The following is a 57,671-nucleotide window of genomic DNA, read 5'->3' as shown; positions in this document are numbered from 1 at the left end:
TCAAAAAGATTAAAGCTTTACAAAAGCAAGCTGTTAATCTTCAGCATTATGATAAAGGTGAAGCATTAAAGCGTGTTGAAGAAGAATTAGATCGTCTTCAGCAAGAATTGGATGCAATTCCAATTGTTCAGGAGTTTAAAGATTCTCAAGTAGTTGTTAATGACTTATTACAACGCGTAACAAACACCATCGCCAATGAAGTGACAGATGAGATTGTTCGCTCAACAGGTGGTAATGTTTTAAAAGGTGAAACAGGCTCAAAAGTAAATCGTGTCTAGCTTTAACTTAAAACCTATGGGAATCCCCATAGGTTTTTATTTTTTATAAACTCCTCCTAACCTATTAACACTTTACTGGGCATTTACATATGAATGAGTATAAAACATAAAACAAATGCGGCCATGAATCACAACAGATACCTAGTTTGCATAAAATACATTGGCTAATAAAGGAGGAGGATCAGGAATGTTCGACCGCGACTATCGCGAAATTATAACAAAAGCGGTTTGTGGTAAAGGTAAGAAATTCACAGAAACACTTCACATGGTTTCACCTAATCATCGACCATCCAGCATTTTAGGTTGCTGGGTCATCAATCATCAATATGAGGCAAAGAAGAAAGGGCATGTGGTTGAAGTAACAGGAGCTTACGATATTAACGTTTGGTATTCATATAATGACAATACAAAAACAGAGGTAATTACTGAACGAAAACAATATGTTGATAAAGTTCCGATCGTTATGAAAGATGAAAAATGTATCTCAAATAAATTTGATGTTGCTTGTAGAGCAACGCAACAACCAAATACGTTAGAGTGTACGATTGATGACAGTGGAAAAGTAAAAGTAGAGCTAGAACGAGAATTCGTCGTTGATATCATTGGAGAAACGAAGGTATGGGCTAAAGTTGAACCAAACGGTTTTGATGAAGATGATTTTGATTTTGACGAACTAGAAGCCGAATTGGCTGAAATTGATATTGATAAAGAACATTAAAAAGGCTGAACTAATCAGCCTTTTTCTTTTATTTCATAGTCATGAATTTTATCGGCCATTTATGCTATAATGACGGTTAGATATAGTGAATTGGGGGATACATAAATGGCAGCCTACACACCCATGATAGAACAATATTTAAAGATTAAAGAAGCCAATCAAGATGCATTTTTATTATTTCGTCTTGGTGACTTTTATGAATTATTTTTTGATGATGCATTAAAAGCTGCAAAAGAATTAGAAATAACATTAACACAGCGTGATGGTGGACAAGAAAAAATTCCAATGTGCGGTGTTCCCTATCACTCAGCTGAACGATATATTAAAACCTTAATCGAAAAAGGCTATAAAGTTGCGATATGTGAACAAGTCGAAGATCCTAAATCGGCCAAAGGAGTAGTGAAGCGAGAAGTTGTTCAAGTTATTACCCCTGGTACGATTATGGAAGATAGTATGTTAAATGAAGATGAAAATAACTTTATTGCCTCGATCACACCCATCTCAAATGACTATGTGGTTTCTTATGTTGACCTTTCAACAGGTGAGAGTTTTGTTAGTTTAATTGAGAGTGAGTTTAAGGATGTTTTAAGTGAGTTATACAATCGGCCGGTAAGAGAAATTGTTGTACCAGAGAATTTTAACGAAGATGAGCAGGATCAGTTGGCTCATTATTTAAACGTCACGATTTCTATTGAAGTCGCAGAACATATCCCAGGTGACTATGAATATTTAGTAGAAAATATTGATGATGAAAGATTAATTCGTGGATTCGCTCGCGTGTTTCAGTATATTTATCATTCACAAAAACGATTTTTACTACATTTACAACAAGTTGAATATATTGAATTAGCTCAGTATATGAAGTTAGATTTGTATTCAAAACGCAATCTCGAACTAATGGAATCTATTCGGGATAAGAGCAAAAAAGGCACCTTATTGTCAGTGTTAGACCATACAGCAACGGCAATGGGAGCTCGAAAGTTAAAGAAATGGATCGACAGGCCATTGTTATCGAAATCTGCAATTGAAAAGCGTCATCAACAAGTACAAGCTTTAATGGATCATTTCTTTGAGCGTGAAGAATTAAAAGAGGCGTTGCAAGATATATACGACATCGAACGATTGGCAGGCCGCATTTCTTATGGAAATGTAAATGCTAGAGACTTACTACAATTAAAACGATCTTTACGTGCGCTCCCGAATATTGAGCACATCCTAGGTAAAATTGAAGAAGATTCCATTCAGTCCTTATTACCAGATCTAACGCCTTATAAGGAGATTCATGATTTATTAGAAAAGGGGATTGCTGAAGATCCGCCTATTTTAATTACAGAAGGCGGTATTATAAAAGACGGGTATCATGAGCAATTAGATGAATTCCGCGAAGCTTCTCGTAATGGGAAGACGTGGGTTGCGAATTTAGAAGCGACTGAACGTGAACGCACTGGGATTAAATCATTAAAGATCGGGTATAACAAAGTATTTGGTTATTATATCGAAATAACTAAAGCTAATCTATCACAAGTTGATCTATCACGCTTTGAGCGCAAACAAACGTTAGCGAATGCAGAGCGTTTTATAACGCCGGAACTTAAGGAAAAAGAGCGCTTAATATTAGAAGCTAATGACAAAAGTGTTAATCTTGAATACGATTTATTTATTAGTATACGTGATCAAATGAAAGACTATATTTCGATTTTACAGTTATTAGCGGATCGAATTAGTCAAATTGATGTACTATTAAGTTTTGCAAATATTAGCGAGCTTAACAATTACACAAAACCTACAATTGTTGACGAACATGTAATTGAAATTGAAGATGCAAGACACCCAGTGGTTGAACAAGTCATGAAAGAAGAATTTGTACCTAATAGCTTTTACCTCAATGACAATACGAATATTTTGCTTATAACAGGTCCGAACATGGCTGGTAAAAGTACGTACATGAGGCAACTTGGACTAATCGTCATCATGGCACAGATTGGCTGTTTTGTACCGGCTAAATCTGCTACTGTTCCAGTGTTTGACCAGATCTTTACGCGAATTGGCGCAGCGGACGATTTAGTCTCTGGTCAAAGTACGTTTATGGTCGAGATGTTAGAGTCTGAACACGCCGTACGTCAGGCAACCAAACAAAGTTTAATTCTTTTTGATGAAATTGGCCGCGGAACAAGTACGTATGATGGTATGGCTTTAGCGCAATCCATTGTTGAATATATCCATCACCATATCGGCGCAAAAACATTATTCTCGACGCACTATCATGAATTAACCTCATTAGAAGAATCATTGGATCAGTTGAAAAATGTTCATGTTGAAGTTGATGAGCATGACGGTGAAGTTGTATTTTTACACCATATACAAGAAGGTAAAGCGGATAAAAGTTATGGAGTTCATGTTGCGAAGTTAGCGAATCTGCCAGATGATATTATAGACCGTGCAAATTATTTATTAGAATCGTATGAAGCAACAAGTACTGTACGTGAACAAGAAACACAATCAGAAGAACAATTAACCTTATTTGAAGAAGAACGCGAGGTTCAATTGACCAAGAGTGTTGAAGTGATTGATGAGATAAAGGACGCGAATTTATTAAATATGACACCCATGGATGCGATGAATTTAATTTATCAGTTGAAGAAAAAGCTGGACTAAAGGAGGTTGAAAATGGGGCAAATTGTTCAATTACCAGATGAACTTTCGAATAAAATTGCTGCAGGGGAAGTCGTCGAACGTCCAGCTTCAGTTATCAAAGAATTACTAGAAAATAGTATAGATGCTCATAGTCAGTGGATTAAGATTGAATTAGAAGAAGCGGGTTTGCGCTCAATCAAAGTCATTGATGACGGAGATGGAATCTCACCTGATGATTGTGAAAAAGCCTTTTTCCGTCATGCGACGAGTAAAATCATTGATGAGTTCGATTTATTCCGTGTAAAAACTCTAGGCTTTAGAGGAGAGGCGTTAGCTAGTATTTCTTCAGTCAGTCAACTGACTTTAAGGACGTCAACGGGTGACCAAGCTGGGACAGAATTAGTGGTTCATGGCGGAGAGATTAAGGGACGAGATAAGCATACGAAAAGAAAAGGTACAGAAATTACGGTAGAACATTTATTCTACAATACACCAGCGCGCTTAAAATACCTTAAGACGATTCATACAGAGCTGGGTCATATTACTGAGACCATTAATAAGATGGCTCTATCACATCCTGATGTGAGGTTTGAGTGTTATCACAATGGTAAACGAATTTTCTATACACCTGGCAATGGTAATCTCCTTCAGGTTATTCAACAGATCTATGGTAAAAAGATAGCGCAAAACATGTTAAAAATCGAAAACAATTCGCTTGACTACAATATCTCGGGTTATATTGGAAAACCAGAGATCACAAGGTCTAACCGAAACTTCATTTCGCTAATTGTTAATGGTCGTTTTATTAAGAATCCGGCAATTAATAAAGCTATTTTCGATGGGTATCATACCTTTTTACCTATTGGCCGGTATCCAATTGTTGTCTTACAAATTGATATGGATCCTTATTTAGTAGATGTGAATGTTCATCCAGCTAAAACAGAGGTTCGATTCAGTAAAGAAAAAGAATTATTCGATATTGTTAAAAATACGGTTTATCAAACCTTGCACCGTCAAACATTAATCCCACAAGGTGCGAAAAAGGAAAAACCAAAATCTGAACAAACTAAATTGAGTTTTGACCCGTTAGATCATCAAAAAGAACCAAATTCAAGTGAACCGTTAGAGGATTTATCCCATGGTTTTCAAGTTAACGAAAGTTTATCGAATACAGAAATTGGTTCAAGTGTTCAAGATGTTATTAAACCTGAAGTGGAACATCCTAATTCCCGGAAAGAGAATGAAGATGAAGCTAAGATACGAGAGCGTATGCCGGTCATGTATCCTATCGGTCAATTACATGGAACTTACATTTTAGCTCAAAACGAAAAAGGTTTATATATGATCGATCAACATGCAGCTCAAGAGCGAATCAAATATGAATTTTTCAAGAAAAAATTAGGCCAGCCATCTAGAGAAGTTCAAGAATTATCAGTTCCTTTATCATTTGAATTTACAAGTAAGGAAGCCATTGTCATCGAAGAAAATATAGAATCTTTTGAGCAGGTAGGTTTATTTTTAGAGCCATTTGGTGATTATAGTTATATCGTTCGTTCATATCCGAGCTGGTTTCCGAGTGGAGAAGAAGAGCAAATCATTCGAGATATGGTAGAAGATTTAATAGACGGAAGGTCAATTAGTGTTGAGAAGTTAAGAGAAGAAGCGGCGATTTTAATGTCGTGTAAACGTTCAATTAAAGCCAATCATTATTTGAATCATCAGGATATGGATTACCTTCTAAATGAACTAAGAACTTGCCACGATCCATTCACATGTCCTCATGGTAGACCGATTGTGATACACTTTAGTGAGTACGAATTGCAACGAATGTTCAAACGGATTATGTAAAGGATTGGTGTATCCATTATGAATCGACCAATAGTTGTGAGTGTCATAGGGCCAACTGCTGTAGGTAAGACAAAACTAGGCATTGAAATAGCTAAGCGTTTTAAAGGGGAAGTCATTAATGCAGATTCCATGCAGTTTTATCAAAACTTTGATATAGGTTCTGCAAAGGTAACAGAAGATGAAGCGGAAGGAATTCCTCATCATTTAATAGATCACTTGAAACCGTACGATGAATATTCTGCTGCGGATTTTAAAGTTGATTTAAAAGATTGTGTGAATGACATTTCAATTCGTGAAAAGCTTCCCGTTGTCGTAGGTGGGACCGGTTTTTATGTTCATTCAGCACTGTTTGACTTTCAGTTCAGTGATGTCAAAAGAGATTCAGAATTTGTAAAAAAGGCACTAAATGATATTGAAAACAACGGCATTGACCCCTACTATGAAAAATTAAAACAAATTGACCCTAAACAAGCTAGTAAGATACACCCTCATAATATTAGGAGAGTTATAAGGGCCCTTGAAGTATACGAAACTTCAGGTCAGACGTTATCAGAGATTGAGAAAGATCAAACGTTTGACTCACCCTATAAGATTATTTTAATCGGTCTTAATATGGACCGAGAAGTGTTGTACAAACGGATTAACCAAAGAGTCGATGATATGATAGAGAATGGATTGTTAGAGGAAGTCAAGTGGCTTTATGAAACATATGGTGAAGGTGCTCAGCCTATGCAAGGGATTGGGTATAAAGAATGGATTCCCTATTTTAAAGGTGAATATACGAAAGAAGAAGCTATAAGACTAATTAAGCGAAATACAAGACGATTTGCGAAACGTCAGTTAACTTATTATCGCAATAAAATACCAGATGTTGAGTGGTATAAGGTTGATCCGGATAATTATTGGCAAACTTTTGAAGATATTTTTGAAAATATAGAAGGAAAGATTAAAGATTTATCGAATAGTAAACAATAACAGATAGATAGAGGAGGAGTTATGAATGTCTAATTCTACAAATGTACAAGATACTTATTTGAATAAGTTACGCAAGGAGAAAGTGCCACTAACCGTATTTTTGACAAATGGTTTTCAACTAAGGGGTGTTATTAAATCATTTGATAATTTTACGATACTAATTGAAACAGAAGGTAAGCAGCAATTAATTTTCAAACATGCGATTTCAACATTTGCTCCTTCTAGAAATATTGACCTGGAATCATAATTTATTAACATATGATAGGTATAAGCCTAACCCCATCTCATGGAGTTAGGCTTATTTTGTGTTTCACGTTTTAAAAAGAGCAAAACATGTTATTCTAAAGAATATAAGTATAACCAATAAAGTAATTGAAGGAGTTCATTCATGGAAGGTCAAGAAAGGACAATATTAATCGGTTGCCAAATTCAAACAGAGGATGACCGTTCATTTCAATCCTCGATGGAAGAGTTAAAGGCATTAGCTGAAACCGTTAACGCTGAAATCATTGAAACGTTCACACAGAAACGAAATCAAATTCATTCTTCTTATTATATCGGTACAGGTAAAACAGAAGATATTAAACACTTTATAGAAGATCAAGATATTCAAGTTGCAATCATCAATAGTGAACTAACACCGTCACAGGCACGCAATTTATCGAACACATGGGATATTAAGATTATCGACCGCACGCAGTTAATATTGGATATTTTTGCGATGCGTGCAAGAACGAAAGAGGGTAAACTCCAAGTTGAATTAGCTCAGCTTGAGTACATGCTTCCTAGATTGCAGGGTCAAGGTGAAGCTTTGTCACGATTAGGCGGTGGAATTGGGACTAGGGGTCCTGGTGAGACAAAACTAGAAACAGATAGAAGACATATACGTAACAGAATTACGGACATTAAGAGGTCTTTAGAACAAGTCGTTAAGCAACGTAAACAATACCGTGAAAACAGAAAACGTCGTTCTGCGTTTCAAATATCCATCGTAGGGTATACCAATGCGGGTAAATCAACGTTATTTAATCGACTAACAGACGAGAAATCTCTTGAGGAAGACAAGTTATTTGCAACACTAGACCCTTTAACAAGAAAGATTACACTCCCAAGTGGATTTCACGCACTAGTGTCAGATACAGTAGGATTTATTCAGAAGTTACCGACTACATTAGTTGCGGCATTTAGGTCTACATTAGAAGAAGTGACAGAAGCGGATTTTATTTTACATGTTGTTGATTGTTCGGATGATGATGCCATCGAACATGAAAAAACAGTCAAAGAAATATTAAAAGAACTAAATGCAGATCATTTACCGATTTTAACGGTTTATAATAAAGCCGATTTACTAGACCAAGAATTTTTCCCATTTACACAACCGAGCATTCAGCTAAGTGCTTTAAATCATGATGATCTAACGAAATTAAAATTAAAAATCGAAGAAGTATTAAAAGATGAGTGGGAACATTACGATGTATTCATTTCACCTAGTGAAGGAAAATTATTAAACCGCCTAAAACAGGATTCGATCGTTGAGTTAGAAAAATACGCCGAAGATGAAGATGCATTCCATGTAACAGGTTTTATAGACTCCGACATGCCATTATACAACCAACTACAAAGTGAGTGACGTAAAAATGTTTAATCAAATGATTGAAATAGAACATAAAATCGAAAATGAACTATCAGACGTATCAAAAACCGTAACTTATAACCAACAAAAAGTATTAAACGCTTTCCGTAAACTAAATGTTGGTGATCATCATTTTAACCCAACAACTGGCTATGGCTATGATGATATGGGTAGAGAAAAATTAGAAGAGTTGTATGCCCAAGTATTTAATAGCGAGGATGCCCTGGTCCGACCGCAAATCGTATCTGGAACACATGCAATTACAACCGCATTATTTGGTAACTTAAGACCAGGTGAAGAACTTTTGTATATCACTGGTCGTCCTTATGACACATTAGAAAGTGTCATCGGGATTAAAGAAAGGGTTGATGGTGATGGTTCACTGAGGGACTTTGGTATTGGTTATCAAGAGGTTGCACTGAAGGTAAATGGAGGCGTCGATTTTAATGGAATAGAAGAGGCGTTAAATCCTAACATTAAAATCGTCGCGATTCAACGGTCAAAAGGTTATGACAACAGACCATCATTCTCGATTGAAGATATAAAGGAAATGGTTGATTTTATAAAAGCGATTAATAATGATTTAATCATTTTTGTTGATAATTGTTACGGTGAATTTGTTGAACGAAAAGAGCCAACTGATGTTGGTGCAGATTTAATTGCTGGGTCATTAATAAAAAATCCTGGGGCAGGGATCGTTAAAACTGGTGGTTATATAGTCGGTAAAAAGGATTTGATTCATAAGTGTGCGAACTTTTTAGTTGCACCTGGCTTGGGAAAAGAAACAGGCGCAAGTCTAAATAGCTTACAAGAGATGTACCAAGGCCTGTTTTTAGCGCCACATGTTGTAGGCGAAGCTCTAAAAGGTGCGATTTATACTTCTCAATTATTAAATGACTTTGGATACACAACAACACCAGGCCCAAGTGAATCAAGAACTGATTTGATTCAGTCTATAACATTTATCCATAAGGAAGAAATGGTCCGATTTGCACAAACAGTTCAAGAACAATCGCCAATCAACTCTCATGTCAAACCATACCCAAGTTATATGCCAGGTTATGACCATGATGTCATCATGGCTGCCGGAACTTTTATTCAAGGAGCAAGTTTAGAATTAACAGCCGATGGTCCGATTAGAGAACCCTATACCTTGTATGTACAAGGTGGCTTAACTTATGAACATGTCAAAATAGCCATTACAGAAGGTGTTTTGCAATTACAAAAAGAAATTCAAAAACGTTAACATAGCAATTACGGTTGCTATGTTATTTTTATGTGTAAACTTTCTTAACATCCCTTGACAACTTTTGTACCTTAAGTGTATACTATATATTAAATTGGAGGTGTCAATAATGGACTATAAAGATCGCAAGGCGATGCCGCTTTTTCCGATCAGTATTGTGTCGGAGTTAACGGAATTAAGTGCAAGACAAATCCGTTATTATGAAGAGAAAAATTTAGTGACACCACTACGATCAGATGGAAACAGGCGTTTGTTCAGCTTTTATGACGTTGATCGTTTAATTGAAATTAAACGTTTAATTGATGAAGGCGTTAATCTAGCTGGAATTAAGCAAGTGTTAAAACTGAGGGAAAACCAAGTTCAAGAAGGTGAATCGAAAGAGCGCAATCAAGATTCAAAATACAAAGAAGATTTATCAGAGAAAGAATTACATCGTTTATTAAGACGCGAGCTTCTTGAATCTGGTTACTTAAATAAACCATCCATCAATCAAGGAGACCTTTCAAGGTTTTATCACTAGATTCGATGGAAAAATAGGAGGAAAACATTAAGCATGAGTAAATTTACAAAAGAAGAGATTTACAAAATCATTGAAGAGGAAAATGTGAGATTCATTCGACTACAGTTCACAGACTTATTAGGTACTATTAAGAACGTGGAAATTCCACTAAGCCAATTGGATAAGGCTCTAGACAATCAAATGATGTTTGACGGATCTTCAATCGAAGGTTTCGTACGTATTGAAGAATCGGACATGAAATTACATCCAGATTTAGATACGTTCGTCGTATTCCCATGGACGTCTGAAAAAGGTAAAGTAGCACGTTTTATTTGTGACATTTATAATCCAGACGGCACACCGTTTGAAGGTTGCCCACGTTATAACTTAAAGCGTAACCTTGAACGCATGGAGAAATTAGGCTTCACTGCTTTTAATATTGGTACAGAGCCCGAATTCTTCTTATTCAAATTAGATGAAAAAGGCGAGCCAACAATGGAATTAAACGATAAAGGTGGTTATTTTGACCTTGCACCAACTGACTTAGGTGAAAACTGTCGTCGTGATATTGTATTAGAACTTGAAGAGATGGGCTTTGAAATTGAAGCATCACACCACGAAGTAGCACCAGGACAACACGAAATTGACTTTAAATATGCAGATGCGATTAAACACTGTGATGATATTCAAACATTTAAATTAGTAGTAAAAACAATTGCGCGTAAGCATGGACTGCACGCTACATTCATGCCGAAACCATTATTTGGTGTGAACGGTTCAGGCATGCATGCTAATATGTCGCTTTTTAAAGGGAAAGAGAATGCTTTCTTTGACCCGAATGGTGAAGAGCAATTAAGCAAGACGGCTTATCAATTCACTGCTGGAATTATAAAGCATGCGGTGAACTTCACTGCGGTTACTAACCCGACTGTAAACTCTTATAAGCGTCTAGTTCCAGGGTTTGAAGCACCTTGTTACGTGGCATGGTCAGGACAAAACCGTAGTCCATTAGTTCGTGTACCATCTTCACGAGGTTTAAGCACGCGTATTGAAGCACGTAGTGTCGACCCATCAGCTAACCCATATATGGCGATGTCAGTAATGTTAGCAGCTGGCCTTGACGGTGTAAAAAATGAACTTGAAGCGCCAGAACCAGTTGATCGCAACATTTATGTGATGGATAAACAAGAACGTGAGGCAAACGGTGTTCAGGATCTACCAGCAACATTGTATGATGCATTACAATATTTAAAACAAGATGAGATCATCACAGATGCACTAGGTGAGCACTTGTTAGAACACTTTATTGAATCAAAAGAAATCGAATGGGATATGTTCCGCACCCAAGTACACCCTTGGGAGAGAGAGCAGTACCTAAGTTCATATTAATATTTCTGACCCCTCAATACGAGAAAGTATTAAGGGGTTTTAATCTTAAAAGACAAAGAAGGGCTGTTCTCTTAAAGAGTACAGCCCTTTTAATGTTATTAATGAATTTCACGATATAATCCAATCACTTTACCCAAAACAGTCACATTGTCTAAGATTATTGGTTCCATAGTTGGGTTTTCTGGTACGAGACGATATCTGTTGTCGTCTTTAAAAAATCGTTTAACGGTCGCTTCATCCTCGTCCGTCATAGCAACGACGATATCTCCATTAATTGCTGTTGCTTGCTTACGTACAATCACTAAATCTTGATCATATATACCAGCTTCAATCATACTGTCACCCTCAATTGAGAGGACAAAAACATCATCTTCTGTAGCTGAGACAGTTGAAGGAATCGGAATATATTCTTCAATATTTTCAATGGCTGTAATGGGTTCACCTGCTGTTACTTTACCAATTAACGGCGCATACATAGCACCTCTCTCATGAACAGCACTTCCATCATCATATACAATCTCAATCGCTCTAGGTTTAGTTGGATCTCGTCTAATAAATCCCTTTTCTTCTAAACGAGATAAGTGCCCATGAACCGTTGAGCTAGAAGCTAATCCTACTGCTTCAGCTATCTCCCTTACAGATGGTGGATAACCTTTTAAATTTACATTCTCAACGATAAAATCGAAAATCTCTTTTTGTCTTTTAGATAGTTTCTTCAATTTATTCACCCCAACGTTTCATCCTGTCCATATTATAGCAATATTAACCAGCATATGCAAACATTCGTTCGTAATTTTTCGAATAACTTGTCTTAAAATCTATCACACGATAAAATGACATAGGAAACTAATTAAAGGAGTTTTATAAATGATTTCAGATGAGCGTATTAAACGCATAAATGAGTTAGCCAATAAGTCTAAAACGGAAGGGCTAACGGATCAAGAAAAGAAAGAGCAAAAAAGGCTTAGAGAAGAGTATCTTCAAGCATTTAGACAGTCTTTTAAAAACCAATTAAAATCAGTGAAAGTCGTAGACCCTGAAGGTTCAGACGTTACTCCAGAAAAGTTAAAAGATGAAAAGAATCGCGACCAAAACCATTAAGGATGTGAACTCCTGTTTAAGGAGTTCTTCATTTTACATATAAAAGAGTTTAGCTAAATTTTTTGTTATAATATAATAGATGTTTAATGATAATGTCGATTCATATGAGTCATACTATCATTTAGTTCATAAATATTCTTGCCAGATGTTACATAACCGTTTAGGATTAATGGTGGTAACTGGTATGAACGGAGAAGAAAGGGGTAAAAAAATGAGTACTGTAGAGCAAAAATCAATTAATACAATTCGCACACTAACAATTGATGCAGTTGAAAAAGCGAGTTCTGGACACCCAGGTATGCCAATGGGTGCTGCACCAATGGCGTATACACTTTGGACGAAGGTCATGAATCATAATCCTAAGCATTCGACATGGTTTAACCGTGATCGTTTTGTCTTATCAGCTGGTCATGGGTCGATGCTACTTTATTCCTTACTACATTTATCAGGATATAAAGTATCTATGGATGACCTTAAAAACTTCCGACAATGGGGTTCTAATACTCCAGGACACCCAGAGTACGGTCATACAGATGGAGTGGAAGCTACAACTGGACCATTAGGACAAGGTATTGCTATGTCAGTTGGGATGGCAATGGCTGAGAGGTTTTTAGCTTCTAAATATAACACGGATCAATTCCCTGTTGTGGACCATTATACTTATAGCATTTGTGGTGATGGAGATCTAATGGAAGGTGTTTCTCAAGAATCAGCCTCATTAGCAGGTCACTTAAAATTAGGTAAGTTAATTGTGATGTATGATTCTAATGATATTTCATTAGACGGTGACTTACATCGTTCATTCTCTGAAAGTGTAGAAGATCGTTTTAAGTCATATGGCTGGCAGGTCATTCGTGTAGAAGACGGTAATGATACGGAAACGATTGAAAAAGCACTTCAAGATGCAAGAACTAATCAAGATCAACCAACATTAATCGAAGTCAAAACGGTTATTGGTTATGGTGCTCCAAATAAAGGCGGAAAAGCTGATGCGCATGGTTTGCCTTTAGGTAATGACGAACGTCAATTGGCTAAAGCACACTATGAGTGGGATCATGATGAATTCCACGTACCTGAAGATGTTAAAGCTGACTTTGAAGAAAAAGCAGTTAATCGTGGTAAAAAAGCTGAAGAGGATTGGGTGAATCTATTTGAACAATACAAGGAAGCTCATCCAGAATTAGCTGCGGAATTTGAACAAGCGATTAATGGCGAACTTCCAGAAGGTTGGGATGCTGATCTTCCGGAGTACGATGAAAACTCAAAAGCATTAGCTACACGCGCTGCATCAGGAGAAGTTTTAAATGCTCTTGCTCAAAATATTCCAAACTTATTTGGAGGAAGTGCTGATTTAGCTGGTTCGAATAAAACGACGCTAAAAGAAGAAGACGACTTCAAGTATCCTGATTATTCAGGACGTAATATTTGGTTTGGTGTACGTGAATTCGCTATGGCATGTGCGCTAAATGGGATGACATTACATGGTGGCGTTAATGCTTATGCAGGAACATTCTTTGTATTTAGTGATTACTTAAGACCTGCACTTAGATTATCAGCTTTAATGGGAATACCATCAACTTACGTATTTACCCATGATTCCATTGCAGTAGGTGAAGACGGTCCTACACACGAACCAATTGAACAGTTACCTTCACTACGTGCAATGCCTAACTTAAACTTAATTCGCCCTGCGGATGCAAATGAGACAAAAGCGGCTTGGGAAATTGCTCTTCAGTCCGAGACAGAGCCTACAGCACTTGTGTTGACAAGACAAGGTCTTCCAATTTTACCTGAGACAGCAAGCAAGGCAAAAGAAGGCGTTCAAAAGGGTGCGTATATTGTAAAAGAAGCTGAAAAAGATCAGGCAGACTTATTATTATTAGCTTCTGGTTCTGAAGTTCAACTTGTTTATAAGGCTAGCGAACAATTGAAAGAAGAAGGCATTCATGCTCAAGTTGTAAGTATGCCATCATGGTTTTTATTCGGTCAGCAAGATGACCAATACAAAGAGTCTGTATTACCATCAAGTGTCGAGAAGCGACTAGCAGTTGAAATGGCATCACCATTTGGCTGGGAGCGTTACACGGGCATTAACGGAGATGTTTTAGGTATTTCTAAGTACGGTGCTTCAGCTCCAGGAAACAAAGTGATGGAAGAGTATGGATTTACAGTTGAGAATGTAGTTGAAAAGGCAAAACAATTATTAAGCAAATAATGTTGTAAAAAATTCAAGGTTTTTCAATATCAACTGAAACTTTGACAAATTTCGCTGTATATTATTGATACGATATGTCCCAAAAGGGGGACATATCATGTATCAATATTCTTTATATCTTTTTAAGTCAGATTACGCTCAGCATTTTTATTATAAAATTGATACGGTTTATCGTTTCTTATATGAACAATTGCTAGAATATCCTGAAGAAGCTAGAAGTCAGTACAAATTAGTATTAGACAAAATTAATACTAAGGACTTATATTTACATCTTAATGACGCAATTGATCATGAACTAACACTTAAAATCAATCGTGATCAAATTATGATCGGTGTTGAGGGACAATTTATTAATATTGAAGTAGATGAATATGTCTTAACGATACATGCTCAGTCTATTATTGATTTAGATCAATTACTGTTTCAGTATTTAAAGTCTTTTCATCCACATATTTTCGCAGTAAACTTTGAAACTTTTGAATGTGGTTGGATTACACCATTCGCTGGTAAAGAAATATATTCTCTATAAAAACTCTATTGTCATAATACAGATGTTTTAATATACTTATTGAGAGACAACTAGAAGGAGGAAAATTTAATAATGAGCACAATTTGGGTCGTACTCATCGCTATTGCAGCTTTAATAGTGGGACTAGTCATCGGATTCTTTATTGCGCGTAAAACGATGATGAATTATTTAAAGAAAAACCCACCAATTAATGAACAAATGCTTCGTACCATGATGATGCAAATGGGTCAAAAGCCATCACAGAAGAAAATTAATCAAATGATGAAGCAAATGAATCAACAAATGGAAACGCCAAATAAGAAGAAAAAATAAAGGGGGATAGACGATGGGTCTATCTCTTTTTTAATTTTCACTAAATAGTCAAGCATCAATCCTCGCTGTCGGGATTTTATTTGATACGATAGTGTTAGATTGATGTGAAAGGAAGTAATAAAATGGATGTTAATATATTTTTGGCATTCGGGGCAGGTTTTCTGTCTTTTATATCACCATGCGTATTACCTCTATATCCTGTTTTTCTATCTTATGTAACAGGGATGAGCGTTGAAGAACTTAAAACAGAAAATGCTATGTTAAGAAAACGTAGTATGTTACATACCTTATTTTTCTTAATTGGATTTTCGTCGATTTTTATTATGCTTGGTTTTTCAGGTTATCTAATTGGTGACTTTTTACTTACTTACCGCGATTTAATTCGCCAATTAGGGGCAGTTCTAATCATATTCTTTGGATTTGTGATGTTAGGTGTCTTTAATTTCGAATTTTTAATGAAAGAACGAAAAGTCACATTAAAAAATCGACCAGCTGGTTATATAGGAACATTATTTATTGGAATGGCATTTTCTATGAGCTGGACACCGTGTACAGGTCCAATTTTAATGGCAGTCATTACACTTGCTGCTACTGAACCACAAACTAGTGTTGTCTTAATGACAGCTTACTCATTAGGATTCTCAATCCCATTCTTTGTTTTATCATTCTTTGTAGGTAAATTGGATTGGTTAAAACGATACGCTAAAACAATTACAAAAATAGGTGGTTATGTACTAATATTCTTAGGTGTTGCACTGTTCTTTGACTGGATGAGAGACTTAACCCAATATTTAGCAGGGCTATTTGGCTTTTCTGGTTTTTAATATGATTTGTCTTTCATATATTAATTGTATTAGAATAAGAGTATCATCGAATCGTGAAGAAATAAGGAGTTATGAAGATGAACCAACCAAACGATCTTATATTACGTACGACAACACAACTCATTGCATTTCTTTTATTAGGTTTTTCCGTATACTTATTCTTTGCAGGACATAATGCACCAGGTGGTGGGTTCATAGGAGGATTGACAACAGCAGCTGCTTTTATTTTAATGTACATGACGTATGGGTATGAGAAGATTAAAAAGATCTTACCGATAAACTTTAGACTCATTGCTGTAGTTGGCCTTCTAATCACACTGTTATCAGGAATTGGAGCTATTGCTTTTGGTGAAGCTTTCTTATCTCAAACATCAGACTATTTTAATTTTCCAATCTTAGGTGAAAAGCATTTAGCAACTGCTATGATTTTTGACCTAGGTGTATATTTAGTTGTTGTTGGGATTACACTAACCATTATTCTATCTATTGCTACAGATTCAGATGATGATTCCAATGAAGATGTAGGTGTATAAAAGGTGTTCTTTGAGAGTACATTATTTGCTGTTCTGACGTCTATTATGTTTGTTTTGATGGCGACTATGATGATAATAGTTCGTTCGCGGGCGTCAAAGAAGCCAGCATCCGTTAAAAAAATTATAATACCTCCAATTGCCATGAGCACTGGAGCGTTAATGTTTTTATTCCCATATTTCCAAGTATCGTGGTGGCAAGTATTAGAAGCCTTGTCAGTTGGTATGGTCTTTTCAGTTTTGCTAATATTAACATCAAACTTTGAGATCAAGGGAAATAACATTTACTTAAAACCTTCTAAAGTATTTATATTTATTTTGATTTTTTTACTTTTATTAAGGATTGCTTTAAAGATTTACTTAGGACAAGGGATATCTGTTGGTGAAACTAGTGGAATGTTTTATTTATTAGCCTTTGGAATGTTATTTACTTGGAGAATTGCTATGTTATTAAAATTCATTAAGTTAAGGCAAAACTTAAATATGAATCAATTTAAACTAAGTTCACGATCTAATTAATCGTGAACTTTTTTCTTTGGGATAAAATATTTTAGCTTTCATCAAACTTTCATAAACATTTATTATGATTATTTATAGAAAGAGAAGGTGAGTATATGAGCGCAACATCAGCGGTAATTTCTGTCGCAATACTCGTTGCAAGTTTTATTTTAGCTATGGCATCATTTTATATCATTAGTGATGAAACAAAACAAACCAAAAAGACATATATTGAAGAGGTTTTGTCATTTGTTACTAATTTTATTATTTTAATCTGGATTGGAAAAATCGTTTTTAATGTTTCTACATTTATTAAAGATCCAATCGTTGTCTTAGCGTATCCGAGTCATTCAAGCGCATTTTATTTTGCCTTTGTCATATCTTTATTATTAGTCGTCCGTAAAGTTATACAAAAGAAAGTGCAATTAGCACTATTTAGTTATACGACGATTGGTATTGTACTTTTAGCTTCATTCTTTTATGAATTTATGGATTTAGTTTGGCAGGATAATACTTATGGATGGCGATACTTAACTTTATTAGTCACCTTAACCATTATATTTGTTGTATTAAATACTTACCTATCTAAACAATTATTAAGTGGACTTATCTTGATCATATGGGGGACAGGCCAGTGGTTGTTGGCAATGACATTACCATTTACGACGGTGTTTGGTTATTTAATATCACCTTGGTTTTTTGTCGTTCTTATGATTATAGGGGTCGTATTAATGTTTATAAATAATAGAAAGCAGGTGACGTCATGATTGAAGCAACAGATTTAACATTGTGGTTAGCCTTTGGGGCAGGTGTTTTATCCTTTTTATCACCATGTACACTGCCGTTATTCCCAGCTTACCTTTCATACATTACAGGAATCAGTGTTAAGGAACTTGAGTCAAGCAACAATGTCAAAATAAAATCAACGTTATTTTTACATTCGATTTTGTTCTTGGTAGGGGTTTCGTTAGTATTTATTAGTTTAGGTGTCGGTGTATCGTTTTTAGGCCAATGGATACAAGGACTTTTAACAGGTGAATCCGGTCAATTTATTCAGAGAATAGCTGGAGTTATCATTATCATAATGGGCTTGTTTGTTGCCGGTTGGTTAAATATTACAACCTTTATGAAAGAAAAAAGATTCAATGTTGCTAATAGACCTACTGGATACTTAGGAACGATTGTTGTAGGAATGGGTTTTGCAGCTGGGTGGACGCCATGTATTGGGCCCATTTTCGCATCAATTTTAGTTGTTGCCGCAAGTAACCCGACCCAAGGCACTTTCTATACCATTTTATATGTTATTGGATTTGCATTACCATTTTTAATCTTAACGTTCTTTATTAGCTCCACAAAAGTAATCGTAAAATATAGTGGAATTATTATGAAAGTCGGCGGCACGTTAATGATCATCATGGGTGTTTTACTATTCACAGGTCAAATGTCAAGAATATCAAGCTTCTTATTAAGTCTAGTCCAAGATACTTGGATGGCAAACCTAGGTTAAAGGAGGACAGTCATGAAAAAATATATTATCTTATTAGTCGTTATCGCTATGTTTGGTTTTGCTGTTTATGATTTAGTTGGTTCCACGAATGAAGGGGAGAAAGATGAAAATTCGGATGATGGTGGCTTTATGATGAGCACCGAGCCTGATGATGAAAGTGTGGAAGACGCTGAGGTTGGTCTTGAGGTTGGTAGCCAGGCCCCTGATTTTGAGTTGAAAACTTTAGAAGGTGAAACGGTTAAGTTATCAGATTATAGAGGTAAGCGAGTCATGCTTAACTTCTGGGCAACATGGTGTCCACCTTGCCGTGCCGAAATGCCTGATATGCAAAAGTTTTATGAAGAAAAAGACGTAGAAATCCTAGCAGTTAATTTATATTCTACTGAAGATAGTATGGAAGATGTTGAGGAATTTGTAGATGAGTTCGGTCTGACTTTCCAAATTCCAATAGATGAAGATGATGACGTCTCAATTGAATATCAAATCATGGCATACCCAACATCATATTTTGTTGATTCTCAAGGTATTATTAGGCATAAATCAATGGGGGCCATGAATTATGAAATGATGATTCAAGAGTACGAAAAGATGGATTAACGGTATGTTGTTTCGTATAATGTGTAGTTGAGGTGTTATCAGATGGATCAAACAATTCTTGTTGTTGAAGACGACCAAATGATTCGGCGTTTAGTTAAGCTATATTTAGAGAAAAATGAGTATCATGTCGTAGAAGCAGCTGATGGGGAAGATGCTAAAGAAGTTTTCTTGCACCATCAGCCTTGCCTTATTATATTAGATTTAATGCTACCTAAAGTAAGCGGAGAAGAATTTTGTGAGTGGGTAAGAGAAACAGAACAAGATGTGTCCATTATTATGCTATCAGCAAAGGCTCAAGTTGACGATAAAATAAGTGGCCTTCGAATGGGAGCTGATGATTATATCACTAAACCATTCGACCCAAATGAACTTATGGCACATGTTGAAGCCGTCCTAAGAAGAACAGGGCATTATTGTCAAAAAATCACTTATGATGGCTTAAGTATTAAAGTAAGAAAAGGGGAAGTTTTGCTCAACGGGGAAGAAATAGACTTAACGAAGCACGAGTTTAGTTTACTTTATTTCCTAATGTCTAATCCAAATACTGTTTTTACACGTGAACAATTATTAAATCAACTATACCCAAATAATGAGCAAGACGTATTAGATCGTACGATTGATGCTCATATTAAGAAACTAAGAATAAAGTTAAATGACAAAAGAGAACCAAGAAGGCGAATTCAAACGGTTAGAGGAATGGGGTATAAGTTTGTTCCGTAATCCGATATTTAAAAGTTTATTATTTCGCTTAACCTCATTAAACTTAATCATAATTACATTAGCTATAATTGTGAGCAGTTTTGCAATCTACCAAACAGCCTGTTTGCTAGTTGAATCTTTAGGAAATCTTAATACTCAACAACAAGAGCGCTTTGAGTCGTTGTTATTACAGTATTTGATTATCTTTGCAATGTTAACGATTTTAATCGGTAGTTTATTACACTTTTATTTGACTAAAACGATGATTAAACCCATTAAAGAAATGATCCATTCAACTAAAAAATTAAAAGAAGGAACTTATCCTGAGCAAGTTCAATATACGTCAGATGATGAAATTGGAGAATTGGTTTATCAATATAATGAATTAATAAATCAACTTGAACGTAATAATCAATTACGAAAGAAAATGATCTCAGATTTGTCGCATGAGATCAGAACTCCGATTTCGAACCTAAACGGATATTTGTATGCATTAAAAAATGGCGATTTAGATTATGAACAAACCATATTTGAATCTCTGCACTCAGAATCAGAACATCTCAAACAATTAATTAATCAATTAGATCAGTTAAAAGAATGGGATATCGTAAAATCTCAACGTGTTATTCAATTAGAAGAAGTCGACATATCCGAGATTATAAATCGATGTATCGCCATATTTAATTTAGAATTTGAACAATTACAAATTCAAATCGAAACGCAAATTGATTCAAAACGAATTAAAATACAACCTGATGGTATTCAACAAGTGGTGACCAATTTAATCGATAATGCTTTGAATTATCATACCGGGACTTCACCTGTTGTGATTGAAGGATCTTCTGATAATGAAGGTTATGTGTTTTCTATTACATCTGAAGGTAACGAAGTTCCAGAACATGAGAGTGAAAATATTTTTAAACGGTTTTATAGGTTAGATGAAGGGAGATCAAGAAAGAGTGGAGGAAGTGGCTTAGGTTTAGCAATTGCAAAAGAAATAATTGATAAACACGATGGTTCAATTGGTTTAAACTCGAACGGACATCTTCATACTTTTTGGTTTAAAATATAGTGAATACTAGAAAAGCAATGAGCATCAGTTTTGGATGTCTCATTGCTTTTCTAATAGGTGTTCATATGTTGAAAAGTCGATATTTTTTTCATTTAGTCGTTTGATTAGGAATTTATGGTCGCGTTTTGGAGTTGCTAATATATAGCCTTCAATAATAATATCTAACGTAATCTTTCGGTAATTCTTTTTTAATGCTACTTCACCAATTTTGGCTGCAATTTTTTGCTTAGCCACGTCGCGAAATAGTTGAGGAACTGGTTCTACTAATTCATTGAGTAATTTCTTTTCTTCCTCATTCCACATATGGATTGTCTGTTCTACATAATACTCTTCCCAATCAATAATAGACTTACCATCATCCTTTGGAAGCTTTTTAAGAAATTTACGAAACATAAAAAAGCCACCGATTCCTAATAAGGTGATCATGATAATGCCCCATAATATAATTAAATACCCTGTTATTTCAGACATGTATTTCACTCACTTCTATAAATATGGCGGGACTGTGTGGGAATCGAACCCACCGAAGACGACACGCGCCTCCCAGACGGTTTTGAAGACCGCGACAAGCACCAGCCTTGTAACCAGCCCCAAATGTTTCTTCAATTTTATATTATATCTAATTTTTAGAAGCATCTTCAATATAAAACTATTATTAGATGTGGAGAAAGAGTGACTATTAGATATTTACATTCTTGTAATATTTCTAAATATTTAAAATCGTTTTTGCTTTTCAGACAATTTTTGTTTAAAATGAATAGTGTGTCATATTTCGAATTATATATAACATATTCTAGGGGTATAAGGGGTCGTTCTTTGGGGGGAATAATCGAATGAAGAAACATCCGCTAGTTGTAAATGATGATGTTCAGCTTGATCTAGATCAAGATTTGTTGAACTCAGTGTTCCAATGGTTCGATACAAATTCCACAAATATAAAACTTGTTTTTGATGAAAATTATAAAATCGTGTATAGTTCTTATTCAGCAGAAACGATTTTAGGTTATTCAAAAGACTATGTTGTAGGAAGTTCATTGTTAAGTTTTTTATTAGAAGATGATAAAGAACTTCTTATAAATAATGTTGAATCGTTGGGCTTTGATCGAAAGTCATTGGAGTTAAATTTTAAAGATCAAGACAATCAGATTATTTACACTAAATCGTATATTGGCAAAGTTGATGATAATATTAAAGGCAAAACTTACTACATTGCCGTTATTAATGATATCTCAGAATTAAAAATTGCACGTAAAATGCTAATGAATTCTGAGAAACTTTCTTCTGTTGGCCAACTAGCGGCTAGTGTCGTTCATGAGATCCGAAACCCACTAACGTCTATTAAAGGATTCTTGCAATTATTAGAAAACGACGTTAAAGATAAAAATGAATTTTTTAATATAATGAAAGATGAAGTCGAAAAGATTGAATCTATTACTTCGGAATTATTATATATTGCTAAACCATCTGAATTACAATTCAAACCCGAATGTATCCCTACATTAATTAAAGAAGTTTGTTTATTGATGAAAACTCAAGCTAGGTTGTATGATATTAATATTGATTTGAAGTCCGATGTTAAAGAATATGTGACAAACTGTGATCGCTCACAAATTAAGCAAGTCTTTATTAACTTAATAAAGAATGCAATTGAAGCCATGGAGCGAGAAGGAACTATCCAGGTTCATATTTACCAGGCTGATACTTTAACAATAGACGTGATCGATGAAGGCGAAGGTGTGCCTGATGAACTTAAAGATAGACTGGGTGAACCATTCTTAACAACGAAGGAAAAGGGTACGGGTCTTGGTATCATGGTGACCAAGCAGATTTTGGACAATCATCATGCATCTCTTACAGTAATGGACAATGAGAAACAAGGAAGTATTTTCCGAGTAAGATTTTATTAAAACTGGTTGGTGTAACGTCATGAATAAGCAGCATTATACGATTGGAATGGCCGGTCATATCGACCATGGTAAAACGGAGTTAGTAAAAGCACTAACCAACGTCGATACTGATCGTTTGAAAGAAGAGAAAGAACGTCGAATTTCGATTGAACTAGGGTATGCGCCACTATTTCAAGATGAACACATGAGTGTATCAATTATCGATGTTCCAGGTCATGAGAAGTTTATTAAACAAATGATCGCAGGGGTATCGGCTATCGATCTTACAGTCCTTGTGATTGCTGCTGATGAAGGTATCATGCCACAAACATTAGAACATATTGATATTTTAACTCATTTAAATATCACGAATCATTTGATTGTCTTAACGAAGACAGACCTCGTTGATCGCGAATTATTAGATTTAGTTAAAGAAGATATAAATCAAACCGTAAAACATACTGTCTTTTATCAGACTCCTGTTTTAGAAGTCGATTCCATTTCTGGTAAGGGTATCGATTTTTTAAAGCAACAAATGATTCGTCAGTTAGAATTGGTTGAGCATAACCACTCAAATTACCATCTATTTGTGCCATTTGACCAGAGTTTTCATAAGCATGGTATTGGAACGATCGCACGAGGCACTGTGATGGAGGGACAAGTTTCGGTAAACGATGACGTCTATCTTATGCCCCAATCTATTAAAACCCAAATTAAAAGTCTCCAGCATTTTAACAGCTCAGTTGATGAAGTATTTGCAGGTCAACGCGCTGCTTTTGCGCTTAAAAATGTGAGCGTAGGAGATCTTAAGAGGGGGACGGTTCTTACTAAAAACCGACACGCAAAAGCGACGAATCGAATTGATATTGAGCTAAATATAAGTTCCCTTTTAAAATCAGAAATTAAACAAAGAGCCCCTATCAAGTTTCACACTGGAACGAGCGAAGTTTTTGGGAAAATTGTTTTTTTCGATCGTAATTCATTAACGTCCGATTCCAAGACTGTATATGCACAAATTCTGTTGGATAACGACGTTTTTGTCCTTAAAGATCAGCGATTTATCTTGCGCCGGGCCACACCAATTGAAATGATTGGAGGCGGACGTATAATTGAACCACATGCCATTAAACATCGACATGGCGTAGAAACGGTAGAACAATTAAGACATAAAGCGTCATTTAGTGCGGAGGAATTTTTAACAGATAAAGTGGCACAACACCCTGGAATAACCATTCGGAAATTAGAAGAGCAACTCAATTCACGCATTCAAACCTTAAACGATGATATAGTTGATCTTAAAGGTCATTTATTCTTAAAGCGATTTGTTAAAGATTTGAAAGAAGACCTAATCAAAATCGTCAATTCATTTCATGAAGAACACCCACTTCTTAAAGGGATAGATAAATCAGCACTTTTATCATCTATTGATCTACCCAATCCAGAAAATAAAATTTTAATAGATGAGCTCATTGAGCAAGGTGTGTTTTTGCAAGAAGACACTTACATTCTTTTACCTGAATTTAAAATCACCATCACTGAATCCAATCAGCAATTAATTAATAATATTTTAAAAGGTCTTAGTGAAGATGAACTTAAGGTTAAAAATTTTAAAGATTACTTAGATACTCACGTGGATCAAAAGAAATTACAAGAAGACATTAAACTATACTTTATACAACAACGTTTAGTTATTCCATTAACAGAACAAATGGTAATTGAAACAAATGTGTTTTATCAAGCTACGAATCAACTAAGGGACCAAACAAGCGAAATTTTTGATTTAAAAGAGGCCAAAGATCTGTTAGGAGTCTCACGAAAATATTTAATACCATTTTTAGAAATGTTAGACCAAATGCATATGACCAAACGCGAAGAACAAAGAAGAGTTTGGATCAAATAAAGGTTGCCAACTTTGTGATTGGCAACCTTTAATTATTGAATATAGATTTTGGTTTTACTTTCCTCAAAAACACGACCTATTATAGAAGCTTCGATATCGTTTTGATTCGCTTCAGAAACATATGCTTTAGCATCTTCTTCACTTAACGATATTAGCAAACCACCTGATGTGATGGCATCACCTAAAATATATCGATCAATTTCATCGATTTTATTATCGAACTGGGTAAATGATTTTAACCATTTTAAATTACTTTTAGATCCACCAGGAATTGCGCCTTTTTCAGCTAGGCGCTTAGTTCCGTTAATAACAGGAACGGATGAGTTTGTGATTTCTATTGAGACATTGCTACCGTTTGCAATCTCATAAGCATGACCTAATAGTCCAAATCCAGTAACGTCGGTACACGCATGAACATCATAAGGTTTAAGTAACTCAGATGCTTTACGATTTAACTTGGACATCCAATTAATCACTTCTTGTTGCTCAGAATTACTTGCTAACCCTTTCTTAATAGCTGTTGTTATGATTCCTGTTCCAATCGGTTTCGTTAGAACTAAGACATCACCTGCTTTAGCTCCATTATTTCGATAAATACGATCGGGATGAGCAACCCCCGTTACTGATAGTCCAAATTTAGGTTCGTCATCGTCGATAGAGTGGCCTCCAATTATAGAACCACCCGCTTCATAAACTTTATCTTCAGCACCTTGTAATATTCTTGCAAGAATGTCTGATCCATATTTTTCGACTGAAAATCCAACAATATTTAATGCTGTTTTCACGTCTGCCCCCATGGCATACAAATCACTTAAAGCATTGGCAGCGGCAATTTGACCAAATGTATACGGGTCATCAACAATAGGCGTGAAATAATCAACAGATTGAACAAGTGCAATTTCATCGGTTATTTGATAAACACCTGCGTCATCTGAACTGTTTTGGCTATACATAACATTTGGATCGTGTTCATGTGTTTTAACTTGACTCAAAACTTGAGTCAATTCGCTCGGGGCGAGTTTGCAGCCTCATCCAGCTTTGGAGGATAAAGAAGTTAGTCGAATAATTTCTTCTTGATCTCTGTTCATGAATTCACCCCCAATATTTAATATAATCATTATACTAGAAACCATCATTGTTGAAAAAGTTTAACATTTATAATAATCTATTACTAAAGATAGAGGGGGTATACATATGAGTTACAAAGTATCGATTGAATTTTGCATGATGTGAAACTACGCACCAAAAGCTGCGAGTCTCGCAGAAGAACTTTTATCTGAATTTCGTCATAACATCACAGAAATGAAGTTAACACCTTCATCTGGAGGGGCTTTTGAAGTGATCGTGAATGACGAAAAAGTATATTCTAAATTAGATACTGGCGTATTCCCAGACAATGAAGAACTAATTGAGCAATTGAAAGAAATAGATGAAAGCATGCGTTAATTCGCATGCTTTTTCTATTCAGTAGAACCTTTGGTATAATAAAAAGAAAAAAGGTTGGACCATTAATGAATCAAATGTTGCGTAAAATTCCACCTGTCCATGAGCTTTTAAATCATCCAAGTATTCAGAGTTACATGGATAATCATCAACTAATTTCTGACGTTGTTAAAGAACATATACAATCAGTATTAGAATCAATTAGACAAGAGATACAACTTCAAAAGATATCTTTTCAAAATCGAGATGAATTAACAAATTATATTGTTAATCAAAGCGTTTTATCAATTCAACAGTTTCAATCACCTAATATTAGACCGGTCATAAATGCCACAGGAACGGTTTTACACACCAACTTAGGGCGTGCAAGGTTACCTGAATCAGCCGTAAAAAAAGTCCTTGAAGTGGCTGAAAACTATTCGACATTAGAATATGACCACGAAAAGGGGACAAGAGGCTCAAGGCATGACTTAGTAGAGGATTATATTAAAGAACTTACAGGAGCTGAATCAGCTATTGTCGTAAACAATAATGCAGCCAGCGTTTATATGGTACTTTCAGCTTTTGCTAAAAGTAAAGAAACGATTGTCTCTAGGGGTGAACTAGTAGAGATAGGCGGTAGTTTTCGAGTTTCGTCCATAATGGAAGAAAGCGGAGCTATTCTGAAAGAAATTGGAACTACTAATAAAACACACCCTTATGATTACGAACAAGCGATTAATGATCAGACTGCTATGTTGATGAAAGTTCATACGAGTAATTTTCACATGCTTGGTTTTACCAAACAAGTTTCTAGAGAAGAACTTGTGACTTTAGGTAAAGAGCATCAATTAATGGTGTATGAGGATTTAGGTAGTGGGATGTTATATGATTTAACGTCATGGGGAATTGGTAGTGAGCCAACTATTCAAGATGTCATTTCTTCCGGGATTGATTTAGTTTCTTTTAGTGGGGATAAATTATTGGGAGGCCCTCAAGTAGGTGTTATTGCCGGTAAGAAAAAATATATTGATCAACTAAAAAAACACCAACTAGCTAGAGTATTGCGCGTCGATAAACTTAGTTATGCTGCATTAGAGGAAACTTTTAAAACGTATTTCTATAATCGAGTAACGGTCGACAATCCTACGATTCGAGATATTGTGAAAACTAAAGAAGAAATCTTACAACAAGTTAATGAAGTCCTTCATACAATTAATTCTAATGAATCTAGTTTAGTGTTAAAGGGAGAAGAGTTATTATCGCAAGTAGGAGGAGGAACTTTACCTGAAGTCCAACTAGAATCTTACGGTATTTCTATTATGCATCACAAACATTCAGCAGAAAAGATTCATAAAGTTCTTAGACAAATGAACCCTCCTATGATTACTAGAATTGAACATGAAAAAGTTATTCTAGATTTTAGAACTATTTCGCCACATGACTCAAAAGTTGTATTACAGCATTTGGAGGAGCTTACCAAAACACTCTCAATGTAAGGGTTTTCATGAATTTTAAGCTTAAAATTTTGGCTCAAATGTTTTACTTCTATATTAAATTCATATAAAATGTAGAAGTGCGGAAAAAGAGTGATTCATGTGTTTGAACGAATCATCTATTAAACTACATATCTTCATTAAGGGGGTAATATCGTGACAGCAAATAGTGCCTTTAATGCCAAGAAGCAATTTGAGCTTAATGGTAAGACGTATAACTATTACCATCTAAAAGCACTTGAAGAACAAGGTTTAGGCAAGATATCTCGCTTACCTTTTTCTATTCGTGTGCTATTAGAGTCGGTTTTACGTCAACATGATGGCCATGTCATTAAGGATGAACACATCGAAAAATTAGCGAAGTGGGGTAAAGGGGTGTCAGTCGACGTACCTTTCAAACCATCTCGTGTCATTTTACAAGACTTCACAGGAGTTCCAGCAGTAGTTGACCTAGCTTCTCTAAGAAAAGCAATGGTTGATATGGGAGGAAGTCCTGATCAAATTAACCCGGAGGTACCAGTTGATCTAGTTATCGACCACTCTGTACAGGTCGACCAATATGGTACACCAAATGCGTTAAAAGCAAACATGGAAATTGAATTTGAACGAAACAATGAGCGTTATGAGTTCCTACATTGGGCTCAAAAAGCTTTTGATAACTACCGTGCTGTTCCACCAGCAACTGGTATTGTACACCAAGTTAACTTAGAGTACATTGCAAATGTTGTACATGAACAAGAACAAGAAGATGGTACGTATGATGCGTTCCCTGACACACTTGTCGGTACAGACTCTCATACAACTATGATTAATGGTCTAGGTGTCCTTGGCTGGGGTGTAGGTGGTATTGAAGCTGAAGCAGGAATGCTTGGCCAACCATCATATTTCCCAACACCAGAAGTTGTCGGTGTTAAATTAAAAGGAAGCTTCCCAGAAGGAACAACAGCTACTGACTTAGCACTTAAAGTAACTCAAGTGTTACGTGAGAAGAAAGTTGTTGGTAAATTTGTTGAATTCTTCGGTCCTGGCTTATCTGAAATGCCATTAGCTGACCGTGCAACAATTTCTAACATGGCACCTGAGTATGGTGCAACTTGTGGTTTCTTCCCAGTTGATGAAGAATCATTAAATTACATGCGTTTAACTGGTCGTAGTGAAGAGCAAGTTCAACTTGTAAAAGAATATTTACAAAAGAATGAATTATTCTATACACCAGATCAAGAAGATCCTGAATTCACTGACTTAGTTGAAATTGATCTTTCAGAGTTAGAACCGAACTTATCAGGACCTAAACGTCCACAAGATTTAATCGCTTTATCTGAAATGAAAGATTCATTCAACAAAGCATTAACAGCACCAGCTGGAAACCAAGGTTTCGGTCTAGATGAAGACGAGAAGGATAAAGAAGCTGTTGTTAAGTTTAACGATGGTTCTGAAGTGACGATGAAAACAGGAGCGCTTGCAATTGCAGCGATCACATCTTGTACAAACACTTCTAACCCTCACGTTATGCTAGGTGCGGGCTTATTAGCTAAAAATGCTGTTGAAAAAGGTTTAGATGTTCCTGACTATGTCAAAACATCTCTAGCACCAGGGTCTAAAGTTGTAACAAACTACTTAGAGAATTCTGGTTTAATGGAATATCTAAATCAATTAGGTTTTAACTTAGTTGGTTATGGTTGTACAACTTGTATCGGTAACTCTGGTCCATTACTACCTGAAATTGAAGAGACAATTGCTGAATCTGATTTAACGGTTGCATCTGTTCTTTCAGGTAACCGTAACTTTGAAGGTCGTATCCATCCATTAGTACGTGCAAACTATTTAGCTTCACCACCACTAGTGGTTGCTTATGCACTAGCGGGTACAGTAGACATTGACCTTCTTAATGATCCAATCGGTCAGGACCATGATGGAAACGATGTTTTCTTCAAAGATATCTGGCCTTCATCTGAGGAAATTAAATCTGAAATTTCTAAAGTTGTAACACCGGAGATCTTCCGTAAAGAGTATGAAGAAGTATTCAACTCTAACGAAAAGTGGAACGCTATTCAAACTACTGATGAGCCACTTTATGAGTGGGATGAGGAATCAACTTATATTCAAAACCCACCATTCTTTGAAGAAATGTCTAAAGATCCAAAAGAGGTTTCACCACTTAATGCTATGCGTGTTATTGGTAAGTTTGGTGACTCTGTAACGACTGACCACATCTCACCAGCAGGCGCTATTCCGAAAGACATGCCAGCAGGTCGTTACCTCATGGATAAAGACGTTTCTCCACGTAACTTTAACTCATACGGTTCTCGTCGTGGTAACCATGAAGTTATGATGCGCGGTACGTTCGGAAACATCCGTATTCGTAATGAAATCGCTGGCGGCAAAGAAGGTGGCTACACAACTTACTGGCCAACTGGCGATGTTATGCCTATTTATGATGCAGCGATGAAATACAAAGAAGATGGCACAGGCTTATGTGTTATTGCTGGAAAAGACTATGGAATGGGAAGCTCCCGTGACTGGGCTGCGAAAGGTACTGACTTATTAGGCATTAAGACAGTAATTGCAGAAAGCTTCGAGCGTATTCACCGCTCTAACCTTGTTATGATGGGTGTATTACCATTACAATTCCAAGACGGTGATAGCATTGAATCATTAGGTCTAACAGGTAAAGAAACATTTGATGTAGAGGTTACAGAAGATGTTAAGCCACATGACCTTGTTAAAGTGACAGCAACAGATGAAGAAGGAAATATAACAGAATTTGAAGTTGTTGCTCGTTTTGATAGTGATGTAGAAGTTGATTACTATCGTCACGGCGGTATCCTTCAAATGGTACTTCGTAACAAACTTCAAAACGCTTAAAATAAAATTAAAGCACATCGCTCTTGTAGCGATGTGCTTTTTTTAGGCTTGCTTTTTATCGTGACTTTCACGCATCCAATGACGATGTTGCGCGATCGCTTCAATAAATGCTGAGTTAAACTCAGTTAAATCTTGTGAGTCATTGACAGTTACAACTCCTAAGTTGGAGTACACTTGACCATTATGATCATTTGTATATGCTATGTTTTGAACTAATGTATTTGTTAATAAATCTAAAGCTTGATTCGTGGCTCCAATCGGTTTGGCGTGTGCGAATGCGTCATTAACAAAATCCTTTGCTTCTTTATGGCCTATTAGGTTTTCGACATGCTGACCACCTGGAATATAAATCCCATCATATATAACTGAATGGCTGTTCGCATAGCTTTTTTGAGGTTCTATTTGATCGCCTTCCTCACTGTTTACAGGACTTAATGTTTTACTAATGACTTCAGAGTGAACCCCATTCTTTTGAAAGCCTACAATCACTTGTCTAAATTCATTGTAATTAAACCCTTCGTCTATAAGAATTGCAACTTTCCTTGTTTGAGGTGTTTTTACTGTATTTTCTTGACTTAAAGCAGGTGACGTCGCTGTAATACTCATCGTGTTCTTTTTCGTAGGTGGCTCTACACCTATGCCTTTTGCAATTTCTCTCGCTAGGTTACCATCAACTTGGTTAAACAAATCTACAACCTTTTGTCTAATTTTTTTATCCATAACATTACCTACTTCAAAGTGGAAAGCCTTTATAATGTGCTTTTTCTCTGCAGGTGACATGCTATTCCAAAACAAACGAGCTTGACTAAAGTGATCATTAAAACTTTCACTTCGCGTTCTAACTTTTCTGCCTTCAACCTTCTCCTGATAGTGTTCGTATCCGCCATCTTTACCTGGTTGCGGCATAGGATAATTCTGTCTAATTGAATTTGGAAAATAAGCGACTTTACCTTGGTCAATCGTCATGCGGTGAAAACCGTCACGTTGATTATTATAATACTGTATAATTGGGCGGTTAATTGGGATCTCGTGGAAGTTCGGACCACCAAGTCTTAAAAGTTGTGTATCTAAATACGAGAATAGACGTCCTTGTAGTAAAGGGTCATTTGTAAAATCAATTCCCGGAACAACATTTCCCATGTGGAAAGCTGCTTGTTCAGTTTCAGCAAAGAAATTATCTTGATTTTTATTTAAGGTCATTTTCCCGACTATTTTGACTGGAACTTGTTCTTCTGGCCAAATTTTTGTTGCATCTAAAATATCAAAGTCGAAATCAAATTCTTGTTCTTCTTCAATAATTTGAAGACCTAATTCAAACTCAGGATATTCACCATTATTAATCGCATCCCACAAGTCTTTGCGGTTAAAATCAGGGTCTTTACCTGCGATTTTTTGTGCTTCATCCCATGTTAATGAATGTACGCCTAATTTAGGCTTCCAATGAAATTTAACAAACCGAGCTTTACCTTGTTCATTAACCAATCGGAAAGTATGAACACCGAAACCTTCCATCATTCTAAAACTTCTCGGAATACCTCGATCTGATAATAGCCACATAATCATATGGGTCGTCTCTTGGTTGTTAACCACCCAATCCCAAAACGTATCATGCGCTGCAGAAGCCTGAGGGATTTCGTTATCAGGTTCTGGTTTAATCGCATGTACTAGATCTGGGAACTTTATGGCATCTTGTATAAAGAAAATAGGCATGTTGTTTCCAACTAGATCAAAGTTTCCTTCTTCAGTATAAAATTTAGTTGCAAATCCACGTACATCTCGAACTGTATCGGCAGAACCACGAGAGCCTACAACTGTTGAAAATCTGACAAATACAGGAGTTTTTACATTAGGATCCTGTAAAAATTTAGCTCTTGTGATATCTGTTAGAGGTTCATATACCTGAAAATAACCGTGCGCTCCAAATCCTCTTGCATGAACAACTCTCTCAGGGATTCGTTCATGGTCAAAATGGGTTACTTTTTCACGAAAGTGAAAATCTTCCATGATTGTCGGACCGCGCTGTCCAGCTTTAAGGGACTCGGAAGTATTTGATACCTTTGTGCCTTGATCTGTTGTTAAATCTTTCCCTTCATGATTGACTTTAAAATCCTCAAGTTGTTGCTGTTTTTTGGTTGGTTGGTGATCTTGAGGTTTCTTTTTCATCTCATTAACCTCCTTAAGTCATACTAAATGATAGTCTGTCTACAACAAACACTTTTATTCCAAAATAAGGTTACACATTAACAAAGTTTTCAAATATAAGTCATCATACAAAAAAATTTTTTGATAAGATAAGTAGGAGATGAATTAAAGAAAGTACCAAGAATGGAAGGAGAGAAGACATTGAGGGTTAAACAGTGGTTAGCAATTGGGCTGATTATAACCTTGCTTGGTATTATCGTATATAATGTCGTTACGGAGGAAGAAGAGACTTATGATAATCAAGGCGAAATGATTTTTGTTCATCCAGAAGGACAGGACATTGAACAAGGTGGAACAGATGTAGGCGATACAGCCCCTAATTTTCAGTTGAAAAATATTGAAGGTGAAACGGTTCAATTAGCAGATTTTCGGGGAAAAAAAGTGTTTATGAACTTCTGGGCTTCTTGGTGCGACCCTTGTAAAGACGAAATGCCAGATATGCAAAAGTTATATGAAGAATACAGTGATGAAGTTGTCATTTTAGCTGTTAATACGTCAGAATCTAATAAAAAGAATGCTGTTAATTTTGTGAATGAGTATGGGTTAACGTTTCCTGTTTTATTCGACGAAACGAGTGAAGTAGCAGCTAAATATAATATGATGGGACTTCCAATGACGTATTTCATTAACTCAGAAGGTGAAATTCAAATTCCGCCAAAAACAGGGCCTATGGAATACGATGAAATGGTTGAGAAAATGAACGAGCTCGATTGATGTATATTTTACCAACATAATGGTCAGACTATTGACAAAAAGGAGACGATTATGTTGCGTAAAAAGGATTATGTTACATTTCAGTCATTAATTGAGAGTGAAAAAGAAAAGATCATGAAAAACCCTGATGAAATGGAAAAAATCTATGATAAATTAGATGAACGCTTATCGGTTATTAAAAACTCAGAAAAACATGCATAGGACGTGCAATCCTTCACAAACTAAGACAAAATGTGAAGGAGTTGAATAAATTGGCAAATCACAAACAACCGAAGCCGGACGATCGTTCAGATAACGTCGAAAAGATTCAGGACAATATTCAAAATACAATTGAAAATATGGAAGAAGCAGAGGAATCTATGGAAACTGCTTCAGATGAACAAAAACAAGCTATTGAAGCTAAAAATGAACGAAGAAGGCAGTCCATTAAAGGATTAAAAGAAGAAGCTAGTGATGAAGCACATGATCACTAAAGTTGAGCTGGCATTATGCCAGCTTTTTTATTTTATTAGGTCTCATAAAACTATGTTAAAATAGTAACAAACTAAAAGTAAGGGAGATTCGACATCATGCTAGTCAATGAAGCAGACGTTAAAGTAAGATATCAAGAAACGGATCAAATGGGAGTAGTTTATCACGCGAATTATCTTGTCTGGTTTGAAATCGGACGAACTCAGTTAATTGAACAACTAGGATTTAGTTATGCGTCAATGGAGAGTGCAGGAGTTGTTTCGCCAGTAGTTGATATTCAAGCTAAATATAAAAAGCCTGTTAGATACGGGCAAACAGCGAAAGTTAAAACATGGATTGATTACTATGATGGTTTTAGAGTGGTTTATGGTTATGAAGTTTATACAGAAGATGGCACACTTGCTGTTACTGGTCACTCCACACATGTCTGTGTAAAAAAAGAAACGTTTAAACCGATTTCCATAAAGAAACATTTCCCAGATTGGCATGAAGCCTATATGAACGCAATGGGGGAATAGTGTATGGCATTTGGATTAAAAAGAGAGGAACTAAAAGAATGGAAACAGCAGGTAAGGAATGGTGAGATTGCTTTTATCACTCATTATTGGCTAGATGATCGCTTTCCTAGTATGAAAACTGTTACAAAAGTAGGCTGTAGTGATTTAGATAAACTAATTAAGTGGGGAAAAAAGTATGGTTTAAACCCTAAATGGATTCACCGTGATGATCGGTATCCTCATTTTGATTTAATAGGGTCATTTCAAGAGGATATATTAAAATCTGAAAACAAATTACACCAATTAAATCGCTTCAAGTAAAAGGCAACCCAAACATTCGGGTTGCCTTAGTGTTTTGTTGATTGTTTTTTCTCAGGAACAGGATCAACACCACCTGGATGAAATGGGTGGCATTTCAGTATTCTTTTAACTATTAAATAAAACCCTTTAAAAAAGCCGAATCTCTGGAAGGCTTCAAGGCCATAGGCAGAGCATGTAGGGTAAAACCGACAAGATGGCCCCTTTAGTGGTGATATAAATTTCTGATAACCTTTAATCAGATAAATAAATAGATACTTCAAGAGAATCACTGTTCCTTACGTTTATCATAAGTAATAGATGCAATGGCATCATGTAGGTGGATGGATTCTTCGTTGATACATTTTACATGGAATTTTTGAACCATGTCCATTTCATACAGGTCACTCGAAACTAATCTAACCATATCCTCTACGAAACGAGGGTTTTCGTACGCTTGTTCTGTTACCATTTTTTCATCAGGTCTTTTTAGAACAGGATGAATACGAGCGCTAGCATTAGATTCTGCCGCTTCAATTAATAATGCTTTCCAATCTATTTCTTCATCATTGAAACTAGGGTCTAATGTCACTTCAATCATGACATTACCACGCTGATTGTGCGCACTATATTCGCTAATCTCTTTAGAACAAGGACATAACGTCGTAATTTTTGCATTTAAACCGACTTTAACATCGTAGCCATCTTCACAATGATACATAACTTTCATCCAGGCATCAGCATGATTCATGCCTGCTTCTGTTGTATAAGGTGCCTCACGTTCAAAGAACCATGGAAACTCAACCGTTAATTCAGCATCTTTCTGTTTCAAACGTTCTTGTAATTCCTTTGTAAATTCCTTCATAGTTGGAATGTTTACTTTAAACCCTTTTTTATAATAAGCCTGTAATTGTTGTGTGAAACGACTCATATTCGTTCCTTTGGATTCTTGGGAAATAGAACTTGCAAAGTAAAAATGACCAATCGTTGTTTGGTTTTGTGGTTTAATAGAACTTGGTACCACAATTGGATGTTTTACATTTGAAATACCAACAGCATCAAGTTCAAATAAAAAGTCTTTTTTTGTATTTTGTAAATCAGGCATTTTACTTTTTTCCTGCGGTTTAGTTCTAGGACCAGGCTCTACAGAACCAAATAATTTATGCCGTTCGTTTTTGCTAGGTAATGATTTCTTCGACTGTGTTTCGTTCATATCTAAGACTCCTTTCAAGTAAGAGCAACATACATATCCATACAAATTAAGTATAATTAATCATTTGACCGATATCAATTTTTTGAACTTATTCTAAATAAGGAACAACTTCTACACGCTTAGTAAATGATTGAATATGATCTTTCTTTTGTTTAAACCAGTGTTTTGCATCACTTAAATGTTGTTCACTCACTTCGACTAATGGTGTGATTTTAAAGTTTTTAAAGTTCTCATATTGATTGTAAGTCGGCATAATTTTAGCATCTGAGACATCAAGATTAATTTCTTGATTCTCATCAATTTCTTTGGTTAATTGTATTTGCATAATCGCGCCGATTGATCGATCGCGGTCAATTTGAGCAGATAAGAAATTACCTAATGAATAAGCAACGAAACTCTCCTTACCTTGACCTTTAGAGATCCAATCAACAGGTTGCAAGATATGAGGGTGGTGTCCCAGTATGACATCAGCTCCGTTATTTGCTAGTAATTCAGATAAATGAATCTGTTCTTCAGAAGGCAGTGATTGGTATTCTTGTCCGAAGTGCATATTTACGACGATAAAATCGGTTTTTGGTTTTAACTCTTCTAGATCCTTTAATATTTGATCTTCATCAATAAGATTTACTAAATAATCTTTTCCTTCTGGCACTGCAACTCCGTTTGTTCCATAAGTGTAAGACAGAAAACCAACCGCGATTCCTTTTCTATGGATAACACGATGCTTATTACGGTCATTCTCACTTTGGTAAGCTCCAACATAGTCTAGTTCTATTTCATTTAAATATTGTGTGGCACTCATAACGCCTGCTTCACCACGGTCAAGTGTATGGTTATTGGCCATTGAGAGTATATCAATACCAGAGTTTTTTAACGTATTGGCTAAAACTTGTGGTGTATTAAAGGTAGGGTAACTCGAAAAATCTAATTCGTCTCCTCCTAAAATCGTTTCTTGATTTGCAATCGTAATATCTGCGTTTCTTAAGTAATATTTAATATCTTGAAACATTGGATCAAAGTCATAACCAGTAGACGTTTCAGCATCCTGATAAACCGCTTCATGAATGATAAGGTCACCAATTGCATTCAATTTAATGGAAGTTTCAAATGTTTTGACCTCATTATAATGATCAACGTTGATCGTTGAATTAAATTGGACGGGTTTAGATTCTGAATTTGTATGATTGTTATAATTAAAAACTAAAACGATGCTTAAAGCAACGATTGAACTAATGATTATCCATAATTTTTTCTTCATATTAGACACCTTTCAATGTAGATGTATGTGATAATGTAAGGTAATAGGTGTATATCCACGTTTTTAAATAATTAAAAGGAGCCACCGTGAAAAGGGGCTCCTGATTACATCCAGCTAATTTTTGGTTCAGTTTTATCCTTTATACGCTTAATATTAGTTCTGTGTCTGTAAATCACAAAAGTAGCCAATAATAATGTCACAATGATTAATCCTAAATCTTGCATAATAATTGCTGTGATAAAGGCAACAAGGCCTGTCAACATTGATGCTAATGATACATATTTAGAAAGTTTAAGAAAAACAAAAAATGATATGACCAAAATGAAAAATAACAGTGGGCTAACGCCTAATAAGACTCCGCCTGACGTTGCCACGGCTTTTCCACCTCGAAATTTTGCGAATAAAGGGTAAGTATGACCAATAACAGCAAAAGCCCCTACGATTAATGGTTGTAATTCAGGTGCTAACATGATGACGATTACAACTGGTATTGTACCTTTCAAAATGTCCTTAATAGACACAACTAGTCCTGCTTTAACACCTAAAACACGAAAGGTGTTGGTACCACCTAAATTTCCGCTGCCATGTTCTCTAATGTCTATTTGATAAAAGAGTTTGCCGATTATTAAAGCTGATGGAATTGATCCAAATATATAAGCTATTAATGCATAAATGATATATTCCATTTATGTTCCTCCATAACTGTCTGTAACTATTTATTAACATATTATATTCTATCAAATCTTAATATAAGAAAGAAGTGGTATTTTAAAATAAAAGTTATGAGTAATAACCTTTAGATTGAGAAAATATCCAAAAAAAGCTATTCTTAAAGTAAATAATATTAAACTTTAGGAGGTTTATGATGAATAATCCTACTAACGAAGAATTAAAGCAAGTTTTAAAGACCACCTCTACTATTGCTGTTGTCGGCTTATCAGACAATCCAGAGCGGACGAGTTATCAGATATCAAAAATCATGCAAGAACAAGGTTACCGTATCATTCCGGTTAATCCTAATGTTCATGAAGTACTAGGTGAAAAAGCATATGATCGTCTGCAAGATGTAGAAGAGAAAATAGATTTAATTAACGTTTTCAGAAGGTCTGAATACTTATATGAAGTGGCAAAAGATGCTATCGAAACAGATGCTAAAGTATTTTGGGCACAATTAGGTGTATCGGACGAAAATGCCTATGAACTATTGAAACAACACGACTTTACCGTCATAATGGATTTATGTATCAAAGTCGTGCATTCTGTGACAATAGGGAATCGAGATCAAGGATAAAATCTCTGTTCGAAAACAGGGATTTTATTATCTCATAGCGAATCTTTATTACAGATGTCATAAAGAGAATGAGGAAAGGGGTCGTACGATTGTCTCAATCAAATCAAGCTTATAATGACGATTCAATACAAGTACTAGAAGGATTAGATGCCGTAAGAAAACGACCTGGTATGTATATCGGGAGTACGGACCATCGTGGTTTACATCATTTAGTTTACGAAGTTGTAGATAACGCGGTCGATGAAGCATTAGCAGGATTCGGAAACAAAATAGAAGTAATTATTCATAAAGATGAATCCATAACCGTTAAAGATTCTGGAAGAGGTATGCCAACTGGACTACATAAAACAGGCAAACCAACACCTGAAGTCATATTTACAGTCTTGCATGCTGGCGGTAAGTTTGGCCAAGGGGGATACAAAACCAGTGGTGGATTACACGGAGTTGGTGCCTCTGTTGTAAATGCGCTATCAGAATGGCTAGAAGTGAGCATATGTCGCGATGGCACAAAGCATTTACAGCGATTTGAGAATGGTGGTAAACCTGTAACGGGTCTTGAACAAAAAGGTAATACGAATAAATCCGGTACGACGATTAGGTTTAAGCCTGACCCGTCTATTTTTAACCAAGTACATTTTCAGTTTGATATATTATCTGAACGACTACGCGAATCAGCATTCTTATTAAAAGGAATAGAAATTGTTCTAAAAGATGAGCGTACGGAGGTTGAAGAATCTTATAAATATCCAGATGGTTTAGAGTCGTTCGTTCAATATCTGAACGAAGAAAAAGACGGTCTCCATCCAGTTATATCATTTGAAGGCATACAAAAGGAAATCGAAGTTGATTTCGCATTTCAATACAATGATGGTTACAGTGAGAATATTTTATCTTTTGTAAATAACGTTCGAACTAAAGACGGGGGAACGCATGAATCAGGATCCAAAACGGCGATCACAAGAGCATTCAACGATTACGCCCGTAAAATGCAATTACTTAAAGAAAAAGATAAAAACTTAGATGGTAATGATATACGAGAAGGATTTACAGCTGTCATTTCAACAAGAATACCTGAACAATTGTTACAATTCGAGGGTCAAACAAAAAGTAAGCTCGGGACTCCCGAAGCAAGAAGTGTTGTTGAAAGTATTGTAGCAGAGCAATTAGCTTACTTCTTAGAGGAAAACCCTGATGTTTCTAAAATGCTTATTAAAAAGGCAGTTAAAGCAAGAGATGCAAGGGAAGCTGCTCGTAAAGCGCGTGAAGACGCACGAAACGGTAAAAAACGTAAGAAAAGAGACTCACTATTAAGCGGTAAATTAACACCAGCTCAATCTAAAAACCCTAAAAAGAACGAATTATTTTTAGTTGAGGGTGATTCTGCAGGAGGTTCGGCAAAGCAAGGTCGTGATCGTCGCTTCCAAGCTGTCTTACCGTTAAGAGGTAAAGTAATTAACACAGAAAAAGCGAAAATTGATGATATTTTCAAAAACGAAGAAATTGCAACAATCATTCATACAATCAATGCTGGAGTCGGATCTGATTTTGATGTTGAAGATTCACAATATGATAAAGTCATTATCATGACAGACGCAGATACAGACGGAGCACATATTCAAGTATTACTTTTAACGTTCTTCTATCGTTATATGAAGCCTTTAATTGAACAAGGGAAGATTTATATAGCATTACCGCCTTTATTTAAAGTTTCAAAAGGAAAAGGTAAGAAGAAGAAAGAAGATTATGCCTGGGACGAAGATGAGATGCAAAAGCTTCTAAAAGAATATAAAAACGGCTATACCATTCAACGTTACAAAGGTCTAGGTGAAATGAATGCTGATCAACTTTGGGAGACGACGATGAATCCAGAAACACGAACTCTTATTAGGGTTACGATTGAAGACGTGGCAAGAGCTGAGCGACGTGTGACAACTCTAATGGGAGATAAAGTTGAACCAAGACGTAAATGGATCGAATCGAATGTGGCGTTTGGTATGGACGATGATGATTCCATTTTAGATAACGAAAGATTGCATAGCTAGGAGGAAGTACGTTGGCAGAACAAGCGAAATATTTAGATTTACCATTAGAAGAAGTTATTGGCGATCGTTTTGGTCGTTACAGTAAATACATTATTCAAGATCGTGCCCTGCCTGATGCTCGCGACGGGTTGAAACCTGTGCAAAGACGTATCTTGTACGCCATGCACCAAGAGCGAAATACACATGATAAACCGTTTCGTAAATCAGCTAAAACAGTCGGTACCGTGATCGGGAATTACCATCCACATGGTGATTCGTCTGTTTATGAAGCTTTAGTACGTTTGAGCCAGACTTGGAAAGTACGTCAAGAGCTCGTTGAAATGCACGGTAACAACGGAAGCATTGATGGGGATCCGCCTGCAGCTATGCGTTATACAGAAGCACGGTTATCAGGCATTGCTTCTGAACTTCTGCGTGATATTGAGAAAGATACCGTTGATTTTATTCCGAACTTTGATGATACAGACTACGAACCAATCGTCTTACCGGCGAAGTTTCCTAACCTTCTAGTGAATGGCTCGACAGGTATTTCTTCAGGTTATGCTACAGAAATTCCGCCGCATAATCTTGGTGAGGTCATTGACACTGTCATTAAGAAGATTCAGAAACCAGATGCTACTGTAGACGAACTCATGAAAACATTACCAGGTCCAGATTTTCCAACTGGCGGTATTATCCAAGGAAAAGACGGCATTAAAAAGGCTTATGAAACGGGTAAAGGTAAAATTGTTGTTCGTGGTTTAACAGAAATCACACCTTTAAAAGGTGGTAAGGAACAGATTGTTATAACGGAATTACCTTTTGAAGTAAATAAGGCAAATCTGGTTAAAAAATTTGATGAACTTCGAATTGACCGTAAAATAGAAGGGATCTCAGAAGTTCGTGACGAAACAGACCGCACAGGTTTAAGAATCGTCATCGAACTGAAAAAAGATGCCGATAGCACAGGAATCTTAAATTACTTATATAAAAATACAGATTTACAAATATCGTTTAACTTTAATATGGTTGCGATTGCTAATAAAACACCTAAAGTCATGAATCTAACAGAGCTATTAGATTCATATATTGTCCATCAACGCGAAGTCGTTAAGAGACAAACTGAGTTTGATTTAAATAAAGCAAGAGATCGCGCTCACATCGTAGAAGGTCTGATTTATGCGATATCGATTTTAGATGAAGTTATTGCAACAATCCGTGCATCGAAAGATAAGAAAGATGCGAAAGAACAGCTAAAGCAAAAGTATCAATTCACCGAGAAACAAGCAGAAGCAATTGTTATGCTTCAACTTTATCGCTTAACGAATACAGACATTACCGAACTACAAGAAGAAGCAGATGAACTCAAGAAACGTATTGAAGAGTTAGCCGCTATATTAAATGATGAAAAACGTTTAATGCAGGTCATCGTGAAAGATTTAAAGAAAGTTAAAAAGAACTATCAATCTAATCGTTTAACGAAAATTGAATCAGAGATTGAAGAGCTTAAAGTTAATGTAGAAGTCATGGTTCCATCAGAAGATGTCATAGTTTCAATTACGAAAGATGGCTATATTAAACGAACTAGTATACGCTCGTTCAATGCATCCAATGTAGATGATCTTCAAAAGAAAGATGAGGACCGCTTGTTACAGCTTATGGAGATCAACACGACGGATACGCTGTTATTATTCACAGACAAAGGTCATTACCTTTATGTCCCAGTACACGAATTGCCGGATATTAAGTGGAAAGACATGGGACAGCATATCGCCAATATCATTCCAATTGAACGTGATGAACATATCATCAAAGTGATGCCGATTAGAGATTTTAAGCAAGAACAATATATATTATCCATCACGAAAAAGGGTATGATCAAAAAGTCAGAACTAAGTCTACACCAGGTGCAGCGTTACTCTAAACCTATTACGGCTATTAAGCTAAAAAATGACGATGAAGTCGTTAATGTCCATTTAACCAATGGTCATCAGGATATATTCTTAGCTTCTAATACTGGTAATGGTCTTTGGTTCCATGAAAGTGACTTAAACGCAGTCGGAGTAAAAACAGCTGGTGTAAAATCGATGAATTTAAAAGAAGGCGAATATGTCGTTAACGGTGAAGTGTTCGATGACTTACAAAATCCGTCCTTATTTGTCGCCACACAAAGAGGAGCTTGTAAACGCATGAACATTTCCGAATTTGACCAATCCACCCGTGCCAAACGAGGATTGGTCATGCTCCGAGAACTGAAGCGTAATCCGCACCGAATTGTTGGCTTCCATATCGTCCACGACGATACGACGATCATCTTAGAAACTGAAAAAGGAACAATCAAACAAGTCTTACCACTCGAATACCGAGAAGGGGACCGATATAGTAACGGTTCGTTTGTCATTGATACAGATGATGAAGGAACAGTGGTGTCAACACAAGTTGAAGCAAAGTATTTCAAGTATTTTGAGCAAAATGATGATTAAACAAATAGCGCAAATGTTAAATATTTAACTTAAAATAACTACTAGATTGAACATCAATTTAGTAGTTATTTTTTGTTGTATAAACTCCTACTGTAAAGAAACATAATTTCCTTTCTTTTATGTTAAAATAACTGTAATTGCAAATATTCTGACTCATTTTGAGGAGGAGATTTTTTGAAAAAATATTTATTTCTTGCTGCGTTCTGTTTGTTAGTGGGTTGTGGTCAAGAGGCAAACGGGAACTCAGAAATTAGTAAAAAAATAAATGAAGAATTAGGTATTACACCATATTTACCTGAGGTAGAATATCCGATTGCTAATGTAAATGTAGAATATACTCCAGTTATTGAAGATGATGAAGTTGTAAATGGTGATCCATGGAATGCTGTTGTTCAATATAATATTTCACTTGATGAAAAAGTAGATGAAGATTTTATAAGATCTTGGGAAGAGAATAATCCACGCAAAGAAATTATTTATGGTGAATTATATAAGGATCCCACAGCAATTATAGTAAATGTTAATGGCACGCAAACTAATCTAGAATCTGCTGAAACTATAGAAATTGAAGGCCATAAAGTTCAATTTCAACATATTGAAAGAGAATCAGAGACAGTTATTATGCTTATAGACTTTGAAGATATAAACTACAAAATCCTATACTTCGTTGATGAAAATGATATTCAAGAGGAAGCGAAGGCATTTGCCAAAGAAATAATAAATAATTATTAAAAAATATTGTGGGTAATGAAAATGATTTTTAAAATGACAACACAGATGCGCGTATCAAACTTTTTTAAAGAAGTATGAAAAAGGTGAATTAAATTGGAGATAAAAACAAAACACTCGTTAATTAAAGATAGCTCAATAATGGAGTTAATGAATTACTATGATCTACCTAAAATTAATAACTGTGAATTTCTCACCAGAGGATTAAATGACAGTTACTTAATAACAACGAGAAGAGATAATTATATATTTCGAATCTACCGTCATAATTGGAGAACAGAAAATGATATATTGTTCGAACTTGGTTTTCTATGCCATCTTAAAGAATATGGTCAACATGTTGCTACTCCAATCAAGACCAAAGATGATGCTTGGCTAATTAATATTGATGCACCAGAAGGAATAAGGTATGGGGTATTATTTACATATGCTAAAGGTCAAAGACCAGAAATAAACGAAGAAGATTGTCTGTTAATGGGTAAATCATTAGGGTTACTACATAACTGTTCTGATACTTTCAAACATGATAATGATAGAAGTTTTAGCTTGAACTTTGATCATCTATTAAATGAGCCACTATCAGTTATATCACCTATAATTCATAATATTTTTGGAGAAGAACAAGTACAATTTTTAGAACATACGACTACAAACATTATAAATGAATTAAAAAATAGAAATCTTGATTATGGTATTTGTCATGGTGATTTTCACAATTTTAACATGCATTTAAGTAATCGGGACTTAGAGGTATTTGATTTTGATTGTTGCGGGTATGGTTATCGGGCTTATGATATAGCCGTGTTTTGGTGGAATTTGAAAAGTAATTATCCTCAATTAGAAGAGGATTGTTGGAAGGCGTTCTTAAAGGGTTACAGGTCTCAAAGAAGTCTGTCAGAAGAAGATATGAAAAGTCTGCCATTGTTTGTTACTGCCAGAAGAATTTGGCTAGTTGGAACGATGATTAATAATGATGATGTGTGGGGTAGAAATTGGATTAATCAATCTAATTTAACTAACTTTCTTAAAGATTTAAAGAAAGATATAGGCACATTTTAATGAAACATATGGCTAGAATATTCAACTTCACATAAGGTTCATATGCTCCTATAATAATTTGATATTTTACAAAATTGTGATAAGATGAAGTCAAAAGGAGGGGGTTATGTCGGAATTACGGGACAAAATTATAAAGAACTCGTTAGAACTTTTTTCTTCTAATGGCTATCACGGTGTGTCGGTGAATGATATCGTTCAGCAATGTGAAACGTCTAAAGGTGGGTTTTATCATCACTTTAAGTCTAAGGATGAGTTACTGTATGTCATTCATGATACGTTTATCTTGTATGTCTTAAATGAAGCGAATCAAGCCAAAAAACGATATGACCGTCCGATGTTTCAGCTAGAGGAAATGTTAAGAGCTTTAGTGAGAGTTTATGATTTGTATAATGAACACATTATTGTATTTAACCAAGAATATAAGTACTTAAAGCAAGAATATAATGAGCTTATTAAACAAAAACGCGATCGCTACGAAGAAATACTAAAAGAAGTCATCGAAGAAGGGCAACAGTGTGGTGAAATACGACAAGAACTACCAACGACGATAACAAGCATGTCAATTTTAGGAATGGTGAACTGGACCTATCAATGGTATAAAAAAGACGGACCAAAAACGATCGATCAAATTGCATCAACGTACATAGACATCATCTTTAGAGGATTATTAACAACAGAAGCACTAGAAGAATATCAATGATCTAAATTTACGTATTTAGATTTTATTTTATCGCTTTTATAAAAGCGTTTTCATTTGGTGTTAAACAGACCAACTAGTCGGTCTATCATATAAGGGGGATGTCAAATTGAACTTTGAATTAACGAAAGAACAAGAAATGATTAGGAAAATGGTGCGTGATTTTGCAACTGAAAAAATAGCACCAAGAGCGATTGATATTGACGTCAATGCAAAGTTTCCGGAAGATCTTTTTAAAGAAATGGGTGAGCTTGGCTTACTCGGAATTCCTTTTCCTGAGGAAGTCGGTGGCTCGGGTGGCGATACTGTATCGTATGCCTTAGCTGCTGAAGAAATTGCTCGCGTTTGTGGCAGTACAGGTCTTAGTTATGCAGCAGCCGTTTCATTAGGTTCAAGTCCAATCTATTATTTTGGTACTGATGAGCAAAAGGAAAAGTTCTTAAAACCACTGGCTTCTGGTGAAGCTTTAGGTTCCTTTGGTTTAACAGAGCCTAATGCAGGTTCTGATGCAGGCGGTACGAAAACGACAGCGAAGATTGACGGTGAAGATTATGTAATTAATGGTGAGAAATGTTTTATTACCAATGCATCTTATGCTAAACAAATTATCGTCACAGCTGTCACTGGTAAAGATGACCGTGGTAAGAACATTATCTCAGCAATCATTGTTCCGACAGATACACCTGGAATTACGATTACGGATAATTATGACAAGATGGGAGTACGAGGATCTAATACTGCTGAAATTGTTTTAGAGGATGTTCGGGTACCTAAAGAGAATTTATTAGGAGACCCTGAAAAAGGTTTTAAACAATTTTTATATACCTTAGATGGTGGACGTATTTCAATTGCAGCCTTAGGAGTTGGAATTGCCCAGGCATCATTGGATAAAGCTTTGGAATATGCAAAAGAACGCAAACAATTCGGCCAATCGATTTCGAACTTCCAAGCGATTCAATTTAAATTAGCTGATATGGCGATGGAAGTTGAATTAGCTAGAAACATGGTTTTAAAAGCCGCTTGGTTAAAAGATCAAGGTAAAAATTTCACAAAAGAAGCCGCTTATGCGAAGTTATTTGCAAGTGAAACAGCTACTCGTAATGCCAATGAAGCCATACAAATTCATGGCGGTTACGGTTACATGCGTGAATATGAAGTGGAACGTTATTTACGAGATGCTAAATTACTTGAAATTGGTGAAGGTACATCTGAAATACAACGCTTAGTCATTGCACGACAATTCGGCTGCTAAGTTGTAAAGGAGGTCATATGATGTCAGGCAATCATGAAGCTCAAGATTTACACAAAATTGAATTTATTTTAAATGAACATCCTGATGTTGATCAGGCTTTAGTCGTGAGTGTTCCAACACCGAGTGAAGGTGAAAAACTCGTGGCATGGGTTGTAAAAGATATAAATAGTGAATTGTCCACTCAAGAATTAGTTAATTTCTTAGAAGACAAGTCAGACAATCAAGTTCCAGATCATATTGAACTTACCGACGAATTTCCAATGACCCCAAGCGGTAAAGTTCAAAAGTTAAAGCTGATCGAGTTATCTAAAGACTTGGTTTAATAAAGGAGAGATTTCATGTTTAAATCAGTTTTAATCGCCAACAGAGGAGAAATCGCTAGGCGTATTATTAAAACATGCAAGCGCCTTAATATACGGACGATTGCCGTTTATTCTGAGGCAGACCAAGATTCTCCGCACGTTCATGAAGCTGACGAAGCTCATTTAATTGGGCCACCTAGAGTTTCAGATAGTTATTTAAATGTAGATAAAGTAATTGAAGTTGCTAAAGAAACTAAAGCAGAAGCCATTCACCCTGGATATGGGTTGCTCAGTGAAAATACCGATTTCTCAAAGCGCATTCAAGATGAAGGGATAACGTTTATTGGTCCTGATCCTTATGCAATTGAGCAAATGGGAAGTAAATTAACCGCGAGAAAAACAATGGATCAAGCCGGTGTACCTATTATACCTGGAACGCAAGACGCTATTGCTAATGCAGAAGAAGCCATTGATTATGCAAACAAAATAGGCTATCCGGTTATGTTAAAAGCATCTCATGGCGGTGGTGGAATAGGTATGCAAATCGTTAATAGTGATGAGGAATTAACTAAAGCGTTTGAAAGTAATGCTCGTCGTGCTGAACAATTTTTCGGTAATGGGACGATGTTTATAGAGAAAGTCATCGAACATGCCCATCACGTTGAGATTCAGCTTTTAGCTGATCATCATGGAAATGTTATTCATTTGTTTGACCGTGAATGTTCGGTTCAAAGACGGCATCAAAAAGTAATCGAAGAGGCTCCATCACCGTTATTAACAGAAGAAACAAGAGAAAGAATGGCAGACGCTGCGATTAAAGCAGCTAAAGCAATCGATTATAAAAACGCTGGAACAATTGAATTTTTAGTTGATGAAGACCAAAACTTCTACTTCCTAGAAATGAATACAAGATTACAAGTTGAGCACCCAGTTACTGAAAAGATCACCGGAGTAGATTTAGTCGAACAACAACTAAACGTCGCATATGGAAAAGTGCTCTCAATTAAACAAGAGGATTTAATGATCAACGGTCATTCAATAGAAGCTAGAATTTATGCTGAAGACCCTAAAACATTTTTCCCATCACCTGGTACGATTACCGATTTAAAACTACCAGAAGGTGATCATATTAGGCATGATGTAGCTGTAAAAGCTAACTATCAAGTCACACCCTATTACGACCCAATGATTGCAAAGTTAATTGTAACTGGGGATACGCGACTTGATGCGATTGAAAAAATGAAAGATGCACTGGATGGCTATCACGTTGAAGGCATCAAAACGAATATTCCATTACTTAAAGATGTCGTAGTTTCAGAAGCATTTAAAGAAGGTCATACAAGAACGTCATTTATTCAAGACCATATTTTAATTAACCAATAGGAGGTATTTAGAATGAATCAACTAGTAGCAAACATGGCAGGAAACGTATGGAAAGTAGTTGTAAGTGAAGGAGACCAAGTAAACAGTGGAGATGACATCGTCATTTTAGAATCGATGAAAATGGAAATTCCGATCGCTGCTGAAGCAGGTGGTTCTATTAAGGAACTAAAAGTTAACGAAGGTGACTTTGTTAACGAAGGTGACGTTATTGCGATTATTGAATAAAAGGAGAATGAATCTATGAATCTTCCAAAGCATGTAACCATTAAAGAAGTAGGCCCTCGTGATGGATTACAAAATGAAAAGGAAGAAATCAAGACAGAAGATAAAATTGAATGGATTAATCAATTGTCCAGAACAGGTTTATCTTATATTGAGATCACATCATTCGTCCACCCGAAATGGATTCCTCAACTGAAAGATGCGATTGATGTGGCCAAATCAATTAAGCGTGAAAAAGGGTTAACCTATGCTGCGCTTGTCCCTAATATGAAAGGGTTAGAAGGCGCGTTAGAAGCAGATGTCGATGAAGTATCGATCTTTATGTCAGCAAGCGAATCGCATAATAAAAAGAATATCAACAAGTCGATTGATGAGACTTATCCGATACTTAAAGAGGTTGTTGACGAAGCAAAAGGTTCTAATAAAACCGTTAGAGGTTACCTATCAACTGTTTTTGGCTGTCCATATGATGGAGCCGTAGATGAACAACAAGTCATCGACATTTGTAAACGTTTATTTGATATGGGCATTGATGAGTTATCGTTAGGCGATACAATTGGAGTAGCCAATCCGATTCAAGTAAGAAACTTTTTAAGTTTAATAGAAAATGAGTTTCCGAAAGATCAAATTGCGCTACACTTCCATGATACAAGAGGAATGGCTTTAGCTAACACATTAGTATCACTAGAAAAAGGCTATTATATGTTTGACGGCTCAGTAGGTGGTTTAGGTGGTTGCCCATATGCAAAGGGGGCGTCCGGAAATGTAGCGACAGACGACCTAGTGTACATGCTTCATGATATGGGCATAGAAACTGGTATCAAATTAGATCATTTATTAAAGGCCGGAGATTTTATTCAGCAAAAGATTAATAATCCACTACCGAGTAAACAGATGAATATATTTCAAAAAACTTCCTAAGGAGGGAGTCAATTGAGTACGGTTACTTTTGAAATCGTTGATTCTTATATTGGTGTCATTAAACTTAATCGTCCAGAAGCTGCCAATGCGTTTTCGCGTCAATTATTGGCCGATTTTCATGACGTATTAGAACTTGTTGAACAAAAAGATGACTTAAGAGCTGTTGTGATCACATCTGAAGGTGAAAAAGCATTTTGTGCAGGAGCAGATTTAAAAGAAAGACGGACCATGACTCAAGATGAAGTAGTTGATACCGTTAATGAAATAGGCCGCGTCGTGACAAGAGTAGATGACTTAAAGGTGCCAACCATTGCGGCTATTAACGGAGCAGCTTTTGGTGGTGGGTTAGAACTTGCTTTAGCTTGTGACATACGCGTTGCTAGCAACAATGCCAAAATGGGATTAACCGAAACGTCACTCGCGATCATCCCTGGTGCTGGCGGAACACAACGTTTAGCGCGATTAATTGGCTTAGCTAAAGCGAAGTATTACATTTTAACTGCTAAGCGTTTCGATAGTCTAGAAGGTAGAGAAATAGGCTTGATTGAGGAAGTTGTTTCTTTAGATGAACTTTCTAATAAAGCCTTAGACATTGCAGTACAAATTGCATCGAATGGTCCAGTTGGCGTGAAAATAGCTAAACAAGCGATTAATGTTGGTTTTGACCATGATCTTCAAACAGGATTAAAGATTGAAAAAGATTGTTATATGCATACGATTCCTACAGAAGACAGACTGGAAGCATTACAGGCTTTTAAAGAAAAGAGAAAACCTAATTTTAAAGGTAAATAACCGAAAGGGTGAGAAAATGGCTAAAAACGAATTTCATGAAGAAATACGCGAGCGAATTGAAAATGGCGGCGCTGAGAAGTATCACGAGAAAAATGCTGAAAAAGGAAAAATGTTCGTTCGTGAACGCTTAAATAGATTGTTCGATGATGATTTGGATGTTGAAGATGCATTCTTTGCCAATTGTATGGACGATAGTTTACCGGCTGATGGCGTTGTGACAGGTATTGGTAAGATAAATGGCCAAACCGTTTGTGTAATGGCCAACGACTCGACTGTCAAAGCAGGCTCATGGGGAAAAAGAACCGTTGAGAAGATCATTAGAATTCAAGAAACGGCTATGAAACTAGAAGTTCCGATGCTTTATTTAGTTGACTCAGCTGGTGCACGTATTACAGATCAAATCGAAATGTTCCCTAATCGTCGTGGAGCTGGTCGTATTTTCTATAACCAAGTTCAGATGTCAGGTCGAGTTCCGCAAATTTGCTTATTATTTGGTCCATCTGCTGCTGGTGGAGCTTACATACCAGCCTTTTGCGACATTGTCGTCATGGTTGATGGTAATGCTTCAATGTATCTCGGTTCACCTCGCATGGCTGAAAAAGTCATTGGTGAGAAAGTGTCGCTTGAAGAAATGGGTGGCGCCAAGATGCATTGCTCGGTTTCAGGTGTCGGGGATGTATTGGTTTCAAGTGAACAAGAAGCCATTGAGTATGCCCAAAAGTATTTAACGTACTTTCCTGAAAACTTCAGAAGCAAACCTCCCGTTCAAGAGGCTATTAAACCAGAGTCATTTGAAAAGTCTATTGGTGATCTAATCCCAGAAAATCAGAACGCACCATTTGATATGTATGAATTAATCAAACGTTTGATTGATGAAGATAGTTTCTGTGAAATCAAGCGTGAGTTTGCGAAAGAAATTATCACAGGTCTTGCTAGAATTAATGGTCAGACAGTCGGAATAATCGCTAATCAGCCACGTATGAAAGGTGGCGTGTTATTCCATGATTCGGCTGATAAGGCTGCTAAATTCATTCAGTTATGTGATGCCTTTAATATTCCGCTGATTTTCCTTGCAGACATTCCTGGGTTCATGATTGGAACGAAGGTTGAGCGTGCTGGAATTATCCGTCATGGTGCTAAGATGATCTCAGCGATGAGTGAAGCATCAGTTCCTAAAATTTCCGTTGTTGTACGTAAAGCTTATGGCGCTGGTTTGTATGCGATGGCTGGTCCGGCATTTGAACCTGATGTAACGATCGCTTTACCTACAGCCCAAATTGCGGTTATGGGACCAGAAGCAGCTGTGAACGCTGTCTATGCTAATAAGATTGCAGAACTTCCAGAAGAAGAGCGTCCAGCATTTATTAAAGAAAAACAAGAAGAATACAAAGAAAATATCGATATTTACCGTTTAGCATCAGAAATGGTAATCGATGATATTGTTCAACCAGATGATCTACGAGATCATCTAAATAAGCGTCTGGAAGCTTATCAATCTAAAAATCTAACGTTTACAGAACGAAAACATGGTGTATACCCTGTTTAACGACCGAGACCTCGCTTAATATAAGCGAGGTCTTTTGCTAAAGGAGGGCATTAATATGAACTATGATGTGATCGTTGTAGGTGCGGGGTTAGCTGGTTTAGTTGCAACGGCTGAAATCGCAGATAAAGGGAAGTCAGTATTATTATTGGATCAAGAGCCTGAACAGTCCTTAGGCGGCCAAGCCTGGTGGTCATTTGGTGGACTATTTTTAATAGATTCACCAGAACAGCGAAAAATGGGAATTAAAGATTCGAAAGAATTAGCTTACCAAGATTGGATGGGTTCAGCAGGTTTTGATCGGTTAGAAGATGAAGATTACTGGGCTAAACAATGGGCTGAAGCTTATGTGGAATTCGCTGCTAATGAAAAACGTGAATGGCTTAAATCGTTGGGAATTAAATTCTTTCCTGTCGTTGGTTGGGCTGAGCGTGGCGGTTATTTAGCAGATAGTCATGGTAATTCTGTTCCTCGATTTCATATCGTATGGGGAACTGGGCCAGCTATAGTAGAAGCATTTGAGAAACGAGTGCGCCAACATATTGAACAAGGTCGTGTTAATTATCTACCACGACATCGAGTAGATAGTTTACTAATTAACGACGGAACCGTTATGGGAGTAAGTGGTTCTATTTTAGTACCTAGTAACGTCAAACGCGGTGAGAAAAGCTCGAGTAACGTAATCGATGAATTTACTTATAAAACAGATCATGTCGTGATCTCAAGTGGTGGTATTGGAGCTAACTTTGATTTAATACGTCAAAACTGGCCTGAGAGACTTCATAACCCACCTAAACACATGATATCTGGAGTGCCTGATCATGTTGATGGTCGAATGCTAGATATAAGTGAGCAATCCGGTGCTAGAATCGTTAATCGTGATCGAATGTGGCACTACACAGAAGGTATTAAAAATCATTCGCCTGTTTGGACGGATCATGGAATCAGGATTTTACCAGGCCCCTCGTCCATGTGGTTAGACGCTGAAGGAAATCGCTTTGAAGCGCCAAATTTTCCTGGGTTTGATACGTTAGGTACATTGGAAACCATTATGAAAACAGGGTATGATTACTCTTGGTTTATATTAACTCAAGAGATTATTGAGAAAGAATTTGCGTTATCCGGTTCTGAACAAAACCCGGATCTAACTGGTAAAAGCTTCAAAAAATTATTAGAACGATTGAAGAAGGGAGCACCTAGTCCGGTACAAGCCTTTATGGACAAAGGAGAAGATTTCATTGTGTGTGACAATCTAACGGATTTAGTCGATCAAATGAACCAGTTAACAGGTCTGGATTTACTTAATGAAGAACATATCAGGCGTCAGATAGAAGCTCGAGACCGAGAATTAGAAAACAAATTCACAAAAGACCTTCAAATTACAGCTTTAAGAGGATCTAGGCACTACCGAGGCGATCGACTTATTCGAACAGCCAAACCTCATAAACTATTAGACCCTAAAAGTGGACCTTTAATTGCAGTAAAGCTTAATATCATTAGTCGTAAGACATTAGGTGGCTTACAGACGAACCTATCTGGACAAGTCTTAAACGAACAAGGTGAGCCAATTAACGGATTGTATGCTGCAGGTGAAGCGTCAGGGTTTGGAGGCGGTGGTTTACACGGCTACCGAGCATTAGAAGGTTCATTTTTAGGTGGGTGTTTATTTACAGGTAAAATCGTAGGAGAACATATAGGAAATAAATAGTATACCATAATAATATTATGTAAACTTAAATAATTCTACTTTAATTATTTATTTATGAGATGCTATAATAGTAAAAAGATTATGCAAAAGACAGAGGAGTATATATGAACTTTACGATCCAGGAAAAACTATTATCTATTATTCCACACATTATTGCATTACTACCGATTCCATTACTGAACATTGTACTAGTGTATGTTTATAGAATGATCGTAGGAAATGATTCCTTACTTGTAGAGAACCATACACGAAATAACATTAACTTTCAGCTTAGTTACCAGATTTATTTATTATGCTTATTTTTATTGATTAACTTGATTGCATTTGCTTCATCAACCTTTGATATAACGGCCATTGATCTATCACCGTTATTAACGATTATCGGCGTTGGAGTTGGTCTTATCACGATTGGGCTTTTATTAATTCTAGGGTTAGTCATAACAGCTATTTTGATTTTTGCAATAGTAAAAGCTCTTTTAGGAGAATATATCAAGTTTCCTCTTACAATACGTTTCCTAAAATAATAAAGACAGGGGCAAGCATTTGTCCCTGTCTTTTAATATTATAGATTAACTTTTTTTCCTAATTGTCTAATCTGTTCAACGACATCAGGATTCTCTAATGCTGATAGATCACCAGCGTCTTTATCTAAGTAAGCGGCTTTAATAGCTCGGCGCATCACTTTAGCATTCCGTGTTTTAGGTAAGTCTTCAACAATATGAACAATTCTCGGCGCAATCGCCTTACCGAGGCGCTGAATGGCATGATCCACCAATGCTTCAGTGAATGGTTCATTAGCCATTGAAGAGTCTTTTACAACAACAAATGCTACAGGTTTTTCACCTTTCACTTCATCTGGAACACCTATAACCCCAGCTTCTATAACGTCATCTAACTCTACAAATACAGATTCTAACTCAGCAGGGCCCAATCGTTTACCTGCGACATTGAGCGTATCGTCAGATCGGCCTGTAATCGTATAAAAGCCTTCGTCATCTAAAATAACCCAATCACCGTGTACCCAAGTATCTTTATACCGGTTCCAATATGTATTTTCATAGCGTTCATTTTCCTTATAAAACCCATTCGTCATCCCGACCCAAGGTTGTTTGATTACGAGTTCACCAACTTCATTTTTAACAGATTGGCCATCGTCATCATAGACATCGACATCCATACCAGGTAGAGCCGCATTAAAAGAAACTGGAGCAATTGGTTTTACTAGAACATTTCCGAAAATCCCACCAGAGATCTCAGTTCCACCTGAATAGTTAAAAATCGGAACTTTCCGGTTGCAAACTTTATTAAATAACCACATCCAAGGCTCTTCATTCCATGGTTCACCGGTTGAACTAATCATTTTTAACGACGATAGATCGTTATTCGTTACATAGCTTTCATCTAAATTCATAATAGAACGAATTAACGTAGGTGAGATCCCTAAATGCGTCACTTGATGACGTTCAACAATCTCCCAAATACGGCTTGGAGTCGGATAATCAGGCGTTCCTTCAAACATCATGATTGTTGCGCCATTTAATAGCCCTCCGTAAACTAAGAATGGTCCCATCATCCAGCCCATGTCCGTGTACCAAAATAAAGTATCTCTTTTACAAACATCCATACATATGCCTGCATCAAAAGCAGACTTAATTGGAAAACCATTATGCGTATGAAGGGCACCTTTTGGCTTACCAGTAGTCCCAGATGTATAAATAATCATATAAGGGTCATTTGCATTTGTTTCCTTAGTTTTATAACCACTTTGACTCGACCGAATTTCGTTCCAGGATACATCATGATCTTTCCAATCAACATTCTCATTCGTTCGATTGACGACGATCACATGTTCTAAAGAAGGGGAGGAGGCTGCAGCTTGATCTGCTTCTTGTTTTAAATTGACAACTTTACCTCTACGATAAAATCCATCTGCTGTTATTAAATACTTCGCACTAGCAGCATTAATACGCTTAGCGACAGCTTCTGATTTATAACCAGAAAAAGCAGGAGAGAAGATCGCACCGAGTTTTGAAATGGCTAACATAGCAATAACCGTCTCAGGAATCATAGGCATATAAATGGTTGCGACATCTTGTTCACGCATACCTAAGCTCTCAAAACCATTAGCCATACGATTAACTTCTTCATAAAGCTCTGAAAAAGTATATTTAATAACTGATCCGTCATCAGACTCCCATATTAAAGCGTTTTCATTTTTCATCGAAGTATCAAATGCCCATTTATCTAAAGCATTATGCACGACATTTAACTTGCCATTCACAAACCAATCAGGATACATAATGCCTTGATCTAAGTTTAGAACTTGGTCATAATTCTGATACCACTCAATATTTAAAGCATTCACAGCCTGATCCCAGAAAGACCTAATATCCTGAATGGAATGTTGATAGTAATCATCATAAGAGCTAAAGCCAGATTTTTGCATAAGATCATAAAGACGCGTTTGTTTAATATAATCATTAGTTGGATTCCAAACAGCTTTTGACACTATAAAACCTCCTAAATAAGAAAATTCTTAATTATAATAATACTATAAATTACAGCTCGATGAAATACTAAGCATATGAAGTTAGCCATTTGACGCTATTTTAGTTTTTAAAATATCTTCCTATAATGTATCTTATGTAAACCTAAAATAATAAAAAACATTTGGCACCATAATAAATCGTTAAGTTCATATATACTCCTCTGTCTTTTGCAAAATCTTTTTACTATTATAGCATCTCATATTGTTAAGTGCCTTCTTACACTACTTCCCCTTAATAAATATATGAGAGATTATTCAGTATTGAACAAGAAATTTCTCGAAACTTGAAATGCTCCTATCTTTAGCGTCACAAGTAATAAATAATTGGATTTTCTTCCTCTAGGTGCATGTAAGTTGAACGAATAAACATACTAATATTAGATAATTCTTTGTTTAGTTTAGGATGGTTTACCCCATGCTATTGTTCATTGGTCAAATTATGCTATTATTTTCGATTTATATATTCTCAGTGCGTTTATTAGGTAAATCAGCTATTGCACAGCTTACCGCTCATGATTTTGGAGCGATTTTCTTTTTAGCTTATTTACTGTTTGGTTCACTTGAAGTTGATGGTGTTACACAAGGTTTAGTTGGTGTTTTAGTTGTGATCTTATTATATTTAGTCATATCTAAATTGACTCTTATTAATAAGTTAAATAAATATTTAGCTGGTGAATCAACCTATCTAATAAAAAACGGAAAAGTAATGAAGCGAAATTTGAAAAGATCGCGATTTACATTATCTGAACTTTTATCAAGTATTAGAACAGCGGGATATTTTGACTTAAGTGATGTTGATTTTGCTTTATTAGAACCGAATGGTGAGATTAGCATTCTTCCGAAACGAGATAAAGGATTTTTAACCCCCAGTCATTTAAATATATCAGTAGAAGATCGAGGTCTTCCTATTATTGTGATTATGGAAGGCATCATTCAACATCAACATCTCGATTTAATTGATCAAGACGATGATTGGTTAAAAGATCAATTGCAGAAACTAGGATATGAAGATATAAGTAATATATTTTTAGCAACAGTAAAAAGTAAAGATCTTACTTTAGAAGTTTACTTAGAAAATTAAAAGCCAATGGTTTCTCCATTGGCTTTTTAGAACTACTTCTTTTTAAATTTGCTTCCTTTACTTTTGGTTTTTAAATGATTTAATTTTTCATCAACTCGAGTTTGTATCTCTTCTGTCTTACTTTGGTTGAGTTTTATATTATTGACCGTGCTTTCTCCGTCAAGTTCAATGGTTAACCAACTTCCTTCTTCAGATTTTGCGGGTAGTTGGCTAGGGTTTAATTTAATTTCTTGATTGTTTTCCTCAATTAAAACCACAACATTTCCGTCTTCAATACGGTCAATTACACCACTATAGATCATCTATTATCCATC

The 57,671-nt window shown here is 36.1% G+C and carries 57 protein-coding genes, 1 tRNA gene and 1 pseudogene (1 of these 59 cut by a window edge); 48 read left to right on the top strand and 11 right to left on the bottom strand.

The genetic code is table 11. The features are described 5' to 3' along the window. The 10 genes from EDC24_RS03955 to glnA form a co-directional block, all read left to right on the top strand. A protein-coding gene (locus tag EDC24_RS03955; protein WP_124219918.1) for a YlbF/YmcA family competence regulator crosses the window boundary here: on the top strand, positions 1 to 278 show its 3' portion. The gene continues 136 nt to the left of window position 1, outside the view; 278 of the gene's 414 nt are visible here — the last part of the coding sequence; the start codon falls outside the window, past its left edge; its stop codon occupies positions 276 to 278. A 187-nt stretch (positions 279 to 465) separates the two neighbouring features. After that, positions 466 to 996, top strand: coding sequence for an outer spore coat protein CotE (gene cotE, locus EDC24_RS03950; RefSeq protein WP_124219916.1), 531 nt, complete (start codon positions 466 to 468; stop codon positions 994 to 996). Between the two features lie 105 nt (positions 997 to 1,101). Next, positions 1,102 to 3,651 (top strand): DNA mismatch repair protein MutS, encoded by a 2,550-nt coding sequence (gene mutS / locus EDC24_RS03945; RefSeq protein WP_124219914.1) that lies wholly within the window; start codon positions 1,102 to 1,104, stop codon positions 3,649 to 3,651. A 12-nt stretch (positions 3,652 to 3,663) separates the two neighbouring features. After that, a complete protein-coding gene (mutL, locus tag EDC24_RS03940) occupies positions 3,664 to 5,478 on the top strand; it encodes a DNA mismatch repair endonuclease MutL (protein ID WP_124219913.1) in 1,815 nt (604 codons plus the stop codon). Between the two features lie 18 nt (positions 5,479 to 5,496). Continuing rightward, positions 5,497 to 6,453, top strand: a complete 957-nt coding sequence (gene miaA, locus EDC24_RS03935) for a tRNA (adenosine(37)-N6)-dimethylallyltransferase MiaA (protein WP_124219912.1) — start codon at positions 5,497 to 5,499, stop codon at positions 6,451 to 6,453. Positions 6,454 to 6,478: 25 nt separating this feature from the next. Beyond that, a complete protein-coding gene (hfq, locus tag EDC24_RS03930) occupies positions 6,479 to 6,700 on the top strand; it encodes an RNA chaperone Hfq (protein ID WP_124219910.1) in 222 nt (73 codons plus the stop codon). Between the two features lie 141 nt (positions 6,701 to 6,841). After that, on the top strand, positions 6,842 to 8,083 hold the full coding sequence (hflX, locus tag EDC24_RS03925; protein ID WP_124219909.1) for a GTPase HflX: 1,242 nt from the start codon (positions 6,842 to 6,844) through the stop codon (positions 8,081 to 8,083). A 7-nt stretch (positions 8,084 to 8,090) separates the two neighbouring features. Beyond that, a complete protein-coding gene (locus EDC24_RS03920; protein WP_245997962.1) occupies positions 8,091 to 9,332 on the top strand; it encodes a methionine gamma-lyase family protein in 1,242 nt (413 codons plus the stop codon). Between the two features lie 109 nt (positions 9,333 to 9,441). Continuing rightward, entirely contained in the window at positions 9,442 to 9,852 is a 411-nt protein-coding gene (locus EDC24_RS03915; RefSeq protein ID WP_124219907.1) for a MerR family transcriptional regulator, read from the top strand. Between the two features lie 33 nt (positions 9,853 to 9,885). Further along, a complete protein-coding gene (gene glnA / locus EDC24_RS03910) occupies positions 9,886 to 11,220 on the top strand; it encodes a type I glutamate--ammonia ligase (RefSeq protein WP_124219905.1) in 1,335 nt (444 codons plus the stop codon). A 98-nt stretch (positions 11,221 to 11,318) separates the two neighbouring features. Here the strand turns inward: glnA and lexA are convergent, their stop codons facing one another. Continuing rightward, positions 11,319 to 11,939 (bottom strand): transcriptional repressor LexA, encoded by a 621-nt coding sequence (lexA, locus tag EDC24_RS03905; RefSeq protein ID WP_124219903.1) that lies wholly within the window; start codon positions 11,937 to 11,939, stop codon positions 11,319 to 11,321. A gap of 148 nt (positions 11,940 to 12,087) precedes the next feature. Here lexA and EDC24_RS03900 point away from each other — a divergent pair, with 148 nt between their 5' ends. The 12 genes from EDC24_RS03900 (at position 12,088) to EDC24_RS03845 (ending at position 21,104) form a co-directional block, all read left to right on the top strand. Next, positions 12,088 to 12,321: a DUF896 domain-containing protein gene (locus EDC24_RS03900; protein ID WP_124219901.1), complete on the top strand. Its 234-nt coding sequence runs from the start codon at positions 12,088 to 12,090 to the stop codon at positions 12,319 to 12,321. A 211-nt stretch (positions 12,322 to 12,532) separates the two neighbouring features. Then, positions 12,533 to 14,536: a transketolase gene (tkt, locus tag EDC24_RS03895; protein WP_124219899.1), complete on the top strand. Its 2,004-nt coding sequence runs from the start codon at positions 12,533 to 12,535 to the stop codon at positions 14,534 to 14,536. A gap of 97 nt (positions 14,537 to 14,633) precedes the next feature. Then, positions 14,634 to 15,065 (top strand): sporulation inhibitor of replication protein SirA, encoded by a 432-nt coding sequence (gene sirA, locus EDC24_RS03890; protein ID WP_124219898.1) that lies wholly within the window; start codon positions 14,634 to 14,636, stop codon positions 15,063 to 15,065. A gap of 72 nt (positions 15,066 to 15,137) precedes the next feature. Further along, on the top strand, positions 15,138 to 15,377 hold the full coding sequence (locus EDC24_RS03885) for a YneF family protein (RefSeq protein WP_124219896.1): 240 nt from the start codon (positions 15,138 to 15,140) through the stop codon (positions 15,375 to 15,377). Between the two features lie 122 nt (positions 15,378 to 15,499). Then, positions 15,500 to 16,201 (top strand): cytochrome c biogenesis CcdA family protein, encoded by a 702-nt coding sequence (locus EDC24_RS03880; protein WP_124219895.1) that lies wholly within the window; start codon positions 15,500 to 15,502, stop codon positions 16,199 to 16,201. 77 nt (positions 16,202 to 16,278) lie between these two features. Continuing rightward, complete coding sequence (locus tag EDC24_RS03875; RefSeq protein WP_124219893.1) at positions 16,279 to 16,734, top strand: Na(+)/H(+) antiporter subunit B; 456 nt, start codon at positions 16,279 to 16,281, stop codon at positions 16,732 to 16,734. Between the two features lie 45 nt (positions 16,735 to 16,779). Continuing rightward, positions 16,780 to 17,250 (top strand): CcdC family protein, encoded by a 471-nt coding sequence (locus EDC24_RS03870; RefSeq protein ID WP_124220380.1) that lies wholly within the window; start codon positions 16,780 to 16,782, stop codon positions 17,248 to 17,250. Between the two features lie 95 nt (positions 17,251 to 17,345). After that, positions 17,346 to 17,996 (top strand): hypothetical protein, encoded by a 651-nt coding sequence (locus EDC24_RS03865; protein ID WP_124219891.1) that lies wholly within the window; start codon positions 17,346 to 17,348, stop codon positions 17,994 to 17,996. Continuing rightward, positions 17,993 to 18,736, top strand: a complete 744-nt coding sequence (locus EDC24_RS03860) for a cytochrome c biogenesis CcdA family protein (protein ID WP_124219890.1) — start codon at positions 17,993 to 17,995, stop codon at positions 18,734 to 18,736. The genes EDC24_RS03865 and EDC24_RS03860 overlap by 4 nt, the downstream gene beginning before the upstream one ends. Before the next feature lie 12 nt (positions 18,737 to 18,748). Beyond that, on the top strand, positions 18,749 to 19,333 hold the full coding sequence (locus EDC24_RS03855) for a TlpA disulfide reductase family protein (protein ID WP_124219888.1): 585 nt from the start codon (positions 18,749 to 18,751) through the stop codon (positions 19,331 to 19,333). A gap of 42 nt (positions 19,334 to 19,375) precedes the next feature. Continuing rightward, complete coding sequence (locus EDC24_RS03850; RefSeq protein WP_124219886.1) at positions 19,376 to 20,053, top strand: response regulator transcription factor; 678 nt, start codon at positions 19,376 to 19,378, stop codon at positions 20,051 to 20,053. Beyond that, the gene (locus EDC24_RS03845; protein WP_124219885.1) at positions 19,986 to 21,104 is read left to right on the top strand and encodes a sensor histidine kinase; all 1,119 of its coding nucleotides are present in this window, start codon (positions 19,986 to 19,988) and stop codon (positions 21,102 to 21,104) included. The genes EDC24_RS03850 and EDC24_RS03845 overlap by 68 nt, the downstream gene beginning before the upstream one ends. A 39-nt stretch (positions 21,105 to 21,143) precedes the next feature. Here EDC24_RS03845 and EDC24_RS03840 read toward each other — a convergent pair whose 3' ends face one another. Both EDC24_RS03840 and EDC24_RS15115 read right to left on the bottom strand, forming a co-directional pair. Beyond that, positions 21,144 to 21,575, bottom strand: a complete 432-nt coding sequence (locus tag EDC24_RS03840) for a DUF2621 family protein (protein ID WP_124219883.1) — start codon at positions 21,573 to 21,575, stop codon at positions 21,144 to 21,146. 24 nt (positions 21,576 to 21,599) lie between these two features. Continuing rightward, positions 21,600 to 21,696 (bottom strand) — tRNA-Sec (locus tag EDC24_RS15115). Between the two features lie 241 nt (positions 21,697 to 21,937). Between EDC24_RS15115 and EDC24_RS03835 the strand changes: the two genes are divergently transcribed. Both EDC24_RS03835 and selB read left to right on the top strand, forming a co-directional pair. Beyond that, positions 21,938 to 23,011 (top strand): ATP-binding protein, encoded by a 1,074-nt coding sequence (locus EDC24_RS03835; protein WP_124219881.1) that lies wholly within the window; start codon positions 21,938 to 21,940, stop codon positions 23,009 to 23,011. A 19-nt stretch (positions 23,012 to 23,030) separates the two neighbouring features. After that, complete coding sequence (gene selB, locus EDC24_RS03830) at positions 23,031 to 24,890, top strand: selenocysteine-specific translation elongation factor (protein WP_124219880.1); 1,860 nt, start codon at positions 23,031 to 23,033, stop codon at positions 24,888 to 24,890. 32 nt (positions 24,891 to 24,922) lie between these two features. Here the strand turns inward: selB and selD are convergent, their stop codons facing one another. After that, positions 24,923 to 25,978, bottom strand: a complete 1,056-nt coding sequence (gene selD / locus EDC24_RS03825; protein ID WP_124219878.1) for a selenide, water dikinase SelD — start codon at positions 25,976 to 25,978, stop codon at positions 24,923 to 24,925. Between the two features lie 157 nt (positions 25,979 to 26,135). Between selD and EDC24_RS15110 the strand changes: the two are divergent. The 3 genes and pseudogenes from EDC24_RS15110 to acnA all read left to right on the top strand — a co-directional run. Beyond that, positions 26,136 to 26,336: pseudogene (locus tag EDC24_RS15110) on the top strand (Rdx family protein); the annotation flags it as partial. A gap of 65 nt (positions 26,337 to 26,401) precedes the next feature. Further along, positions 26,402 to 27,811 carry an L-seryl-tRNA(Sec) selenium transferase gene (selA, locus tag EDC24_RS03815; protein ID WP_124219875.1) on the top strand — a complete coding sequence of 470 codons (1,410 nt, stop codon included), beginning with the start codon at positions 26,402 to 26,404 and terminating at the stop codon, positions 27,809 to 27,811. Between the two features lie 153 nt (positions 27,812 to 27,964). After that, positions 27,965 to 30,673 carry an aconitate hydratase AcnA gene (gene acnA, locus EDC24_RS03810; RefSeq protein ID WP_124219873.1) on the top strand — a complete coding sequence of 903 codons (2,709 nt, stop codon included), beginning with the start codon at positions 27,965 to 27,967 and terminating at the stop codon, positions 30,671 to 30,673. A gap of 42 nt (positions 30,674 to 30,715) precedes the next feature. Here the strand turns inward: acnA and EDC24_RS03805 are convergent, their stop codons facing one another. Continuing rightward, on the bottom strand, positions 30,716 to 32,836 hold the full coding sequence (locus tag EDC24_RS03805) for a catalase (RefSeq protein ID WP_124219871.1): 2,121 nt from the start codon (positions 32,834 to 32,836) through the stop codon (positions 30,716 to 30,718). A gap of 180 nt (positions 32,837 to 33,016) precedes the next feature. Here EDC24_RS03805 and EDC24_RS03800 point away from each other — a divergent pair, with 180 nt between their 5' ends. The 5 genes from EDC24_RS03800 (at position 33,017) to EDC24_RS03780 (ending at position 34,878) form a co-directional block, all read left to right on the top strand. Continuing rightward, on the top strand, positions 33,017 to 33,589 hold the full coding sequence (locus EDC24_RS03800; protein WP_245997960.1) for a TlpA disulfide reductase family protein: 573 nt from the start codon (positions 33,017 to 33,019) through the stop codon (positions 33,587 to 33,589). 51 nt (positions 33,590 to 33,640) lie between these two features. Next, positions 33,641 to 33,790 carry an FbpB family small basic protein gene (locus tag EDC24_RS03795; protein WP_124219867.1) on the top strand — a complete coding sequence of 50 codons (150 nt, stop codon included), beginning with the start codon at positions 33,641 to 33,643 and terminating at the stop codon, positions 33,788 to 33,790. A gap of 50 nt (positions 33,791 to 33,840) precedes the next feature. Further along, complete coding sequence (gene tlp / locus EDC24_RS03790) at positions 33,841 to 34,062, top strand: small acid-soluble spore protein Tlp (RefSeq protein WP_124219866.1); 222 nt, start codon at positions 33,841 to 33,843, stop codon at positions 34,060 to 34,062. A 96-nt stretch (positions 34,063 to 34,158) separates the two neighbouring features. Then, on the top strand, positions 34,159 to 34,578 hold the full coding sequence (locus tag EDC24_RS03785; RefSeq protein ID WP_124219864.1) for an acyl-CoA thioesterase: 420 nt from the start codon (positions 34,159 to 34,161) through the stop codon (positions 34,576 to 34,578). Positions 34,579 to 34,581: 3 nt separating this feature from the next. Further along, the gene (locus EDC24_RS03780) at positions 34,582 to 34,878 is read left to right on the top strand and encodes a hypothetical protein (RefSeq protein ID WP_124219863.1); all 297 of its coding nucleotides are present in this window, start codon (positions 34,582 to 34,584) and stop codon (positions 34,876 to 34,878) included. A 26-nt stretch (positions 34,879 to 34,904) separates the two neighbouring features. Here the strand turns inward: EDC24_RS03780 and yidD are convergent, their stop codons facing one another. The 4 genes from yidD to plsY form a co-directional block, all read right to left on the bottom strand. Next, the gene (gene yidD / locus EDC24_RS03775) at positions 34,905 to 35,138 is read right to left on the bottom strand and encodes a membrane protein insertion efficiency factor YidD (RefSeq protein ID WP_124219861.1); all 234 of its coding nucleotides are present in this window, start codon (positions 35,136 to 35,138) and stop codon (positions 34,905 to 34,907) included. A gap of 5 nt (positions 35,139 to 35,143) precedes the next feature. Further along, positions 35,144 to 36,067, bottom strand: coding sequence for a GTP cyclohydrolase FolE2 (folE2, locus tag EDC24_RS03770; RefSeq protein ID WP_124219860.1), 924 nt, complete (start codon positions 36,065 to 36,067; stop codon positions 35,144 to 35,146). An 88-nt stretch (positions 36,068 to 36,155) separates the two neighbouring features. Further along, positions 36,156 to 37,325: a CapA family protein gene (locus tag EDC24_RS03765; RefSeq protein ID WP_124219858.1), complete on the bottom strand. Its 1,170-nt coding sequence runs from the start codon at positions 37,323 to 37,325 to the stop codon at positions 36,156 to 36,158. Positions 37,326 to 37,429: 104 nt separating this feature from the next. Further along, entirely contained in the window at positions 37,430 to 38,011 is a 582-nt protein-coding gene (plsY, locus tag EDC24_RS03760) for a glycerol-3-phosphate 1-O-acyltransferase PlsY (RefSeq protein ID WP_124219856.1), read from the bottom strand. A gap of 176 nt (positions 38,012 to 38,187) precedes the next feature. Between plsY and EDC24_RS03755 the strand changes: the two genes are divergently transcribed. The 15 genes from EDC24_RS03755 (at position 38,188) to EDC24_RS03685 (ending at position 54,252) form a co-directional block, all read left to right on the top strand. Beyond that, positions 38,188 to 38,616: a CoA-binding protein gene (locus EDC24_RS03755; RefSeq protein WP_245997958.1), complete on the top strand. Its 429-nt coding sequence runs from the start codon at positions 38,188 to 38,190 to the stop codon at positions 38,614 to 38,616. Between the two features lie 68 nt (positions 38,617 to 38,684). Then, a complete protein-coding gene (gene parE / locus EDC24_RS03750; RefSeq protein WP_124219853.1) occupies positions 38,685 to 40,658 on the top strand; it encodes a DNA topoisomerase IV subunit B in 1,974 nt (657 codons plus the stop codon). 11 nt (positions 40,659 to 40,669) lie between these two features. After that, the gene (parC, locus tag EDC24_RS03745) at positions 40,670 to 43,120 is read left to right on the top strand and encodes a DNA topoisomerase IV subunit A (protein ID WP_124219851.1); all 2,451 of its coding nucleotides are present in this window, start codon (positions 40,670 to 40,672) and stop codon (positions 43,118 to 43,120) included. Positions 43,121 to 43,294: 174 nt separating this feature from the next. Continuing rightward, positions 43,295 to 43,852, top strand: coding sequence for a hypothetical protein (locus EDC24_RS03740; protein ID WP_124219850.1), 558 nt, complete (start codon positions 43,295 to 43,297; stop codon positions 43,850 to 43,852). A 93-nt stretch (positions 43,853 to 43,945) separates the two neighbouring features. Then, a complete protein-coding gene (locus tag EDC24_RS03735) occupies positions 43,946 to 44,908 on the top strand; it encodes a phosphotransferase enzyme family protein (RefSeq protein ID WP_124219848.1) in 963 nt (320 codons plus the stop codon). Between the two features lie 106 nt (positions 44,909 to 45,014). Further along, positions 45,015 to 45,608: a TetR/AcrR family transcriptional regulator gene (locus EDC24_RS03730; RefSeq protein ID WP_124219846.1), complete on the top strand. Its 594-nt coding sequence runs from the start codon at positions 45,015 to 45,017 to the stop codon at positions 45,606 to 45,608. A gap of 106 nt (positions 45,609 to 45,714) precedes the next feature. Beyond that, positions 45,715 to 46,857 carry an acyl-CoA dehydrogenase gene (locus EDC24_RS03725; RefSeq protein WP_124219845.1) on the top strand — a complete coding sequence of 381 codons (1,143 nt, stop codon included), beginning with the start codon at positions 45,715 to 45,717 and terminating at the stop codon, positions 46,855 to 46,857. A 20-nt stretch (positions 46,858 to 46,877) separates the two neighbouring features. Continuing rightward, a complete protein-coding gene (locus tag EDC24_RS03720) occupies positions 46,878 to 47,180 on the top strand; it encodes an AMP-binding enzyme (protein WP_170158456.1) in 303 nt (100 codons plus the stop codon). Between the two features lie 15 nt (positions 47,181 to 47,195). Then, positions 47,196 to 48,542 (top strand): acetyl-CoA carboxylase biotin carboxylase subunit, encoded by a 1,347-nt coding sequence (locus EDC24_RS03715; RefSeq protein WP_124219842.1) that lies wholly within the window; start codon positions 47,196 to 47,198, stop codon positions 48,540 to 48,542. Positions 48,543 to 48,554: 12 nt separating this feature from the next. Beyond that, complete coding sequence (locus EDC24_RS03710; protein WP_124219840.1) at positions 48,555 to 48,767, top strand: acetyl-CoA carboxylase biotin carboxyl carrier protein subunit; 213 nt, start codon at positions 48,555 to 48,557, stop codon at positions 48,765 to 48,767. A gap of 15 nt (positions 48,768 to 48,782) precedes the next feature. Beyond that, complete coding sequence (locus tag EDC24_RS03705; protein WP_124219838.1) at positions 48,783 to 49,685, top strand: hydroxymethylglutaryl-CoA lyase; 903 nt, start codon at positions 48,783 to 48,785, stop codon at positions 49,683 to 49,685. A 12-nt stretch (positions 49,686 to 49,697) separates the two neighbouring features. Then, a complete protein-coding gene (locus EDC24_RS03700) occupies positions 49,698 to 50,477 on the top strand; it encodes an enoyl-CoA hydratase-related protein (RefSeq protein ID WP_124219836.1) in 780 nt (259 codons plus the stop codon). A gap of 16 nt (positions 50,478 to 50,493) precedes the next feature. Then, positions 50,494 to 52,023, top strand: coding sequence for an acyl-CoA carboxylase subunit beta (locus tag EDC24_RS03695; protein WP_124219834.1), 1,530 nt, complete (start codon positions 50,494 to 50,496; stop codon positions 52,021 to 52,023). A gap of 55 nt (positions 52,024 to 52,078) precedes the next feature. Then, the gene (locus EDC24_RS03690) at positions 52,079 to 53,728 is read left to right on the top strand and encodes an FAD-binding dehydrogenase (RefSeq protein WP_124219832.1); all 1,650 of its coding nucleotides are present in this window, start codon (positions 52,079 to 52,081) and stop codon (positions 53,726 to 53,728) included. 104 nt (positions 53,729 to 53,832) lie between these two features. Beyond that, complete coding sequence (locus EDC24_RS03685) at positions 53,833 to 54,252, top strand: magnetosome magnetite crystal formation protein family (RefSeq protein ID WP_124219830.1); 420 nt, start codon at positions 53,833 to 53,835, stop codon at positions 54,250 to 54,252. A 38-nt stretch (positions 54,253 to 54,290) separates the two neighbouring features. Here the strand turns inward: EDC24_RS03685 and EDC24_RS03680 are convergent, their stop codons facing one another. Then, positions 54,291 to 56,237: an AMP-binding protein gene (locus EDC24_RS03680; protein WP_425455171.1), complete on the bottom strand. Its 1,947-nt coding sequence runs from the start codon at positions 56,235 to 56,237 to the stop codon at positions 54,291 to 54,293. Between the two features lie 454 nt (positions 56,238 to 56,691). Between EDC24_RS03680 and EDC24_RS03675 the strand changes: the two genes are divergently transcribed. Then, a complete protein-coding gene (locus tag EDC24_RS03675; RefSeq protein ID WP_124219829.1) occupies positions 56,692 to 57,357 on the top strand; it encodes a DUF421 domain-containing protein in 666 nt (221 codons plus the stop codon). A 32-nt stretch (positions 57,358 to 57,389) separates the two neighbouring features. On the opposite strand, the gene EDC24_RS03670 is transcribed toward EDC24_RS03675, so the two are convergent. Then, positions 57,390 to 57,659, bottom strand: a complete 270-nt coding sequence (locus EDC24_RS03670) for a DUF3006 domain-containing protein (RefSeq protein WP_124219827.1) — start codon at positions 57,657 to 57,659, stop codon at positions 57,390 to 57,392. Between the last annotated feature and the right edge of the window lie 12 nt (positions 57,660 to 57,671).

Source organism: Aquisalibacillus elongatus (assembly GCF_003843875.1).
Taxonomy (GTDB): Bacteria; Bacillota; Bacilli; order Bacillales; family Alkalibacillaceae; genus Aquisalibacillus; species Aquisalibacillus elongatus.
Note: the sequence above shows the minus strand (reverse complement) of the source record. Positions and strands in the feature narration are given on the sequence as shown.

Bases quoted from the DNA above. Each gene is read 5' to 3' on its own strand.
- EDC24_RS03880 (WP_124219895.1), top strand. From the start codon at position 15,500: ATGGATGTTAATATATTTTTGGCATTCGGGGCAGGTTTTCTGTCTTTT.
- EDC24_RS03900 (WP_124219901.1), top strand. From the start codon at position 12,088: ATGATTTCAGATGAGCGTATTAAACGCATAAATGAGTTAGCCAATAAG.
- EDC24_RS03730 (WP_124219846.1), top strand. From the start codon at position 45,015: ATGTCGGAATTACGGGACAAAATTATAAAGAACTCGTTAGAACTTTTT.
- EDC24_RS03705 (WP_124219838.1), top strand. From the start codon at position 48,783: ATGAATCTTCCAAAGCATGTAACCATTAAAGAAGTAGGCCCTCGTGAT.
- EDC24_RS03795 (WP_124219867.1), top strand. From the start codon at position 33,641: ATGTTGCGTAAAAAGGATTATGTTACATTTCAGTCATTAATTGAGAGT.
- plsY (WP_124219856.1), bottom strand. From the start codon at position 38,011: ATGGAATATATCATTTATGCATTAATAGCTTATATATTTGGATCAATT.
- EDC24_RS03860 (WP_124219890.1), top strand. From the start codon at position 17,993: ATGATTGAAGCAACAGATTTAACATTGTGGTTAGCCTTTGGGGCAGGT.
- EDC24_RS03695 (WP_124219834.1), top strand. From the start codon at position 50,494: ATGGCTAAAAACGAATTTCATGAAGAAATACGCGAGCGAATTGAAAAT.
- sirA (WP_124219898.1), top strand. From the start codon at position 14,634: ATGTATCAATATTCTTTATATCTTTTTAAGTCAGATTACGCTCAGCAT.
- glnA (WP_124219905.1), top strand. From the start codon at position 9,886: ATGAGTAAATTTACAAAAGAAGAGATTTACAAAATCATTGAAGAGGAA.
- EDC24_RS03915 (WP_124219907.1), top strand. From the start codon at position 9,442: ATGGACTATAAAGATCGCAAGGCGATGCCGCTTTTTCCGATCAGTATT.
- EDC24_RS03840 (WP_124219883.1), bottom strand. From the start codon at position 21,575: ATGTCTGAAATAACAGGGTATTTAATTATATTATGGGGCATTATCATG.
- hflX (WP_124219909.1), top strand. From the start codon at position 6,842: ATGGAAGGTCAAGAAAGGACAATATTAATCGGTTGCCAAATTCAAACA.
- EDC24_RS03850 (WP_124219886.1), top strand. From the start codon at position 19,376: ATGGATCAAACAATTCTTGTTGTTGAAGACGACCAAATGATTCGGCGT.
- tkt (WP_124219899.1), top strand. From the start codon at position 12,533: ATGAGTACTGTAGAGCAAAAATCAATTAATACAATTCGCACACTAACA.
- folE2 (WP_124219860.1), bottom strand. From the start codon at position 36,067: ATGAACGAAACACAGTCGAAGAAATCATTACCTAGCAAAAACGAACGG.
- EDC24_RS03710 (WP_124219840.1), top strand. From the start codon at position 48,555: ATGAATCAACTAGTAGCAAACATGGCAGGAAACGTATGGAAAGTAGTT.
- selB (WP_124219880.1), top strand. From the start codon at position 23,031: ATGAATAAGCAGCATTATACGATTGGAATGGCCGGTCATATCGACCAT.
- EDC24_RS03805 (WP_124219871.1), bottom strand. From the start codon at position 32,836: ATGAAAAAGAAACCTCAAGATCACCAACCAACCAAAAAACAGCAACAA.
- miaA (WP_124219912.1), top strand. From the start codon at position 5,497: ATGAATCGACCAATAGTTGTGAGTGTCATAGGGCCAACTGCTGTAGGT.
- mutS (WP_124219914.1), top strand. From the start codon at position 1,102: ATGGCAGCCTACACACCCATGATAGAACAATATTTAAAGATTAAAGAA.
- selA (WP_124219875.1), top strand. From the start codon at position 26,402: ATGAATCAAATGTTGCGTAAAATTCCACCTGTCCATGAGCTTTTAAAT.
- EDC24_RS03780 (WP_124219863.1), top strand. From the start codon at position 34,582: ATGGCATTTGGATTAAAAAGAGAGGAACTAAAAGAATGGAAACAGCAG.
- EDC24_RS03865 (WP_124219891.1), top strand. From the start codon at position 17,346: ATGAGCGCAACATCAGCGGTAATTTCTGTCGCAATACTCGTTGCAAGT.
- hfq (WP_124219910.1), top strand. From the start codon at position 6,479: ATGTCTAATTCTACAAATGTACAAGATACTTATTTGAATAAGTTACGC.
- EDC24_RS03670 (WP_124219827.1), bottom strand. From the start codon at position 57,659: ATGATCTATAGTGGTGTAATTGACCGTATTGAAGACGGAAATGTTGTG.
- EDC24_RS03755 (WP_245997958.1), top strand. From the start codon at position 38,188: ATGATGAATAATCCTACTAACGAAGAATTAAAGCAAGTTTTAAAGACC.
- EDC24_RS03845 (WP_124219885.1), top strand. From the start codon at position 19,986: ATGACAAAAGAGAACCAAGAAGGCGAATTCAAACGGTTAGAGGAATGG.
- cotE (WP_124219916.1), top strand. From the start codon at position 466: ATGTTCGACCGCGACTATCGCGAAATTATAACAAAAGCGGTTTGTGGT.
- EDC24_RS03765 (WP_124219858.1), bottom strand. From the start codon at position 37,325: ATGAAGAAAAAATTATGGATAATCATTAGTTCAATCGTTGCTTTAAGC.
- EDC24_RS03720 (WP_170158456.1), top strand. From the start codon at position 46,878: ATGTCAGGCAATCATGAAGCTCAAGATTTACACAAAATTGAATTTATT.
- EDC24_RS03835 (WP_124219881.1), top strand. From the start codon at position 21,938: ATGAAGAAACATCCGCTAGTTGTAAATGATGATGTTCAGCTTGATCTA.
- mutL (WP_124219913.1), top strand. From the start codon at position 3,664: ATGGGGCAAATTGTTCAATTACCAGATGAACTTTCGAATAAAATTGCT.
- EDC24_RS03715 (WP_124219842.1), top strand. From the start codon at position 47,196: ATGTTTAAATCAGTTTTAATCGCCAACAGAGGAGAAATCGCTAGGCGT.
- EDC24_RS03785 (WP_124219864.1), top strand. From the start codon at position 34,159: ATGCTAGTCAATGAAGCAGACGTTAAAGTAAGATATCAAGAAACGGAT.
- EDC24_RS03885 (WP_124219896.1), top strand. From the start codon at position 15,138: ATGAGCACAATTTGGGTCGTACTCATCGCTATTGCAGCTTTAATAGTG.
- EDC24_RS03690 (WP_124219832.1), top strand. From the start codon at position 52,079: ATGAACTATGATGTGATCGTTGTAGGTGCGGGGTTAGCTGGTTTAGTT.
- EDC24_RS03870 (WP_124220380.1), top strand. From the start codon at position 16,780: ATGTTTGTTTTGATGGCGACTATGATGATAATAGTTCGTTCGCGGGCG.
- EDC24_RS03685 (WP_124219830.1), top strand. From the start codon at position 53,833: ATGAACTTTACGATCCAGGAAAAACTATTATCTATTATTCCACACATT.
- EDC24_RS03875 (WP_124219893.1), top strand. From the start codon at position 16,279: ATGAACCAACCAAACGATCTTATATTACGTACGACAACACAACTCATT.
- EDC24_RS03675 (WP_124219829.1), top strand. From the start codon at position 56,692: ATGCTATTGTTCATTGGTCAAATTATGCTATTATTTTCGATTTATATA.
- EDC24_RS03855 (WP_124219888.1), top strand. From the start codon at position 18,749: ATGAAAAAATATATTATCTTATTAGTCGTTATCGCTATGTTTGGTTTT.
- EDC24_RS03920 (WP_245997962.1), top strand. From the start codon at position 8,091: ATGTTTAATCAAATGATTGAAATAGAACATAAAATCGAAAATGAACTA.
- parE (WP_124219853.1), top strand. From the start codon at position 38,685: ATGAGGAAAGGGGTCGTACGATTGTCTCAATCAAATCAAGCTTATAAT.